Origin of the sequence: Azospirillum sp. TSH100 (assembly GCF_004923295.1) — a bacterium.
Classification (GTDB): domain Bacteria; phylum Pseudomonadota; class Alphaproteobacteria; order Azospirillales; family Azospirillaceae; genus Azospirillum.
On record NZ_CP039635.1, the window covers coordinates 254,795 to 312,465 of the forward strand.

The window sequence follows — 57,671 nt, forward strand, 5'->3', positions numbered from 1 at the left end:
GCGGCGGACGGTGCGCTCGAAGAAGGAGACAGGGAAATCATGGGCTTCCGCCTGCACGTCCTGCGGCAGGCAAAGCGTCACCGGGCCGCACTCCACCGGGTCGGTCAGCACCTGGATGGCGCGGCGCAGGCTGGGCATGAGCTGTTCCGGCCGGGTGATGCGGTCCCAGAAACGCGACACCGGACGGAAGCAGTCGTTGGCGCTGACGGTGGCATCCTCGAAGCGCTCCACCTGCTGCAACACCGGGTCGGGAGCACGGGTGGCGAAGACGTCGCCGGGCAGAAGCAGCACCGGCAGACGGTTGACATGGGCCAGCGCCGCCGCCGTCACCATGTTGACGGCCCCCGGCCCGATGGAGGTGGTGCAGGCCATCATGCGGCGGCGACCCTGCGCCTTGGCATAGGCGATGGCGGCGTGCGTCATCCCCTGCTCGTTGTGGGCGCGGTAGGTCGGCAGCACGTCGCGGGCGGCATGCAGCGCCTCGCCGATGCCGGCCACGTTGCCGTGGCCGAAGATCGCCCAGACCCCGGCGAACAGCGGCAGCTCCTGGCCGTCGATCTCGACATACTGGGCGCTGAGGTAACGGACGACGGCCTGGGCGACGGTGAGGCGCACGCTGTCCATGATGACTTCTCCCTACTGGGCCGGTCCGGCCCCTCTCGTTCTTGGTGATGACGTGACGATCAGGCGGCGCTGCGGCTGTGGCGGGTGCGCTGTTCCTGCCAGAAGGCGATCAGGCGGCCATAGGCGCCCTCCATAGCCGCGACGGCCGCAGCGTCGTCGATGTTGCCGGCCAGCCAGGCCTCGGCGGCCGTGCCGAACAGGGTGCGGCCGACGGCGAAGCCCTTGCAGACCGGCTGGCGGGCGGCCAACGCCAGCCCGGCCTTCAACTCCTCCTCCGGCGCATCGAGGCCGAGGATCAGCACGCCACGGCACAGCGGGTCATGCTGGTCGATGACGCCGGCGATGCGGTTCCAGGCCCCCTGGCTGGCCGGCGACGGCAGCTTCCACCAATCGGGATGGACGCCCAGCTCATAGAAGCGGGCCATCGCGCGGGAGATGGTGTCGTCACCGACCGGCATGCCGCGCGGCGGGATGATCTCCAGCAGAAGCTCATGGTTGGTGGCGCGGCAGGCGGCGAACAGCGTCTGGATCTGGCGCTCCTGCTCGGTGCGCAGCGTCTCCTCGTCGTCGGGGTGGTAGAAGGTCAGGCACTTCACCACATGCTCGGCCGGCCATTCGCGGATGGTCACGGCGATGTCGGGGCCGCCCTCGAAGCGCAACGGCCGGGAACTCGGCAGTTCCACCGGGCGGCCGATCCAGGCGTCGGTGCCGGTCAGCGCGTCGAGCGCGTCCTGGCCGTGGATGCCGTCCAGCAGCATGCCGAAGCCGTCGCGGCCCTCACAGGCCTGCTGCGCCGCCCGCAGGGCCAGCAGCTTGAAGCTGGCGATGCGCGCCGGATCGGCGCCCAGCCGCTTCGCCATCACCTCCAGCTGGGCGCGGTGGTCGATGGCGAAGGCCATCACCTCCGGCCAGTCGCGACGGCGGGTGGTCGCCCAATGGATGTGCGACAGCCGGGCATCCTCGCGCAGACGCGGCGTCGGGCTGCCGTTTTCGAGGAAATAGGACAGCTCCGTCCAGGTCGGGATGGCCGGCGCACAGCCATGGCGCGACACCGCGAAGGCGCCGCAGGCGTTGGCGAAGGCGCAGCAGTCCTCCAGCGGATGGTCGCGCAGCCAGCCGCGCAGGAAACCCGACATGAAGGCGTCGCCGGCGCCCAGTACATTGTAGACCTCGACCGGAAAGCCGGGGCCGCGGATGCCCTGTTCCAGGCTGTCGGGAATCCTGCCGGGGAACACGACGCAGCCCATCGGCCCGCGCTTGCACACCAGCGTCGCGTCGGTCAGGCTGCGGACACGGCGCAGGGCGGCCAGCGTGTCGGTGCTGCCACCGGCGATATGGAATTCCTCTTCCGTGCCGACGATCAGGTCGCAGCCCGGCAGGATGGTCTGCAACAGGGCGGTGACGCCGCCATCGGCGACGAAGCGTTCCTCGCCCAGCCCATGCCCGGTCAGCTTCCACAGCACCGGGCGGTAATCGATGTCGAACACCACCCTGGTACCGCTCGTCCGCGCCAACCGCATCGCCTTGCGCATGGCCGCTTCGGTGGTTGGGGTGGAGAAATGGGTGCCGCTGACCACCACGGCCTTGGCCGAGGCGATGAAGGATTCCGAGACATCCTCCTCGCAGATCGCCATGTCGGCGCAATTCTCGCGGTAGAAGATCAGCGGGAAGGTCTTCTTGTCGCGGATGCCCAGGATGACCAGCGCGGTCAGGCGTTCCGGATCGGTGATGACATGGCTGGTCTCAACCCCTTCGCGGACCAGCTGTTCGCGGATGAAACGCCCCATATGCTCGTCGCCGACACGCGTCAGCAGGGCGGAGCGCAGGCCGAGGCGCGCGGTGCCGACCGCGATGTTGGTGGGGCAGCCGCCGACATATTTGGCGAAGCTCTGCATGTCCTCCAGCCGGCCGCCGACCTGTTCGCCATAGAGGTCGACGGAGGAGCGGCCGATGGAAATGACGTCAAGATCGCGCTTAATTGGACCGCGTTCGATTGGCATGGATCAGCTCCGCTGTAATCCGTTCGTCGGACTGGCGATGGCATTGGATATGGGCCAGCGGAACCGTGTCGCCGGACAGGCGGCCGATCGGCTTCATCCCTCCCATCGTTCCGATTTTCGCCCGGTTTCCGCGCGGGGCGCGGATTGCTTGGTTGATGGAACGTTTGGATCACAATAGAACATCGGTTGCCATTTTCGGTCAATAGGGAATTTTTATTCTATTCGGCCGATGAAACTTCCCGGCATCCCTTCCGACATGGAAAGGGCCGGGACGGCGGAATCCTCCCGCCGTCCCGGCCCTCACCGACCGCCGCATCGCGGCGGCTGCCGCTTACCGCCAGTATTTGGCGACGTAGCGCTTGGTCTCCTCCAGCATGAAACGGGCGCTCTGTTCCGCCCTGTCTTCCCAGGCGAAGACACAGTTCGACAGAACGCCATCGAACCGCATATCGGCGAGCGTGCTGAAGAACAGATCCCAGTCGATCTCGCCCTGACCGAAATCGAGATGCTGATGCACCCGTACCTGCGATCCCGGCGGATTCACGATGTAGCGCAGGCCGGACGATCTGGTGTGATCGAAGGTATCGGCCAGCCGGACATGGACCAGATAGCCTTCGGCGGCGCGCAGGTTCCGCACCATGTCGGGGCCGTAGTAGAAGGTGTGCGGGGCGATGAAGGAGGCCCGCACCATCGGTGAATTGATGGTCTTGATGATGTCGATCGCCGGCGCGATCTCCTCCAGCCAATCTTCCGGATGGGCTTCCAGCGACAGCATGATGCCTTCGCGTTCCAGGATCGGAACCAGAATATCCATTGCACGGAAGAACTGCGCCTCGCAGGTTTCCGGGCGGTGCAGACCGGACCGGTCGTTCTGGCTGCGCTCCGGCGAGCCGCCGCGGCCGAACTCCGACACGACCATCGGGCAATCCATCTCGACCGCGATCTCGATGGCGCGCTTCCAGTTGTCGATCGCCAGGTCCCATTCATCCTGATAGGGGCTGGACCAGCGATACATCGGCTGGAGGGTGGCGAGCCTCACCCCGTGGTCCTTCAGCGCCTTCTTGAAGCTGGCGATCCGCTCCGGATAGACCTTCGGGCGTGTCCACCAGGACAGAAAATCCGGCCGGGGCGACAGCTCGATATGGTCGTAGCCCAGCTCCGCGACCTTGCGGCAGGTTTCCTCAAGGGGAAGATGCCGGATCATGTGGGGATCGATGGTGTGTTTCACGGCTTCGTCTCTGTCGGAATTGGTCGGAGGGCGGCCATCATGACCGGACGGCCGCCCGCCTCGTCAGAGCGCGGACCTCACATAGTCCATGCTCCGCCGGGCCGCCGCGATGGGATCGGGCAGGTCATGCACCTCGGCCGCGAAGGGCTCGAAGCTGAAGGGGCCGTCATAGCCGGCGGCCAGCAGCCTGCGGATCTGCGGGATGTTCTCCAGCCGGTCGGCGGCGTCGACCAGCACCCGGTGCGGGTCCAGCATGTCCGCCACCGACACCCCGGCATCGGCGACGCCGGAGATGTGGACGAGGCCGGTCGAGTCCGGGAAGAACTCCGTCTCGCCGGCCAGATGATGGTGGAAGGTGTCGTGGACCAGCCTGTAGGTGTCGGCACCGCCGGCCGCCTCAATGGCGGCGACGGCCTCCTTCTTGGTGCGCAGGGAGGAAACCGGGAAGCCCAGCGGCTCCACCAGCCCCGTCAGCCCGCGGTCGCGCAGGATCGGCCGCATCGCCGTCAGGGCGGCGACCAGATCGTCGAAGGCGACCGGCTTGCCCTCGTTCAGCGGGCACATCACCAATGACTTGGCGCCGCAGGCCCGGGCATAATCGGCCAGCCTCTCCGCCCGCGCCGGCAGGTCGCCGGACCAGACATTGAAGGGGTACAGCGCGTTGATCGAGATGATGGTGACGCCGGCCTGCTCGGCCGCCGTGCGCACCTCGGCCGGCGACAGGGTGGTGACGACGTCGGGCAGGTCGTTGCGGATCTCCACCTCCGTCGCCCCCAGCGAGCGGGCGGCGGCGAAGAATTGCTCCAGCGGCAGCTTGGGCGCCAGGATGTGGTTCAGGGCGAAACGCATGGCGGCGGCCTTCAGTTGTACAGCGCCGGACGGGCCGGCAGCGTGATGGCGACGGCCTCACCCTCGCGCTCCTGCGCGGTGACGCAGGCGTCCGACGTGATGGCGGCGACATAGCCGTCCCAGCTGGTCGGGCCGGTGGCGGTGCCCCGGGCGGCGGCCTTCAGGAAGTCCTGAAGCTCCACGTCGTAGGAGGCGATGAAACGGTCCTTCCAATCAGTCAGGATCGGATTCTGCAGGCTGGCGTTCAGGCGCATCTGCACCGCCATCGGTTCCGGCAGGCGGGCGATGCCGTCCTCGCCCACCACCTCGCACTGGATGTCGTAGCCGTAGTGGCAGTTCACGAAGATCTCGACGTCGATGACGATGCCCTTCGCCGTCTCCAGCACCACGACCTGCGGGTCGCGCAGCTTGCCGTGGCTGCGGGCGGCGCGGCGCGGGAAGATCACGCGGGCGGAGACGTAATCGTCGTCCAGCAGCCAGCGGAACACGTCGATCTCGTGGATCAGCGTGTCGTGGATCGCCATCGGCGTGACGTAATGCTCGGGCACCGTCGGGTTGCGGTGGGCGGCATGCACCATGATCGGCGCGCCGGTGCGGCTGGTCACCGCCTCCTTCAGCGCGATGTAGCCGGCGTCATAGCGGCGCATGAAGCCGACCTGGACCAGACGTTTGCCGCTCGCCACCTCGGCATCGACGATGCGCTTGGCGCCGTCGGCGGTGGTGGCGAGCGGCTTCTCGCAGAAGCAGGGCTTCCCGGCGGCGATGGCGGCCAGCACATACTGCTCGTGAGTTGCGCCCCAGGAGGTGACCAGCACCGCATCGACCAGCGGCGAGGCGATCAGATCCTCGCCGCTCTGGAAGATCTCGGCATCGGGAGCGATGGCGGCCCGGACCGCCTCGGCGGACTCGCGGTTGACGTCGGTGAGGGCGACAACCTTGCCGCCGGCCAGCACCTGATTGATGCGCCGGGCATGGTCGCGGCCGATGGCGCCGGTGCCGATGATGCCAATTCTGACGGTCATTTTTCAAAGCCTCATGTCGTGCGGTGGGCGAGCGGGGCCACGCGCGCAGCCATATGCGCCGCGCCCGAGCGGTTCACCGGGGTCGATCGTCGTTTTCGGTTTTTGGAGCCGCCGTACGGCTTAAGGGTCCGAATCCGTCATCGCGCTTCCTCCCGGCCGTTTTTGCTCTTGATTGGTGGAGGAAGCATTCACCATCACGCACCTTGCGGTCAACGCGCCAGCCGGCCGGATCGCCGTCAAACATGAGAGATTTTGCAGCACGTCATGATGGTTTTCCATCATGACTGCTAAAGGCTTTCAGGCGTCCACAGCTGGATGGGGAGGAAACGCTGGCCCGGATTCTCCGCCATGCCGTTCTCGATGCTGTGGACCATCATCTCGATCAGGTCGGCGCAGAGCGCCGGCAGCGGCGTCGCCATCACCACCGAGACATAGCGGTCGAGCAGCCCCTGCATCGACTCCGGTGTCAGCTCGTTGACGATGCAGGTCACCTCGTCGGGCTGCCGGGCCTCGCGCAGGGCGGCGATGGCGCCCTCCATGCCGCCGCCCGCGACATAGATGCCGACGACATCGTCGTGCCGGGCCAGCAGGCCCAGCGTCGCCTCGTAGGTCAGCTTGCGCGTCTCGACGTTGACGATGCTGTCCATCAGGTTGAAGTCGGGCGCGAACTCGCGGAAATAGCTGCGGAATCCGGTCTCGCGCAGGGCATGGCCGTGATAGCGGAAGGCGCCGATGAAGACGGCGATGCGACCCGGCCGCCGGGCGATCTTCGACATCAGCCACGCCGCGGTGCGGCCGACCTTCAGGTTGTTGGTGCCGATGTAGCTTTCCCGCACGCCCTGGGCGAAGTCGGACAGCAGGGAGAAGGTCGGGATGCCGGCTGCCTTCAGCTCGGCGACCGCCGCGGTGGCGTCGTGATGGTCGATGCCGGTCACCGCGACCGCCCTCACCTTCCCCTTCATGCCGCGGATCAGCTCGGCGAGTTCGGCCGGGGATGTCGACTGGACGAAGCGGATCGTGGCACGCAGACGGCGGTCGGGATGGCTGCGCACCACCTCCTCGATCCGCGCCGCGAACTCCTGATAGAAGGCGTGGCGTTCCTTCTGCAAAATGAAGCCAAGGTGGTATTCCGGCTGCTGCGCCAGGGCGCGCTGACGGATGGCGTTGGCGCCATGGAAGCCGATCTCCGTCGCCGCCTCGAAAATGCGGCGGGCGGTCTCCTCCCGCACCGGATGCCGGCCGTTCAGCAGCCGGTCGATGGTGGCGACGCTGACGCCCGCCGCCCTGGCAAGGTCGGAAATCGTCGGACGCTTCATGGGCGGACACCTCATCCGGTCACGCGAGAGGACCGATGGTGTCTATCACGAAGTTTGAGGGAATGAGAGACTCTTGCACGACATGCGCCCGTCAGCGCTTGACGTTCCGCAGGATCAGGGCGAGCGGCACCGCCGACGCGGAGATCAGCATCAACGCGAAGAACACGTCGATGTAGGACCAGTAGGCGGTCTGCATCTGCACCTGCTGCCCGATGAAGGCCATCGCCCGCTCCCGCGCGCCCGCTTCCCCGCCGGCCATGGAGAAATAGGTGGTCGCCTGCTCCACTGTCCGCTGATAGGCCGGGTTTGAGGGCACAATGTGCTCGACCAGCCGGCTGTGGTGGAACTGCTCGCGGAAGGCCAGCACATTCTGGGCAATCGACACGCCGATGGAGCCGCCGACATTGCGCGCGACGTTGATGAGGGCCGACGCCTGATCGGTCTTGTCGCGCGGAATGCCGTCATAGGACGCCGTGGTGATCGGGATGAAGATCAGCGGCAGGCCGATGCCGATATAGATTCGCGACCAGGCGAAGAACCAGAAGGTGGAGTCCGGGTTCAGCCTCGTCAGATCCCACATCGCCAGCGCCACGATGGTGGCGCCGGTGGCGATCAGGTATTTCGGCTGGATGCGCCCGGCCAGCCGGCCGACGACCAGCATCATCACCATGGTCACCATGCCACCCGGCGACAGGGCAAGCCCGGCCCAGGTGGCGGTGAAGCCGTAATATTGCTGAAGAAGCTCCGGCAGGAACTGCGTCGTCGCGATCAGGATGGCGCCGGTCGCCAGCATCACCAGGAAGCAGGAGCCGAACTGCCGCGTCGCCACCATGCGAAGATCGAGGATCGGGTTCGCCCGCGTCATCTCCCACGGGATCATCAGGCAGAAGGACGCGACGCAGATGATGGCGAAGGTGATGATGAATCCCGACGCGAACCAGTCGTCGGTCTGGCCGCGGTCGAGCACGACCTCCAGCGAGCCCAGGAAGGTCGCCACCAGCAGGAAGCCGATCACGTCCATGCGGATGCCCTGGCGTTTCAGCCGCCGGCGTTCCTCGATGGCGGATTTCGGTTCCTGCACCAGAAAGCTGACCAGCGCGAAGGCCATCAGCCCGACCGGCCCGTTGATGAGGAAGCACCAGTGCCAGGACAGATTGTCGGACAGCCAGCCGCCCAGCGTCGGCCCGACCACCGGGGCCACCACCACGGCGATGCCGAAGATGGCGAAGGCCTGCCCGCGCTTGGCGGGCGGAAAGCTGTCGGCCAGGATCGACTGCGAGATCGGCACCATGCCGCCGCCGGCGAAGCCCTGGAGCACCCGGAACAGCAGCAGCGATTCCAGATTCCAGGCGAAACCGCAGGCCAGCGAGCTGGCGGTGAACAGACCGAGGCAGACCAGATAGAAGCGCTTGCGGCCGTAGCGCTTGGCGATGAAGCTGCTGGCCGTCAGCACGATGGCGTTCGCCACGAGGTACGAGGTGACGACCCACGACGCCTCGTCGGCGCTGACCGCCAGCGTGCCGGAGATGTAGCGCAAAGCGACATTCGCGATGGTGGTGTCCAGCACCTCCATGAAGGTGGCTATGGAGACCACCACGGCGATAAGCCAGGGATTGCGGTCGCCGGCGGCGCTCTGCGACGCATCGAAACCACCGGCCCCCGCCCCCTCCGCAGCGGCGCTCATCGCACCGTCACCCGCGGCACCACCGACATGCCGGGACCGATGGACACGCCGTCCGGCCATTGGTCGACGACGATCTTCACGGGAATGCGCTGCACCACCTTCACATAATTGCCGGTGGCGTTCTCCGCCGGCAGGAGGGAGAAGGCGGTGCCGGAACCCGGCTGCACGCTGTCGACATGGCCGCTGACCTTCCGGCCGGGATAGGCGTCGATGCGGATGTCCACCGGCTGGCCCGGCCGCATGTCGGTGATCTGGGTCTCCTTGAAGTTGGCGGTGACCCAGATGTCGTCGGGCACGAAGATGGCGAGGCTCTGGCCGGCTTGGGCGAACTGGCCGACCGCCCCGCTCAGCTGCACCACCCGGCCAGGCTGGGCCGCGGTGACGGTGGTGTAGGACAGGTTCAACTGGGCCTGGGCCAGCTGCGCCTTCGCCCGCGCCAGATCGGCCACGGCACTGGTCCGCTGCGCCTGGAGCGCCCCGACCTGCCGCTCGGCGGCGATCACCGCGGCATTGGCGCTGGTCAGCTTGCCCTGCTGTTCCTGAAGGTTGGCGGTGGATTGCTGCGCCTGCTGCACCGTTCCGGCACCGCGGGTCTGCAGGTCGCGGTAGCGCGCCGCATCCTCCTTGGCGAAGCCGACGGCGGCCTCGGCCTGCGAGACCTCCGCCTTCGCCTGATCGATCTGGGCGCGCTGTGCGTCGATCTGGGCATCATAGCCGGTGATCGCCGCCTGGGCGGAGTCGATCTGCGCCTGCGCCTGATCCAGCGCGGTCTGATAGTCGCGCGTGTCGATGCGGAACAGCAGGTCGCCGGCATTGACGTGCTGGTTGTCGCCGACCGCCACCTCCGTCACGTAGCCGGCCACCTTCGGCGCCACCGGGAACTGACGGGTGTCGAGGAAGGCGTCGTCGGTGGACTCATAAGGATGGATGTTGCGCTGCCAATAAACATAGCCCGCCACCGCCAGCAGCGCGACCACCACCAGCCCGGCGAGGATAGCGATCGGATGACGGCGGATGAAGCCCGGCTTCTTGCGGCCGTCTCCCATGGCCGGCTGACCGCGCTCGCTGCGCCCGGCTTGGCCGTCCGCCTCCTGTTCAGTGAGATCGACGACGTCCCTGCGCTGCTGGTCGTCCGGCATGGTATGACGCTCCTGACCGAAATGCCGGGCGATCAGCAAGGGCCCGGTCGTTGTCGCATGGGAGCGTGGCCGCTCCTCAGCGCGAAACACGCCAGACCCCCGATGCGTTGCACGGGCACGGCAGAAAGCCGGTGGATGCGGCCGCAAAACAGCCATGCCACAGGTGGATGGGCAGCCCCGGACAACGCCGATGAGCATAACGCCGGGCGCACGACGCGCCATCAGACAAGCCAAACATCTGATATGACTATGCCTTCTGAAATAACATCAAAGCCAGCAGATCCAAATTCCATCCCACGCGTAAAAGTAAGGCGCTCACAAGCAAGTTGCAGGGAACATCACATTGAGCAAACCGGCGAATTGTTTGTCTCTTGACAGAACTGTGCCATCGCCGGATCTCCAGAACGACCGCGGAGCCAAGCAGATGACGGACCTGAAGGAGATCGTCGCAAGCGGGACCGCCCCGCACACCCTCAGCCGCGGCGCCGTCCCGGTCGACGACGAGGCGGCGAGGCTGGAGGCGCTGCGCCGCACCGGGCTGCTGGACACCGCACCGGAACCGGCCTTCGACGATCTGGTTTCCTGGGCCTGCGACCATTTCCGCGTGCCCATCGCGCTGGTGTCTCTGCTGGATGCCGAGCGCCAATGGTTCAAGGCGCGCCGCGGCCTGGACGTGCAGGAAACCCCACGCAATGTCGCCTTCTGCCGCTTCACCATCCGCCAGAGCCTGCCGATGGTGGTGGAGGACGCCGCCCGCGATCCTCGCTTCCGGAACAACCCGCTGGTGCTGGGCGAGCCGCACATCCGCTTTTATGCCGGCGCCCCGATCATCAACCGGAAGGGGCTGGCACTCGGTTCCGTCTGCCTGATCGACAGGGTGCCGCGCAGCTTCGGCATGGTCGACCGCATGGTGTTGGCCCAACTGACCGTGACGGCGCTGGCGGCCATCGAAAGGCGGGAAGGCGGAAAGCAGCGGGGGTAGGGACCGGCAGTTGTCTCCATGCCGCATTGCACCATTATCATTGGCTATTCGACCGACGTGGCGGCAGGATCGGTGCCGGAATTGCTGGAAGACGACAGGGTCCGGAACAGGATGACAACCTCCATGACACCGGCAAAGGCGACGCCCGCAAAGGCCCTGCCGCCAATCCCGGCCCGCGAGGAGGACCGGCTTTCGGCACTCCAGCGGTTCGAGCTGCTCGACACCCCTGCGGAGCCGGCCTTCGACCAGATCACGCGTCTGGCCGCCAAGCTGCTGAAGGTGCCGGTGGCGCTCATCTCGCTGGTCGACCGCGACCGCCAGTGGTTCAAATCACGGATCGGACTGCCGGTTCAGCAGACGCCGCGCGAGCACGCCTTCTGCGCTCATGCGCTCGACTCCGACGCCCTGTTCGTGGTCGGCGACGCCCGGCAGGACGAACGCTTCGCCGACAACCCGCTGGTGACCGGCGATCCCAACATCCGTTTCTATGCCGGCGCCCCGCTGCGCACCGCCGACGGGCTGGCGCTCGGCACCATCTGCGTGATCGACGACCAGCCGCGCCCGTCGCTGACGCCGGAGGAGGAGGAAGCATTGCGCGACCTCTCCGCGATGACGATGGCACATATCGAGGCCCGGCGCGCCGTGGGCTATCTGCATCCGGTCACCTCGCTGTCGAACCGCTTCCGCTTCCTGGCCGATGTCGACGCCTTGTCCGATGATCCGGCCACCGTGGCGGGGACGGCGGTGGTGATCGATGCCGCGGCCTCCCAGCAATATGCCGAACTGACCCGGGTGCTGGGCCAGGTCTGCGCCGACGCATTCGAGATCGATTGCGCCCGCCGCATCGCCGCCTGCCTGCCCGCCCACACGCGGCTCTACCACGTGTCGCCCGCCCGCTTCGCCTTCATCCTGTCCGGCGGCGTCGATCTCGCCGCCATGCTCGACCGTATCGGGGCGGCGATCCGCAGCCCGTTCCAATATCAGGGCGTTCCGATCGCCACCTCCACCGGCATCGGCTTCGTGCATCAGCGGGACGTCCAGACGGGAAGCGTCGAACTGTTGCGCGCCGCCACCAGCGCCGCCCACCAATCGCTGGAGACGCAGAAGCCCTGGTGCGCCTATGACGAGGAACAGGACCGCGCCGCGCACCGCGCCTTCCTGCTGCTGCGCAGCCTGACCGAGGCGATGGGCGGACAGGACCAGTTGCACATGGCCTACCAGCCCAAGGTCGATCTGCGCACCGACCGCTGCATCGGGGCGGAAGCTCTTCTGCGCTGGACCCATCCGGAGCTGGGACCGATCTCCCCGGCGGAATTCGTGCCGCTGGCCGAGCGCACGGCGCTGGTCCGCCCGCTGACCGAGTGGGTGATCGGCGCGGTGCTGACGCAGGTGGCGCATTGGCACCGGCGCGGCATCGCCCTGCCGGTGTCGATCAACATCTCGATGCTCGATCTCGGCAGCGGCGATTTCGCCGACCGGGTCGAGGCGATGCTGGACCGCCACGGTGTGCGGGCGGACTGGATCGATTTCGAGGTAACGGAGAGCGCGCTGATGACCGACCGGGCGGAGGTCGATCGCCAGCTTCTCCGGCTGCGCAGCCTGGGCATCGCGGTGGAGATCGACGATTTCGGCACCGGACAGAGCGCCCTGTCCTATCTGAAGGACATCCCGGCGACGGCGGTGAAGATCGACCAGCGCTTCATCCGCTCCATCGCCGCGGAGCGGAGCGACCAGATCATGGTCCGCTCGACCATCGACCTCGCCCATGACCTGGGCTATCTGGTCATCGCCGAAGGGGTGGAAACGGCGGAGGCCTATGACTGGTTGCGCCTGCACGGCTGCGACTTCGGCCAGGGCTATCTAATTTCCCGGCCGCTGGCACCCGCCGCCTTCGAGGACTGGCTGGCGGCAGGCGCTTTCCGTCCCGCCGCCGTGCCGGCCTGAGTTAATTCACCGCGAAGCACGCAGCGATGGAGTCCCGTTCGATCTCGGCATAGAGGTCGAACGGGTTCAGCGTCGGCGCGCCGAGATCGGCCTCGAAGCGCTGCTGGTTCGGGCTGGCGGTGAAGTCCTGCTGGGCATCGTCGCCCAGGTTGGACTGGAAGATGCCGGCGGCGCTGACCGGCAGGAAATCCTCGTAGACCACCGGATCGAAGCGGACCAGCCCGCTTGCGATCAGCGCATCCAGATCGGCCCCCGGCGCCGGCGGGTTGCGGCGGCCGGCTTCGGTCAGGGAATAGGTGAAATAGCCCAGCCCCTGACGGCGAATCTCGTCCCAGCTGTCGGGGAAGGGAGCGAACACCTCCACGAGCGCCGACATATACTCCGCGGCGTTGGATCCGTCAGCCGCCGGGACGACGAGGCGGCGGGAGTCCTGCAACAGCGTGTCGTAGAGCGCCCGGCCCTTCGGCGTCAGGGCGATGCCGCGCTGCTCGATCTCGCCGAAGCGGGCGGTATGGACGCCCGAACGCCAGCCCTCGCCGTCACTGTCACCCGCGCGGAAATCGACCGGCTCGCTCAGCGCCTTGAAGGAGGTCTGGCGCAGCAGGATCGGACAGCGACGGGTCGGCGGGCCTTCCACCACCGCCTTCGGGGCGATGCCGCGTTCCGGCATCAGGCGCTGGACCACGTCGATGTCCAACGTGCGCGGCGTCAGGTGGTTGATGTGCGGCCCCTTGAAGGACACCACGTCGGCGATCAGCCGGTGCGCATCATGCAGGCGGTTGTACAGCTGGAGCGGCACGTTGGCCTTGCTGTGCCAACGGAAGGTCTCCAAAGCCTCGGCGACGAAACGCGCCGCGTCTTCCTCGTCCAGCCCGCCATCGGCCTCGGCCTTTTCGATCAGGGCGAGACAGCCGGAAGTGAAGATGCTGCGCCCGGCCAACACCTGCTCCGCCTCCTGCCGCAGAGCGGCGTCGGCGATCAAGTCGAGCCGCAGCAGCGAGGTGAAGACACGGAAGGGGTTGCGGCTCAGCGCCTCCTCAGCCACCGGGCGGAAAGCGGTGGAATGGACGGGGACACCGGCCTCCGACAGGTCGTAATAGCCGACCGGCTGCATACCCATCACCGCGAACAGCCGGCGCATGGTCGACAGCTCATTCGCGGTGCCGAGGCGGATGGCGCCATGCCGCTCCTCGGTGATGCGGGCAAGGCCGCCGGCGGATTCCAGACGATGACGCTCCGCCGGATCGGCGGCCAGCACCGCCCCGTTCACCTCCTCGACGAGTTCGACCAGCGTCTGATAGGCCGGCACCTCGGTCCGATACATCTCCGACATGGCGGTGGAGAACAGGGTACGGATCGCATCGGGGCTGGTGATCGTCTGGACGCGCATTCCAAATCTCGCTCGCATTGGCTTGCCGGACCGGCACGGTCCGTTACAAGCCTCAGCTATAGCAATGATTTGCGACGCGGGATTGCGATTGTTTTTCCCGACTTCATGAGGAAAGCTCATGACCCTGCCGGCTGACGGCAGTCCGCTGTCTCCGCCAGGATCCAGTCGCGGAATGCGGCGAGCGGCGGATAGCTTGCCCGCTCCGACGGCCAGACGACGTAATAGGCGTTCTCGCTCTCCATCGGCAGGTCGAGCGCCGGCACCAGTTGTTCCGACCGCAACTCCTCCTCGATCAGGAACAGGGGCAGCAGCGCGACGCCTAGCCCGGCGACGGCCGCTTGCGAGGCGGTGGCGAACTGGTCGAACAGCATGCCATGCACCCCGTCGGCCGGCGTGTCATGCAGGGTCAGCCAGCGCTCCCATGCATCAGGGCGGCTGGTCAGGTGCAGCAGCGGGGCGAGGCGCAGATCGGCGGGCGTCTGGAAGCCGAAGCGGTCGCGCAATCTCCGGCTGCAAGCCGGAATGACGGTCTCCCGCCGCAGCAGCGCCATCTCCCCGCCCGGCCAGTCCGGCCGGCCGAAATGGATCGCCGCGTCCACCGGATCCCGCCGGAAATCGAAAGGCGCCATGCGCGTCACCAGATTGATGGTGATGCCGGGATTGCCGGCCAGGAAGTGGGGCAGCCGCGGCGCCAGCCAGCGCGCGCCGAAGGTCGGCAGGATGGCGATGCTCAGCGTGCCGCCAAAGGGGTTGGCGCGCAGGTTCAGCGAAGCGGCGCTGATCTTGCGCAGGGCGTCGCGCACCTCGCGCACGTAATACTCGCCGCCGGCGGTCAGGCGGATGGTCTGCCGTTCACGGTGAAAAAGCTCGACCTCCAGCAACTCCTCCAGCGCCTTGATCTGGCGGCTGACCGCGCTTTGGGTCAGGGAGAGTTCCTTGGCCGCCGCGGTGATGCTGCCGGTGCGGGCCGCCGCCTCGAAGGCGGACAGCAGGGCCAGGGACGGGAGGAAGCGGCGGGGGCTCTGCATCTCATTCTCACAGAATCTCATTCCATGATGGAATGACTGAATGAGCAAACATCACTTGGCCAAAGGAGGTCGGCAAGTCAATCCTTCACCCTGGGAATGACTGGTGCAAAAATCAGACGCGAAAAGGACAACAGGGGATGCTGAACGATCCGCGGTCGCACGGGCTTTGGGAACGCACCGCACCGGCGGCACCGCCGACCACGGCACTGACCGGCAGCGTCCAGGCCGACGTGGTGATCGTTGGCGCCGGCTATACCGGCCTGTCGGCGGCGCTGCATCTGGCCGAAAGCGGCGTCGGCGCCGTGGTGGTGGAGGCGGTGGAGATCGGCTTCGGCGGCGCCGGGCGCAATGTCGGGCTGGTCAATGCCGGCATGTGGGTGATGCCCGACCAGTTGGTCAACACCCTGGGGCCGGTCTATGGCGAGCGGCTGATCGAGTTGCTGGGCAACGCGCCGCGCGCCGTCTTCGACCTGATCACCAAGCATGGCATCGCCTGCGAGGACGAACGCAATGGCACCCTCCATTGCGGCGTCGGCCCGGCGGGCCTGCGCGAACTCGAACAGCGCGCGGCGATCTGGCAGAAGCGTGGCGCCCCGGTGCGCCTGCTGGACGCCAGGGAAACAGCGGAAAAGGTCGGCACCACCGTCTACACCGGCTCGCTGCTGGATCTGCGCGCCGGCACCATCCAGCCCCTGGCCTACGCCCGCGGGCTGGCGACGGCGGCGATCGCCGCCGGTGCGCGCATCTTCACCGGCAGCCCGGTACAGGCGGCGAGCCGGATTGGGGCCAAATGGGAAGTGAAGACACCCGGAGGGTCGGTTACCGCCGACTGGGTGGTGGTCGCCACCGACGCCTACAGCATCGGCCCCTGGGTGCAGCTGCGCACCGAACAGGTCCACCTGCCCTACTTCAATCTGGCGACGGAGCCGCTGTCAGACGCCATGCAGCGGGCAATCCTGCCGGAACGCCAGGGGGTGTGGGACACCAAGTCGGTGCTGAGTTCCTACCGCTTCGACCGCCTGGGCCGGCTGGTGTTCGGCAGCGTCGGCGCGCTGCGCGGGACCGGAACGTCGGTGCACCGGGCCTGGGCGCAGCGCTCGCTGGCCGCCCTCTTCCCGCAGCTTGGCCCGGTTCGTTTTGAGTCCGAATGGTACGGCCAGATCGGCATGACCAAGGACAATCTGCCCCGCTTCCACCGGCTGGACCGCAACGTCATCGGCTTCAGCGGGTACAACGGCCGCGGCATCGCCCCCGGCACGGTGCTCGGCCGCTGCCTGGCCGACCACATCACCGGCAGGCTGCCGGAGGCGGAGATGCCGCTGCCCAGCACCGCACCCGAACCGGTGTCCGGCCGGGCAATTCAGGAGGCCGTCTACGAGTATGGCGCGCAGGCGACCCACCTGATCGGGGCGAGGCTGCCGGGGAAAATCTGATTGCGCATATGCCCCGGCCCGACATCCAGGTCAGAGACCCCAGGCGCCGCTTTCCGCCGGGTCAACGACCTGGATGTTGTTCTCCACCGCCTTCACGCCGGGAACCCCCTCCGCCGCCACACGCAGGGCGTCGCGCTGCGATCCGCTGCTGACGAAGCCCCAGAGCTGGACGACGCCGTTGCGGACGATGATGGCGTCGTGCGAGCGCGACTCCCACGACAGTTCCTTGACGGCGGCTGTCACCCGTTCCTTCAAGGCGCGGTCGTCGGATGCCGTGGTCGGGGCTTCTGGCGACACGCTGGCCAGCGCACGCAGCAGGTTGGCGCGGCTGATGATGCCGACCAAGGTACCATGGCGCACCACCGGCACGCGCTTGATCCGCCGCGTCTCCATCACCCGCACGACCTCTTCCGGCGAAGCGGTCTCGTCCACCGTGGTGACGTGGCTGGTCATGACGTCGGCGACCTTGCGTGCGTGGGACTTGATGAAATCCTCCGCCGGCAGGGTGCCGCCGGACACCAGGCCGAGCCACCAGGACCGGTGGCGCGCGGTCCCCAATTCCACCCGGCGCAGCAGGTCGCCTTCGCTGATGATCCCCACCACCTTGCCGGCCGCGTCGACGACCGGCATGCCGCTGATGTGGTTCTCCAGCATCTTCCGGGCGGCCTCGGCGATGGTCGCGTCCGGAGCGATGGTGATGACCCGCGGCGTCATCAGATCGATTGCCTTCATCGTTTCTCTCCCCTTGATGTCGTTGAACCCAGACAGCCTAGGAGATCGGCAGACGAGGCCGATTGATCTACAGCAATTCGGCGACAGCCTTTCCGCATGATGGAAAATGCTGAATATCTACCCGCAATTTCAGTATGATAAGGGCAATTCGGTATCTCCAGGGATCAAACCGCTTATTCATGCCTACTCGGCTATGCGTGTGGAAATCCTTCCATTCCTAAACTCTACTCTCCGACCTCCGCCACTTGCGTGGCGATCGTCCGCTCCTCGGATGGCGCCGGATAACGGTAGAAGGAGTGGCCGCCGATTGAGATGGTCAGCAGACGCGCTTCCGCCCACTCCGGCTTCTGGCGGCGCAGGGCGGCCTGAGCCGGCGGGCTGTAGAACAGCGAGGCCCGGGCGGTCGGATCGGGGATATCGTCGTCGTTCAGGTTCCAGGCCAGCCCGCGCGCCGCACGCAGCGCCTCCTGGTCAGGGGCAAGGCGCAGTTTCGGCCAGGACGGCATGCCGCCCGCCCGGATCACCGCAGCCTGCCGGCGGATCTCCGCCAGGATGCGCCTGTTTTCGATGCGGGGATCGGCGGCGAGCGCCACCTGCTCTGCCGCCGTCAGCTTCGGCTTTCCCTTCGACTTCGCCGCCTTGGCCTTCTGCCGGTTCTTCGGCTCGACAGGCACCACCGCGAAGGGTTCGAACTGGCCAGAGGCAACGACGACGCGGCAGGGCAGCGACGGCTGGTCGGCCGAGGCGGCCCGGTTGGCGACCACCCACATCACCGCCGCCATGGCGTCGGCCCCCTCGCCGCGCGCCTCGGCCCAGCCGGCCAGCGCCAGGCAGCGGCGCTCCCGCTCGGCCTGCCAGGGGGTCAGCATGAAGACCGACGCGCCGATCATCACCGGCTGCTTCGCCCCTCCCCGCTTCGGCACGCCGCCCTTCTCGTCGCCGACGAAGCGCGCGCAGCCCTTGTCGCCCGGCTGGCAAACTCTGTCACCCGATGTCGTATTGCCGATCTCGACTGTCTGCGCACCCGCGGCGGCAGGAAGCAGGACGGAGGCGAACATCAGGGTGGTGAGGAAGTTGCGCATCCCAGTCTCTCCGGCTTGGGAAGGGGACTTCCTTCGACAGGAGGGCGGATGGCAAGTTCCCGGATTCGTCCACCTCTCAGACAGCGTAAGCCTGAGGGCGGAGGATGTACGCCGTTCGGGACCGGCGGGGATTTTCTACACAGCCGAACAGGCCGGCAAGCCATCGGATTCCGCCGGCTTCCAGCCTGTTCGGTGGATTTGGACCGATCATGAGAGCGGCATCAGCCACCCTTCCGGCCGTCCAGCTTGTCGTCCCGGGGCGTGCCGCCGTCGCCGGTCCAGTCGTCGGTCAGATACTCCTGGGAGCGGCTGATCTCTTCGACCTCCGCGCGGGACGGCGGTTTGGGCACCTGGGCCTGACCGGAGCGACGATCATCGGACAGATGATCATCAAACTGGCGATCATCGGATTGCCGGTCGGTCCTCTGGCCATTCGCGGGGTCGGGGGTGCTAGGCATCGGCGCCTCCTTGTCAGCCGGGAAACAGTCCCAGCAAACAGGGGCAAGCCGTCAACGTTGCACCACCGGCCCGGCCTTCAGCAGCGAAGACGCCCTCAGCGGGCGGCGTCGGCGACCGCCACCGGCATGGTCTTGACCATTTCCAGGGCGACGGCGGCCTGGGCCTCGTCGGCAGCCAGGATGGCGTTCGGGTTCATGTGAGCGACAGCGGCGACGGCGGCGAACAGGATGGCGCCGATAACGATGCGGGCAATGGCGAACTTGGCGGCGAACTTGGCGGATTCGACATCATACGGGGTCATGGCGGTCTTCCTTCAGCATCGGGTTTTGAATTCCGGCGGCCGGTGTCGCGGCCTGTTGAAGAAGATATTGACACGATCCCGCATGCGCAAAAGCGGAGACATCGCATCGCTGTTCTTGCCATTTCGCATTGCAGCATAGCGCTACGAAATACAGCGACAAAGCCAATTCTTAAGGCAGATTTACGTTTCGCAGCGCTCTATCGGGGATTATGGGGCTTTCGCAGCGCTATTACTGCTCGCTGTCTGGCCCCATTTAAGACATGTGGTGCGGCTTCGTCAAACGACAATGGTTGGCGACAATGGTCAGAAGGGCCGGGTCAGCGCCCCGGCGACAGCCGTTCCGCGCTGGCCTTCAGCGTATCGATCATCACCTGCTGCGCCTCTTCCGTCGTGTCGGCGGGAACGACGAAGCAGATGGTGGCGATGCAGCGGCCGGCCGGATCGCGGACCGGGGCGGCGAGGCAGGTGGTGAAGCGGTCGACCAGCGCCGTGGTGCGGACGAAACCCTGGGTGCGAGCACGGCGGATGTCTTCAAGGAACTCGTTCTCGGCGATACGCCGCCCGTCGGGAAGGACGAAATCGTCGGACGGAATGAAGCGCCGGATCTCCTCCGCATCCATGTGGTCGACCAGCAGCCGGCCGGACGCCGTCCAGGGGATCGGCACCTTGATGCCGATCTCGGAACTGATACGGAACATGCGCCGGCCCGGCTCGTTCAGCACGACCAGATACTTGTCGCCGTCCAGCGTGCAGAACTGCGCGGTCTCCCCCACCGTCTCGGCAATGTGGGCGACCTCCACCCGCGCCTTTCGGATCAGGTCGACGCTGTCGAGGTAATCGCTGCCGTAGTAATGCATCGCCGGCCCGAAATAGACCGTGCCGTCGCCGTCACGCAGTTCCAGCCAGCGCGCCTCGACCAGCGTGTTGACCAGCTCGTACATGGTCGAGCGCGGGGTGCCGGTGTCGCGGGCGATGTCGGCGATGCGCGTCGGGGTGCGCCGGTCGTGCAGATGTTCCATCAGGGCGATGACGCGGTCGATGCCGCGGGCACGGCCCGTCGACTTTTCCTGCGACTGCTTCTCCGCAATCTGCTTCTCCGCCACGCCGTCGCCCGTCATCTGATCCACGCTCCTTGGTCGTCCCACAACCGATTACCACGCGGATTTTCGGCTTGCCAGGGGTCTTTGTCCGATATACCGTTCGGTTGTCTGGAATACAAGACCGACGTCCGATATTTCGGACAAACGGTTCGGGAGACGGAAATGACAGGGATCACGCGACGTCTGTTCAACACCGCCCTCGGCACGGCGCTGGCCGCCGGCGGACTTTCCTCTGGAATTCTCGGAAGCTGGACCACCCCGGCGCTGGCCCAGCAGGGCGGCGCCTCGGTCGTCACGGTCGCCACCATCGGCGAGCCGCCGACGTTGGACCCGGTCGGCACCACGTCCGACCTCGTCAGCATCATCACCCAGCACATGTTCGAGACGCTGTTCACCTTCGACGGCGAGTGGAAGCTGGCCCCGCTGGTGGCGTCGGCCCTGCCGCAGGTGTCGGCGGACGGCAAGACCTACACCATCCCGCTGCGCAGCGGCGTCACCTTCCATGACGGCAGCACCGTCACGGCCGACGACGTGGTCGCCTCGCTGGATCACTGGACCAAGGCCTCGCCGCGCGGCAAGACCGTCGCCCCGCTGGTGGAGAGCATCGCCGCCAAGGGCGCGGACGCCGTCGTCATCGCGCTGAAGGAGCCCTTCGCGCCGCTGACCGCTCTCCTGGCGATGAACAACGGCGCCGCCGCCATCGTGCCGAAATCGGTGATCGACGGGCCAGGCGCCCTTAAGTCGCTGATCGGCACCGGCCCCTACAAGCTGCTGGAGCACAAGCCCGACCAGTATATCCGGCTGGTGCGTCACGACGGCTACGCCTCGCCCGCCGGCACGCCCAGCGGCTATGCCGGCAGCCGCAAGGCCAACATTGGCGAGGTGCGCTTCGTCCCGGTGCCGAACGCCGCCACCCGCGTGTCGGGAGTTCTGGCCGGCCAGTACCAGTTCGCCGACAGCCTGCCGGCGGAAACCCTGCCGCGCATCAAGGGGGCGGCCGGCGTCAAGCCGGTGATCGTCAAGCCCTTCGGCTTCCCGCTGATGATCATGAACACCAAGACCGGCGTGATGGCGAACCCGAAGATCCGTCAGGCGGTCCTGGCGGCGCTGGAGCCGAATGACATGCTGCTGGCCGGCTTCGGCGATCCCGAATTCGTCCAGGCGGAGGGGTCGATCTACGCCCAGGGCACGCCCTATTACGACGCGGCCAGCGCCAAGCCCTACGCCGATCATGCGGCCGGCAAGGCGGCGGATCTGCTGAAGGCCGCCGGCTACAAGGGCGAGCCGATCCGCATCATGACCTCGGTGCAGTACGAGTTCCTGTACAAGATGAGCATGGTGGCCCAGGCCCAGCTCGAACTCGCCGGCTTCAAGGTCGATCTCCAGGTGCTGGACTGGGCGACGCTGCTGCAGCGCCGCGGCGACGACAAGGGGTGGGATGCCTTCTTCACCTACCACACCTTCGTGCCGGAGCCGTCGCTGATCACCGTGCTGAACCCCAGCTATCCCGGCTGGTGGGACAGCCCGGCCAAGCGCGATGCGCTGGCCGCCTTCAACCGCGAGATGGACCCGGCGGCGCGCAAGGCGAAGTGGGTGGCGTTGCAGACGCTGTTCTACAGCGAGGTGCCGAGCATCAAGGTCGGCGATTTCTACAACCTCGCCGCCAGCAGCGACAAGCTGACCGGCTACACCCCGACGCCCTGGCCCTTCTTCTGGAACACCGACCTGAAAGGCTGAAGAAGCTGCCCCCTCTCCCCCCTGGGGAGAGGGTCGGGGTGAGGGGGACGCATAGGGTGGATTGCCGAGAATGATCGCAGCGTCTCAATTCTTGTAAGTCCTCGCAACGTGCCCCCCTCACCCTAACCCTCTCCCCGGGGGGAGAGGGGATTCTCTTTGGGACCGCAACCATGCTCGTTTACATCGTCCGCCGGTTCGCCGGCATGATGGTCGTCATGCTGCTCGTCGCCATGGTGGTCTTCCTGATCGCCCGCGTCGTGCCGGGCGATCCCGCCGCCGTCATGCTGGGGTCCTCCGCCACGCCGGAGGACATCGCGGCGCTGCGCGGCCGGCTCGGGCTCGACGAGCCGCTGCTGACGCAGTTCCTGCTCTATCTCGGGCAGATCGTCCGCTTCGACTTGGGCGAGTCCATCTTCCTCAACCGCCCGGTGGCGCAGGCGCTGGCGGAACGGTCGGAGCTGACCGGGCTGCTGACCATGATGTCTGTCGGCATCGCCATGCTGATCGGCGTGCCGGTCGGCATCCTGTCGGCGGCCAAGCGCGGCGGTCTGGTCGACCAGACCGCGGTCGGGCTCGCCATGCTGGCCGCCAGCATTCCCAGCTTCTGGATCGGGCTGACGCTGATCAAGTATCTGGCGGTCGACCATGCCTGGTTCCCGGTCGCCGGCTACGGCCCGCCCGACGCCGATCTGCTGGAGCGCATGCGCCATCTGGTGCTGCCGGCCATAGCACTCGGCATTCCGAACTCGGCGCTGATCCTGCGCTTTACCCGCACCAGCATGCTGGACGTGATGAGCCACGATTACGTCCGCACCGCGCGGGCCAAGGGGTTGCCGCCGCTGGTCGTCGTGCTGAAGCATGCGCTGCGCAACGCGATGATCCCGATCCTGACGGTGATCGGCCTGACCACCGCGGTGATGATCGCCGGCGCCATCGTGACGGAAACGGTGTTCGGCCTGCCCGGCGTCGGCAACCTGATCGTCTCGGCCGTGCTGCGCCGCGACTATCCGGTGATCCAGGGCGCCCTGCTGGTGGTGTCCGCCATCTATGTGCTGATCAACCTGACGGTCGACCTGCTCTATGCCGTGGTCGATCCTCGGGTCCGTTATTGAGAGGGAGGGTTTCCATGGCAAGCGTCCCCGCCGGTCACGGCAGCGTCCCCCTTCCCTCCTCCGCCCCCTCCTCCAATGAGGCCGGGGGCAGCCGGTCGCCGGCCGCCCTGCTGCTGCGCCAGCTGTTCCGCCGCCGGCTGGTGGTGCTGTCCTTCCTGATCATGCTGGCGATCCTGGCGGTGGCGCTGCTGGCGCCGTGGATCACCCCGTTCAACCCGATGAAGATGGACATCCTCGGCCGGCTGAAGCCGCCGACCGCCGCCCACTGGTTCGGCACCGACGAGTATGGCCGCGACGTGCTGTCCCGCGTGATGCTGGGCGCCCGGCTGTCGCTGCTGGTCGGGCTGCTGGTCGTGGTGGTGGCGACGCTGCTCGGTACGCTGCTGGGGCTGGCGGCCGGCTATATCCGGCCGCTCGACGGCCTGCTGATGCGGCTGACCGACGCGCTGATGGCCTTCCCGGACATCCTGCTCGCCATCGCCTTCATGGCGGCGCTGGGGCCGTCGCTCTACAACGTCGTGCTGGCGCTCGGCATCGTCTACACCCCGCGCGTCGCCCGCGTGGTGCGCGCCGCCTGCCTCGTGGTGCGCGAAATGCCCTTCATCGAGGCGGCGACGGCGCTCGGCGCGTCGACCCCGCGCATCGTCTTCCTGCACATCCTGCCCAACCTGATGTCGCCGATCCTGGTGCAGGCCACCTTCATCTTCGCCTACGCCATCCTGACGGAGGCGGCGCTGTCCTTCCTCGGCGTCGGCGTGCCGCCGACCACGCCCACCTGGGGCAACATGATCGCCAGCGCCCAGCAGTATTTCCAGCAGGCCGACTGGCTGATCCTGTTCCCCGGCTGCGCCATCGTCCTGACCGTGCTGTCGCTCCAGATCGTCGGCGACGGGCTGCGCGACGCGCTCGACCCCCGGCTCCAGAATGCGAAGTGAGATGACCGATACCCTTCTCATCAAGGGCGCCCGCGTCATCGACGGCACCGGCGCCCCCTGGTTCCCGGCCGACGTGCTGGTGGAGCGCGGACGCATCGCCGCAATCGGCCCGATGCTCGACGCGCCGGACGCCGAGCCGCTGGAGGCGCAGGGCCGCTTCCTCGCCCCCGGCTTCATCGACGCCCATTGCCACGACGACCTGATCCAGCTGCGCCAGCCCGGCCGGCCGGAGAAGGTGGCGCAGGGCGTCAGCACCGTGGTGGTCGGCAACTGCTCCTTCGGGCTCTACCCGCAGAGCCCGGACAGCGGCGACCGCTTGCGCGAGCATTTCGGCAACCTGCTGGGCACGGTGTCGGACCAGGAGACCTTCGCCGATTTCGCCGGCTACCGCGCGGCGCTCGACGGGCGCGGCACCGCCATCAACCTCGTCTCGCTGGTCGGGCACGCCGCCCTGCGCCTCGCCGTCATGGGCTGGCAGAACCGCGCCGCCACCGCCGATGAGCGCGAGGCGATGGCCGCCCTGCTGGCCGACCAGCTGCGCCAGGGCGCGCACGGCCTGTCGCTCGGCCTCGTCTATCCGCCGAGCGCCTGGGCAGACCGCGCCGAGCTGGTGCGGCTGGCCGAGGTGGTGGCGGAGCATGGCGCGCTGCTGACCGCCCATGTCCGCTCCTACGAGGGCGGGCTGATCGCTTCGGTGGACGAGTTCCTCGATCTGCTGAAGGCCGGCAGGGCGAGCGGCCTGCTCTCCCACCTGCAAGCCGCCGGGAAGCCCTATTGGGGCAGCCTGCCGCGGGCGGTGGAGCGGCTGGAGATCGCCCGCAAGGGCGGCACCGACGTCAGCTTCGACATGTACCCCTACCCGGCCGGCTCCAGCACCATCCTGCAACTGCTGCCGCCCTCGGCGCTGGCGGGCGGGGTCGAGGCGCTGCTGGCGCGGATGGCCGATGCCGACGGGCTGGCGGCGCTGCGCCGGGCGGTGGAGGACGGCGAGGCGCCGAACGACACCGGCTGGGAATCCAAGATCCGCCTGATCGGCTGGGAGAATGTCCGCATCGGCGGCGTCGGCGAGCCGGACCTGCGCACCCTGGAAGGGCTGTCGCTGACCGAAATTGCCGAAGTCGCAAAGGAATCGCCCTTCGACACGCTGGTCCGCCTGATCCGTGCCGACCGCGGCCGCACCAACATCGTCATGTTCCAGCTGGCCGAGGCCGATCTGGAGACCGCGCTGTCGCACCCGCTGCACATGCTGGGCTCCGACGGGCTGCCGCGCGAGACCGGCAAGCCGCACCCCCGCGCCTTCGGCAGCTTCCCGCGCTATCTCGCCCGCGCGATCAGGGGCGAAGGCGGGCTGGGGCTGGAGGATGCCGTGCGCCACATGACCGCCGTCCCGGCCCAGCGCTTCGGCCTGTCCGACCGCGGGCTGATCCGGCCGGGCATGGTGGCCGACCTGGCCCTGTTCACCGCCGACGTGGCGGACCGCGCGACCTTCCAGGAGCCGACGCGCCCGCCCCACGGCATCACCGACGTGCTCGTCGCCGGACAGTTCGTCCTGCGGGACGGTGGGCACACCGGCGCACGTCCGGGCAAGGCCCTGGCCCGCGCCTGACACATTTCAAAACCCCAGTTTCAAAACCAGTGAGGACCGAATGACCAACCGCAAGCCGATTTTCGCCGAGAAGGCGGTGCCGCCCGCCGGCCAGTACAGCCACGCCATCGTCGCGAACGGCTTCGTCTATGTGTCGGGCCAGGGGCCGCACCATCCTGAAACCGGCGCCCTGCCCGAGGATTTCGCCGGCGAGGTGCGCCAGACCCTGCGCAACCTGGAAATCATCCTGAAGGCTGCCGGCACCGACCTCGCCCATGTGGTGAAGGTCAACAGCTACCTGAGCGACCTCGGCCGCTTCCAGGAATACAACGCGCTCTATTCGGAGTTCTTCCCGACCGAGCCGCCGGCCCGCACCACCATCGGCTGCCAGCTGAACAACATCCAGGTCGAAATCGACTGCATCGCCGTCCTGCCGACGGCTTAACATTCCGGGCGGCCGATCCCGCCGGGATCGGCCCCTTTCCTCTTGTCGCCTTTGGAGCGGTCCCATGCGCGTCGACGAACTCGACACCCCCGTCCCCGTCATCGACCTCGACCGGGTCGAGCATAACCTGACCAAGATGCAGGCCTATTGCGACCGGCACGGGTTGGCGCTGCGCCCGCACATCAAGACCCACAAGCTTCCCCAATTCGCGCTGCGCCAGATCGAGCTGGGCGCCGTCGGCATCACCTGCCAGAAGATCAGTGAAGCGCTGGTGATGGCCGAGGCTGGCTGCAAAGACATCCTGCTGACCTACCCCATCGTCGGCGCCGCCAAAGTGTCGCCGCTGGCCGAGCTGGCCGGCAAGACCAGGCTGACGGTGGCGCTCGACAACGCCGTCGCCCTCGACACCGTGGCCGCAGCCGCCGCGCAGGCCGGCGTCGAGATCGGCATTCTCGTGGAGTTCGACAGCGGCGACGGCCGCTGCGGCGTGCAGACCCCCGACGAGGTGCTGACGCTGGCCCGCCGCGCCGCCGGCAATGGCCTGACCCGCTTCCGCGGCCTGATGACCTACCCGCGCGGTCCCCGCACCGTGCCCTTCGTCACCGAGACGCGCGCCCTGCTGGACGGCGCCGGCATCGCGGTGGAGACGGTGTCGGTCGGCGGCACCCCCGGCTGCTGGGACACCCATGAGCTTCCCGGCGTGACCGAACTGCGCGTCGGCACCTACATCTATCACGACCGCGCCACCGTCGGCGCCGGGGTGGCGACGCTGGACGAATGCGCCGTGCATGTCCATGCCACCGTGGTCAGCCGCCCGACCCCCGACCGCGCCATTCTGGATTGCGGCAGCAAGACGCTGTCGAGCGACCGCGTCGCCCCGTCGGTGGGCGAAGGCTTCGGCCTGATCCTCGACTACCCCGACGCGGTGATCGTCCGCGTCAACGAGGAGCATGCGGTGGTCGACCTCAGCAAGAGCGCCGCGAAGCCGGAGATCGGCGACCGCGTGCGCATCCTGCCCAACCATGTGTGCGTGGTGACCAACCTGCACGACCGCATGGCGATCACCCGCAACGGCGAGGTCGTCGGCGACTGGCCGGTGCCGGCGCGCGGCTGCACCCGCTGACTTCAAATCCGGGATCCCGTCATGGACGCTGACCTCACGCTCGACATCCGCAACCTGCAAACCCACTTCACCGCCGATCCCGGCGTGTCGAAGGCGGTGGACGGCGTGTCCTTCGCCGTGCGCCGCAACGAGACGCTGGCCGTCGTCGGCGAATCCGGCAGCGGCAAGTCGGTGACCAGCCTGTCGGCGATGCGGCTGATCCCGACGCCGCCGGGCATCATCGCCGGCGGCGAGATCCTGTTCCGCGGCCGCGACGGCCAGGTGCGCGACCTCGCCCGCCTCAGCGAGCGCGCCATGCGCACTGTCCGCGGCAACGAGATCGGCATGATCTTCCAGGAGCCGATGACCTCGCTGAACCCGGTCTACACCGTCGGCGACCAGATCGGCGAGGCTCTGCGCTACCATCAGGGCCTCGACCGCCGGGCGGCGCGGGCGGAGGCGCTGGCCATGCTGAAGAAGGTCGGCATCCCGGCGGCGGAGCGGCGGCTGGACGAGTATCCGCACCAGATGTCGGGCGGCATGCGCCAGCGCGTGATGATCGCCATGGCGCTGGCCTGCCGCCCCACCCTGCTGATCGCCGACGAGCCGACCACGGCGCTGGACGTGACCATCCAGGCGCAGATTCTCGACCTGATGCGACGGCTTCAGGAGGAGACCGGCACCTCGATCCTGTTCATCACCCACAATCTGGGCGTGGTGGCGGAGGTCGCGCACCGGGTGGTGGTGATGTATTCCGGCCGCATCGTCGAGGAAGGCGATGTCCGCTCCCTGCTGAAATCGCCCAGGCACCCCTACACCCGCGGGCTGCTGGCCTGCATGCCGCATCTGGGCCAGCGCCGCGGCGATGGCGGCCGGCTCTACGCCATCCCCGGCAGCGTGCCGAGCCCGGTGAACCGCCCGGCCGGCTGCACCTTCGCCCCGCGCTGCGCGCTGGCCGAACCGGCCTGCCTCGCCGCCGAACCCGTTCTGGAGCCGGTCGGCCCCGACCATTCCGCCCGCTGCCGCCGCTGGAGAGACGTGCAATGAGCATCGATACCGCTACCGAACAGCCCCTGTTGAGCGTCCGCAATCTGGAAAAGCGCTTTGCGGTGCGCGGCGGGCTGCTGCAACGGCCGGTCGGCTGGGTGAAGGCGGTGGACGACCTGTCCTTCGACCTGAACCGCGGCGAGGTGCTGGGGCTGGTCGGCGAATCCGGATCGGGCAAGACCACCGCCGGGCGCAGCATCCTGCGGCTGATCGAGCCGACCGGCGGCTCCATCCGCTTCAACGGGCAGGAGATCACCGGCCTGGGCACGGCGGAGATGCGGGCGCAGCGCCGCCGCATGCAGATCGTCTTCCAGGACCCCTATGCCAGCCTCGACCCGCGCCAGCGCGTGCGCGAGGTGATCGGCGAGGCCCTGACGATCCACGGCATCGGCACCCGCGCCGACCGCCGCGACCGCGTGGCGGCGCTGCTGGAGAAGGTGGGCCTGAGCGCCGACGCCATGGACCGTTTCCCGCACGAATTCTCCGGCGGCCAGCGCCAGCGCATCGGCATCGCCCGCGCGCTGGCGGTGGAACCCGACTTCATCGTCGCGGACGAGCCGGTGTCGGCGCTCGACGTCTCGGTGCAGGCGCAGGTGGTCAACCTGCTGGGCGATTTGCAGCGCGAGCTGGGGCTGGCGGTGCTGTTCATCGCCCATGATCTGGCGGTGGTGCGCTACATCAGCGACCGGGTGGCGGTGATGTATCTCGGCCGCCTGATGGAGATCGCACCGAGCGACAGCCTCTACGAGCGTCCGCGTCACCCCTACACCATGGCCCTGCTGTCGGCCGCCCCCGACCCGGACCCCGACGCGCCGAAGACCCGCATGCTGCTGGAGGGCGACGTGCCGAGCCCGATGAACCCGCCGTCCGGCTGCGTCTTCCGGACACGGTGTCCGTTCGCGCTGACGGCTTGTGCGGAGCCGGAGGCCCGGGCGCTGCGGGAGGTGGCGCCGGGGCATTCGGTGGCGTGCATTCGGGATGATGTGGGGGTGGGGTGAGGGGGAAGCATAAATCAAAATTTCTCATCAACATTATGATATCACAATGCATCCCAGATATTATTAGCATGATTAATTCTATTTCCATTAAGATTTACTGAGGAAATTTTAGCTCAAATAGAAGACTTAGAACTCTTTCAATAACCTTACGGTAGTCAGAGATTTGGGTATCCGTAATCTGCTGAGTTGCCCGTTCGTGGATGAGAGAGTTTCTAAGGCCGTAGTAGTGATCAATCTTATTCAGAAGCATAGGAGATAGGTTTATGTGGGGCTGCACCTCCTTGATGACTGCCTTGCGACCTTGTTCAAATAGGCTTGCGATATGGCTATTTTTATACTTATTAGCAGGAAATAGATCAGATCTAGCGACAATAAATTCTTTCAGAGCTATCTCAAAATTACTGTCCAAAAGTATCAAAGCAATACGGTTTCTAGTATCTATCTTTTGTCTACTGATTAAATCCACCATGCCCATGGCCTCTATTAATCCAATTGTCCACGGCTGAGAATCTATCTTCTTTTTGTTTCTTTCTTTTAACTCTTGGACGCGCGGCAATTTGCGTGTACGTGGCAATTGGGGTAAGACCATACGCCGTTTTACTTCCACGTCCTCAGGATCAACATCCTCCACAGAACCAGCAGTATAAGGATACACCTCTTGATCCCACTGCTTCTTTAATCGACGCGAAAGAGATGTATAATAACTTACCAGATTTATAAGAGTGGGTCGCAATTGGAGAAATGCTTCGTGACTATAATTTATCCCACTTTTGCTGCTAGTCAACGGCATCAATTCAGAAGGGCCTTGAATATCTACAATAACCCTACACAGAGACGCATCCGGGTGAGGAACGCCAGCCTCTCCAGAAACATAATACCCAACATCACGCACTTTTAATTCTCTGACAATTAATCTATTATTGCAATAAAAATACACACCATAATTTTCTGCTTCGGGGTTTCTATCAAGAATTAGTCCTGCCTCTATTGTAACATTCAGACTCTTACCATCGATAGGAAAAACATCGAAATTTGTACGCCTTGGCTCGAAGCTAGGAGGAAATGCCCACAAATTGAACATGGTAGGCTCAACTTTTTGCCTATTTATTGTGATGGAACATCCTTTACGAATAAACCAGCCATAAGTTGCGCAAAGATGATCATAAAGTGACTTAACGTCATCTTCAGACATTCTTTGGCGAAGCTGAGATATAGTTACACTTGTAGTACCAGGATCGACATCTGGAATTTCGTAGACAGCGAGGAACCAATCATCGTTCGCCAACCAATCCTTTGTTATATCTATCTGTATGCTCTTTTCTTTTTTGTATCGGGTGCGGATTTCAACAAGCTCTCCCAATGCAACGCCTGCACGCTTACCGCCCACGCCAAATGTTCCGATAACATCTTTCGATGATCTATTTCGCGATGCGCCCGGCGCAATTAATAACCGCAACTGATCTTCACGAACGCCACCCGCATCATCTAATACAGAAATAATCTGACGGGAATCGTCTAAAACAACTTGCACGTTGAGCGGTCGTTTCCTGCCGCTTTCTGTCCACAAATCAATGGCATTATCAACCAGCTCACACAGCCCTGTACGAAGATCATAATCACTAATAATTGATAAGAAGAGCCGCTTTTCAGGCGTGCCGTCGATAACCTCAAGTTGCTGCTTATGCGATACGCCCGCCAAAATCATTCTCCCACAAACAATTCGCCCTTATTGTATCACGCGCATAGGTAATATGTAATCCACTGCATGCTTGCACTTCTAATTTTCCCTTATTAGATTTCATTTAATGCCTTATGCAATCTCTAGTCTGCATTCCTTGAGGCACAATCTGCCTTGGCATATTTGCTTCGACGCAACATCGATATACCAAAACCTCACCCCCTCCGCGCCGCCTCAATCGCCGCCACGTCGATCTTCGTCATCCCCATCATCGCCTCGAACGCCCGCTTGGCCTCCTCTCCGCCCGCCGCCAGCGCATCGGTCAGCACGCGGGGCGTGATCTGCCAGGAGATGCCCCAGCGGTCTTTGCACCAGCCGCAGGCGCTCTCCTGGCCGCCGTTGCTGGTGATGGCGGTCCAATAGCGGTCGGTCTCCTCCTGGTCGTCGGTGGCGATCTGGAACGAGAAGGCCTCGCTGTGGGTGAAGGCCGGGCCGCCGTTCAGGCCGAGGCAGGGGAGGCCGGCGACGGTGAACTCGACCGTCAGCACGTCGCCCGCCTTGCCGGACGGGTAGTCGGCGGGGGCGCGGTGGACGGCGGTCACCGCGCTGTCGGGGAAGGTCTCGGTGTAGAAGCGGGCGGCGGCCTCGGCGTCCTTGTCGAACCAGAGGCAGATCGTGGTCTTGGCGACGGCCATGGCGGATCCTTTCGCGCTGGAACCGAACCGGCCGGGCGCGGGGTCGAACGGGCCGGCCCCTCCCGGCCCGACACCATAGCGTGTTCAGTAGGGCTTCACCACCACCAGCGTCACGATGGCGATGGCCCCGGCGATCACCGCCAGCGGGGAGAAGCGCAGCAGCGGCGACACCGGCCGCGCACCCGGTTCGCCCAGCCGCCGCAGCCCGGCGGCGATCTTGCCGTGCAGGGCGGACAGGATGAGGACGATGACCACCTTCGCCACCAGCCACGGCTCGAAGCCCCAGCCGCCGACCACCACCAGCGTGATGCCCAGCAGCCACGCCAGCCCCATCGCCGGGGAGGTCACGCGGCGCTCCCAGCGGCCCATGGCGCGCAGCAGGCGGGCCGGTCCTTCCTCGGCGGCGGTCGTGGGGTCCAGGGCGCTGATCAGGATGGCGGCGGCGGACATCCCCAGGATCCAGAGCGTCACCGCCGTGACGTGCAGCCCGATAAGCCAGATATACACCGCGACCGTCCTTCGAAAGCCCGGCCCGACCTCGCGTCAGGCCCCCACTTGCAGGATGATCTTACCGCGGCCGTGGCCGGAATCGAGCCGTTCGTGCGCCTTGCCGACCTCTTCCAGCGGCAGGACGGCATCGACGATCACCTTGGCCTGCCCGCGCACGAACAGCGGCGCCATCTCGCGCAGGCGGGCGCCCTCGCGGGTCAGGAAGGTGCCGTACAGGGTCTGGTTCTTCACATAGAGCGCATTGAGGTCGCCGGTCGGCGGCAGGATGGTGGCGATGCGGCCGAAGGGGCGCGTGACCTGCGTGCTCAGCGGCACATTGCCGCCGGCGGTGTCGAAGGCAGCGTCCACCCCTGCCCCGCCCACCTCGCGCAGGATCTGGTCCACCACGTCGGCGTCGCGGTAGTCGAGCGTCACGTCGGCGCCGAGATCGCGCATCGCCTCGTGGTTGGCCTTGCTGGCGGTGGCGAGCACGCGGGCGCCGGCCGCCTTGGCGAACTGGATGGCGAAGCTGCCGACGCCGCCGGCCCCGCCATGGATCAGCACCGTCTCGCCCGGCCGCACCGCCAGACGGCGGACGATGGCCTCCCACGCCGTGCCGCCGGCCAGCGGGATGCCCGCCGCCTCGACATGGGACAGGCCGGCCGGCTTGTGGGCGACGATGGACGCGGCTGCGACAGTGTATTCGGCATAGCTGCCGTTGGGATTGCCGAAGATCTCCGGGGTGTAGAACACCTCGTCGCCGGCCTTGAAGCCGGTCACGCCGGGGCCGGCCTCCTCGACCACGCCCGACACGTCATAGCCGAGCACCGCCGGGAAGGGGATGCCGGCCCAGCTGCCGGACTGGCGGATCTTGGCGTCCACCGGGTTGGTGCCCGACGCCACCACGCGGACCAGCAGTTCGCCCGGCCCGGCGACCGGGCGCGGCCGGTCCTGGAGTTCGAACACATCCGGTCCGCCGAACCGCGAAATCACCATCGCACGCATGCCGTCATCCTCCGTTCCGGCTGTTGCACTGAATAAGCACCAACGTGGGACGCCGGCCCTCGCCTGTCCAGCGGGGGAAGGAGGGTCAGCCGATGCGGAACTCCTCGCGGTGGATCGCGGTCATCGCCAGCCCCTCCGGCCCGATGGCGCCGCGATACATGCCGGAGCAGTTGAAGGGCAGCGCCACCCGGCCGTCGCGGTCGATGGCGATCAGGCCGCCGGAGCCGCCGATCACCCCCAGCTCGTCCACCACGTCGCCGGCGGCGCGCTCCAGGGTCTGGCCGGCCCAGCGCATGCGGGCGTCGATCTCGTGGGCGGCGCAGCGGCGGATGAAATGCTCGCCATGGCCGGTGGCGGAGACCGCGCAGGTGATGTTGTCGGCGAAGGTGCCGGCGCCGATCACCGGGCTGTCGCCGACGCGGCCCTTGGCCTTGGCGGTCATGCCGCCGGTCGAGGTGGCGGCGGCGAGGTTGCCGTCGCGGTCGCGGGCGACGGCGCCCACCGTGCCGTGGCGGCGCTGGTCGGCGCCCCCATCGGAGTTGTCTTCGGGGGTGCCGGAGCGGCGGCGCTCCAGCTCGGCCTGGAGGGCGTCCCAGCGCGGCTGGGTGAAGAAATAGGCGGCTTCCTCCATCGCCAGACCCTGGCGGCGGCAGAGATCCAGCGCACCCTCGCCGATCAGCAGGACATGCTCCGTGTGCTCCATCACCGCCCGGGCGGCCAGGATCGGGTTGCGCGGGCCGAACAGCCCGGCCACCGCACCGGCGGCGCGGTCGCGGCCGTCCATGATGGCGGCGTCCATCTCCTGCACGCCCTCGGCGGTGAAGACGGCGCCGCGGCCGGCGTTGAACAGCGGCTCGTCCTCCAGCGCCATCACGGCGGCGGTCACGGCGTCGAGCGCGCTGCCGCCATCGGCCAGCACCTCATGCCCGGCGGCGAGCGCCCGGCGCAGGCCGGCGTGGTAGCCCTCGGTCAGCGCCGGGGTCAGGGCGCTGCGCTTGATGGTGCCGGCGCCGCCATGGATGGCAAGGGCGAAGGGCTGCGGGTGGGAAAGGGTCATGGGAGCGGGTCTCAGCGCAGGGTGGCCGACATGGCGGACAGGGTGTTGATCCAGCCGAGCACGGCGGCCATGCTGTCGGCGGGGAGGCGGACGGTAACAGGGTCGAGGCGCTCCGACACCGGGATCAGCGACGCCAGATCGGCCAGCGCCGGGCTGTTCATCTCGATCTCCAGCCGGTAGGGCGCGCCGTCGGCTTGGGGCGGAACGCGGAAGGGCGGGATGCTGGACGCGCGGCGGACGGCGCGGCTTGCGGCCTCGCGGATGCGGTCGCGGGCGACCGACGGCGCCACGGAGCGGGCGGCGCGCTGGCCGAGCGCCTGCTTGACCACCACCTGTTCGGCGTCCGGGAACAGCGGGGCCATCTCGGCGGCGAAGCGGTCGTCGCCGGTCAGCAGGATCACCGGCACGCCGATCTCGCCGGCATAGGCGCCGTAATTGCCGGCCTCCCCCAGCTCCATCCCGTTCACCCGGACACGGCCGAAGGCGAAGCTGTTGGTGGTGTGGGCGAGGATGCCGTACTGGCGCGCGGACGTGTGGAAGCCGACGCACATCACCCCGGCGGTGTCCGGCTCCAGCCCGGCGAACATCCCGATGGGCTTCGGACGGCCGAGGATCAGCTCGGCGGCGGGGTGCAGCTCGTCCGGCAGCAGGTTGACCATCGGGCCGTGGCTGTCGTTGACCAGGATTTCGCTCGCCCCGGCCTCCAGCGCGCCGTCGATGGCGGCGTTGACCTCGGCGGTCATCAGGCGGCGGGCGCGCTCGTATTCGGCATTGCCCGGCGTCACCTGCTGCTGGGAGACCACGCCGGCCACCCCTTCGATGTCGGCGGAGATGTAGATCTTCACGGAGTGCTCCCGGCAGTCAACATATCGGGGGTGAGCGTATCGGAAAGGCAGGGCCGGGTGGCGCCGTCGCGGCCCACCACAGGCGTGGCGGCGGCCAGGGCGTCGAGGACGGCTTCCTGCGTGGCGTCGGCCATCGCCTCGAACAGCGCGTCGATGCGGCGCTCGTTCAGCATGCGCACGGGAATGAGGTCGGCCCGCTCGTCATGGTCGATGCGGTTGGCGGTGGTGAAGCCCAGCGCGATGTCGCCGCTGCCATGGCCCCAGAAGGAGCCGACCCGCGCCAGCCCGACTCCCGCGCGGCGGATCACCCGGCGCAGCTGGCGGTGGTCGAGCGGCACGTCGGTGGCGGCGATGACGATGACGGAGCCCTTTTCCGGCGTGTCGTCCTTCGCAGGCGGGACGACACGCCGGCCGTCGGGCAGGCGCAGCTCCCCCGGCCGGCCGAAATTCGCCAGGACCAGCACGCCCAGGTGATGGCGCTTGCCGTCCAGCTTGAGACGGCGGGACGAGGTGCCGATGCCGCCCTTGAAGCCGAAGCAGGACATGCCGCGCCCGGCGCCGACCGATCCGACCGCGACCTCCGCCCCATCCGTGTCCGACAGAGCGGCGGCGAGCGCGGCGGCGGCATGGGCCTCCGTCACCGCCAGCGCCTGGATGTCGTTCAGCGGGCCGTCGTTGCACTCCATCACCAGCGGATTGACGGTGGCGGTGGTACGGCCGATGTCGGGATTGGCGGCGATGGCGTGGCGGACCAGGGCGGTGGCGCAGGTGCCGACCGACAGGGTGTTGGTCAGCAGGACAGGGGTTTCCAGCGCACCCAGCTCCTCCACCTGCATCAGCCCGATGCTCTTGCCGAAGCCGTTCAGCACCTCGGCGGCGGCGACGGGCTTGTCGCGGTAGAGGTTGCCGGCATGGGGCAGGATGGCGGTGACGCCGGTCTGGATGGCGCCGTCATCGAGCGTGACGTGAGCGACGCGCACGCCCGGAACGTCGGTGATGGCGTTGCGCGGCCCCGGCGTCAGCCGGCCGCAGGCGAGCCCGAAGGCCCGGGCGCGCTTTGCCGGTTCAGCGCAGTTTGGGGTCGAGGGCATCGCGCAGTCCGTCGCCGAGCAGGTTGAAGGCCAGCACCGTCAGGAAGATGGCGAGGCCGGGATAGAAGGTGACGTGGCTGGCGACGCCGATATAGCTGCGCCCATCGGCCAGCATGGCGCCCCATTCCGGGCTGGGCGGCTGGGCGCCGAGGCCGATGAAGCTGAGGCTCGCCGCCGTCAGGATCGAGGTGCCGATGCGCATGGAGACATAGACGATCACGCTGGGCAGCGTGCCCGGCAGGATGTGGCGGACCATCAGCAACCGGTCGCGCACGCCGATGGCGCGGGCGGCGTCGACATAGACCGCGCGTTTCAGCGACAGCGTGCTGCCGCGCACCAGACGGGCGAAGACGGGTACGCTGAAGATCGCCACCGCATAGATGACGTTCTCGATGCCCGGCCCGAGGATGGCGACGATGCCGATGGCGAGCAGGATGCCGGGGAAGGCCAGCAGCACGTCGCAGACGCGCATGATCAGGCTGTCGATCAGGCCACCGCGGAAGCCGGCGACCAGCCCCAGCGCCACGCCGGCCACCCCGCCCAGCAGCACCGACAGCAGGCCGACCGACAGCGAGATGCGGGCACCCCACAGGATGCGGCTCAGGATGTCGCGGCCATAGGCGTCGGTGCCGGCCCAATGGTCGGCCGAGGGGCCTTCCAAAATGCGGTCGTAATCGAAGGCCGCCGGGTCGAAGGGGGCGATCCAGGGCGCGGCCGCCGCCGCCAGCACCAGCGCCAGCAGACAGAACCCTGCCGCCATGGCGGTGCGGTTGCGCCGGAACTTGCGCCAGAACTCGCGCAGCGGCGAACGGACGGCTTCGTGGCCCACAGCCACGGCGGTTGCGTCTGTCGTGGTCATGAGTAGCGAATCTCGGGGTTGGCGAGGGCGTACAGCACATCGACCAGCAGGTTGATGACGATGAACTCCAGCGAGAACAGCAGGATCTCGGCCTGGATGACGGTGTAGTCGCGGTAATTGACGCTATCCACCAGCAGCCGGCCCAGCCCCGGCCAGGAGAACACCGTCTCCACCACGATGGACCCGCCGAGCAGGAAACCGAATTGCAGGCCGACCATGGTGATGATCGGGATCAGCGCGTTGCGCAGCGTGTGCTTCCACACCACCAGCCGGGCCGGCACGCCCTTGGCCCGCGCGGTGCGGACGTAATCCTCGCGCGCGATCTCGATGAAGGCGGAGCGGGTGAAGCGCGCCATGACAGCGGCGACGCCGAGGCCGAGCGTCAGCGACGGCATGACGTAATGCTGCCAGGTGCCGTAACCGCTGGTCGGCAGCCAGCCGAGCTTGACCGAGAACAGGTCGATCATCAGCAGGCCGAGCCAGAAGGACGGAAAGGCGATGCCCGACACCGCCACCACCATGCCGACATGGTCCTGCCAGCGCCCGCGCTTGGTGGCCGACGCCACGCCGATCAGCAGACCGGCCAGCGTCGCCCAGACCATGGCGACCACGGTGAGGTAGAAGGTGGGCATGAAGCGCTCACCGATCTCCTGCGACACCGGCCGCTTGGACTTCATCGACCGCCCGAACTCGCCCTGGACCGCATTGCCGAGGAAGCGGCCGTACTGCACCCACAGCGGCTGGTCGAGGCCGAGATCCTGGCGCACCAGTTCGACGTCCTGCTGGGTCGCATCCGTCCCGGCGACCAGCCGCGCCGGATCGCCCGGCAGCAGATGGACGAAGACGAAGACGAAGACGGAGATCACCAGCAGAACCGGCAGGATGCCGGCGAGACGGCCGACGAGATATTTCAGCATGGGGCGGAGGTCCTGGTGGAGGGCCTGGAGGTGCGGACGAAAAATCCCCTCTCCCCCCTGGGGAGAGGGTTAGGGTGAGGGGGCAGCACGGGCGCAAGCCCGTGCCAGGGGATGGCGAAGGGGCAGTATGCCCCTTCGCGGCGCGCAAAAGCGCGCCGGCCCCCTCACCCTCCCCACCGCTACGCGGCGGGTCCCCTCCCTCTCCCCGCTATCGGCGGACCGAAGGTCCGCCTGTCGCGTCAGCGCAAACTTCGTTCGCGCGAGAGCGGGGGAGAGAGGGCAATTTTTCACATCACTGCAGATCGGCCTCTTCCATCTGCAACCCGCCGTCGGCGACGTAATAGAAGCCGCTCAGCTTCTTCGACTTGCCGGCCAGCAGGTTCTCGACGCCGAGGAAGATCCAGGGCGCGTCCTTCCAGATCTGCTCCTGGGCGACGCGGTAGGCCTCGGCGCGCTTGGCGTCGTCGGCGGTGGCGATGCCGGCCTCGATGGCGGCGTCGACCGTGTCGTTCTTGTAGTAGGCGACGTTGAAGAACTTCGGCGGGAAGCCCTTGCCCCACAGCAGCGGGCGCAGGCCCCAATCGGCGTCGCCCGTCGAGGCCGACCAGCCGCCATACTGCATCTGCACCGTCGCGTCCTCCGGCTTCTCGACGCCCCAGACGCGGGCGACCTCGACGCCAGCCTCCAGGGGGGTGACGGTCAGCTTGACGCCGACCTGCGACAGCTGCTGCTGGACGAACTGCATGCCGCGGATGAAGTTGGTGCTGTTGCGGCCGAACATCTCGGCCTCGAAGCCGTTCGGATATCCCGCTTCGGCCAGCAGCGCCTTAGCCTTGGCAAGGTCATAGGTGTACTGGTTCGGCTGGCCGACATGGAAGCCAAGCTTGGGCGGGATCGCCGAATCCAGCGGGCCGGCATAGCCGCGATAGACCACCTTCATCCAGGCATTCTTGTCGACGGCATAGTTCAGCGCCTGACGGACGCGCGGGTCGTTGAACGGCTTCTTCATGGTGTTGAGCGCCACATAGCGGGCGATGATCGACGGAGCGTCGATGATCTCCAGCTGGGTGTTGGCCTCGACCATCTTCACCATCTCGGACGGCAGCGGATAGATGAACTGCGCCTCGTTGGTCTGGAGCATGGCGATGCGGCTGCCGTTCTCCGGCACGCTCTTCAGCGTGACATGGTCGATCTTCGGCAGGCCCGGCTTCCAGTACTTGTCGTTCTTCTCGACCTTCAGCGTGTCGGCTTCCCAGCTGACGAACTTGTAGGGGCCGGTGCCGACCGGGTGGCGGCCGATCTCCTTGCCGTAGGTCTCCAGCGCCTTCGGGCTGTGGATCATCGCGCCGGGGTGGGCGAGATTGTTGTTCAGCGCGCCGAACGGCTGCGACAGCTTCAGCGCGATGGTGTAATCATCGACAACCACCGTCTCGGCCAGCATCGCCAGCAGGCTCTGGCGCTTCAGCCGGTTGGCCGGGTTGGCGAGGCGGTCGAAGTTGGTCTTCACCGCCTGGGCGTTGAAGGGCGTGCCGTCATGGAAGGTGACGTTCTTGCGCAGGCGGTAGGTGTATTCGGTGGCGGTGTCGTTGACGGTGAAGCTCTCCGCCAGAAGCGGCACCAGCTTCATGTCCTTGTCGAAGCCGAACAGGCCCTGGAGCATGGTGCGGCTGGCCGACTGCGACAGGGTGTCGTTGATGTCGGCCGGGTCCAGCGTCGTGATGTTGTCGGGCAGACCGACAACGAGGTCCTTTGCGGCGAAGGCCGGACCGGCCAGCGCGGTGCCGGCGAGCAGGCCGGCGAGAAGCGGAAGGGCGAAGCGGTTCACGTGTAGACTCCCTGCTTTTTTGGTTCAGAAATCGCCGCCAACGGCGTGTCGGGCGACGAAATGGTCGTCGCCGACCGGCACCAGTGGCTGCACCAGCGGCTCGTCGCCGATGGCACGGATGGGGCTTGGGATCTCGCCGGTCAGCAGCCGCAGGTCACGGGTGCGGCGGCTCGGATCGGCGATCGGCACCGCCGCCATCAGGCGGCGGGTGTAGGGATGCTGCGGATTCTCGAACACGGCGCGGCGCGGGCCGAGTTCGACGATCTGGCCGAGATACATGACGGCGACGCGGTGGCTGACCCGCTCGACCACCGCCATGTCATGGCTGATGAACAGGTAGGACAGGCCTCGTCTGGCCTGGAGTTCCATCAGCAGATTGACGATCTGCGCCTGGATCGACACGTCGAGTGCGGCCACCGCTTCGTCGGCGATGATCAGCTTGGGGTCGCAGGCAAGCGCGCGGGCGATGCAGATGCGCTGGCGCTGGCCGCCGGAGAACTCATGCGGGTAGCGGCGCGCGTGTTCCGGCCTGAGACCCACCTGGGTCAGCAGCTCCGCGACCCGCTCCTCAATGGCACGGCGATGCGACAGGCCCGGCTTGGACGTGGGCACATAGTCGTGGACCAGCATCGGCTCGGCGACGCTGAAGCCGACGGTCATGCGCGGGTTCAGCGAGGCGAAGGGATCCTGGAAGATGTACTGGATCTTTTCCTTCAGCTTGGCCTGACCATTGGAGTCCAGCGTCGCGGTGTCGACGCCGTCGAAACGGATGGTCCCGGAGGTGGCCGATTGCAGCCCCATGATGGTGCGGCCGGTGGTCGACTTGCCGCAGCCGGACTCACCGACCAGCGCCAGCGTCTCACCGGGGCGGACGGCGAAGCTGACCATCTCCACCGCATGGACCCGTGCCTTGAGCGAACCGAAGATGCCCTTGCGCACGTCGAAACGGGTGGTGAGGTCGCGCACCTCCAGAAGCGGGGCATCGGCGGCGCGCACGGTATCCTGCACCGGCGGCGGGGCCGGAGGAGCGGCATCCACCTTGGCGTCATCCACCGCCAGCAGGGGAAAGCGCACCGGCAGATCCTGGCCACGCAATGCACCCAGCTTCGGCACCGCCGATAGCAGAGCCTTTGTGTAGGGGTGCTGCGGCGCCTGGAAGATGCGCTCGACGGGCCCCTCCTCCACCTTGCGGCCACGCCACATCACGACGACGCGGTCGGCGACCTCCGCCACCACGCCCATGTCATGGGTGATGAAGATGACGCCCATCCCCATCTCGTCCTGCAACAGGCGGATCAGCCGCAGGATCTGCGCCTGGATGGTGACGTCCAGCGCCGTGGTCGGTTCGTCGGCGATCAGCAGCGACGGCTTGCAGGACAGCGCCATGGCGATCATCACGCGCTGGCGCATGCCGCCGGAGAGCTGGTGCGGGTGGCGGTCGAGCAGCCGGGCCGGTTCGGGGATGCGCACCTTCTCCAGCATGCGCAGCGCCTCGGCCCGCGCAGCCTTGCGGTCGAGATCCTGGTGCAGCATCACCGCCTCGGCGATCTGGTCGCCGATGGTGAAGACCGGGTTCAACGATGTCATCGGCTCCTGGAAGACCATGGCGATGTCGTTGCCGCGCATGTCGGTCAGGGATTCCGCCGACGGGGTGGCGAGGTCACGTTCGCGCCCGTCGCGGCCCTTGAAGCGGATGCGCCCGCCGACGATGCGGCCGCCGGCATAATCGACCAGCCGCATCAGCGACAGCGAAGTCACCGACTTGCCGGACCCGGATTCGCCGACGATGGCGACCGTCTCGCCCGGCGCCACGGTGAAGCTGACATCCTCGACCACGCGCAGTGGGCCGTGCTCGCCGTCGAAGGCGACGCTCAGCCCCTCCACGGAAAGCAGGGCCGGCGCGGTGTCGACCGCTTTGACGGCAGCCGCACCGTTCATCGCCCGAGCCTTTCGGCGAACAGCGCGAACAGGCGGCGCCAGACCATGCCCGGCGCGCCGCCGCCGACCGGCTTGCCGTTCAGCGTCGTGACCGGGGTGATCTCCTTGGTGGTGCTGGCAATCCAGATCTCGTCGGCGGTCTCAAGCTCCGCCGCCGGGATGTCCCGCTCCTCCAGGCGGATGCCGGCCTCCGCCGCCAGCCGCAGGATGACGGTGCGGGTGATGCCCTGGAGGATGCGGTTGTCGTTGAGCGGGGTGGCGACGACGCCGTCCTTGACCACGAAGATGTTGGTGGCGGCCCCCTCCGTCACCAGACCGTCGCGCAGTTGCAGCGCATCGACCACGCCGGCATCGGTCGCCGCCTGCTGCGCCAGCACGCTGCCCAGCAGCGCCACCGTCTTCAGTTCGCAGCGGCCCCAGCGGATGTCGGGGATGGTGATGGCGGCCACACCCTGATCGCGCCACGCCGCGGGCGGACGCTTCAGCGGGCTGACCATGCCGAACACCGACGGGGTGACGCCAGCCGGGAAGGCATGGCCGCGGCTGGCGGCGGCGCCACGGGTGACTTGCAGATAGACGGTCAGGTCGCCGTCGATGCCGGATTCAGCCGCGAGGCGCTCCATGATGCCCATCCAGTCGCCGGCCGATAGGGTGCAGTCGATGCGCAGCTCGGACAGGCCCCGCTGCAGGCGGGCGATGTGGGCTTCCGGCTCGAACAGGCGGCCGTTGTAGGCGGCGGTCACCTCATAGAGGCCATCGGCAAACAGGAAACCGCGGTCCAGCGGCGACACATGGACCTTGTCCAGCGGCAGGTAACGCCCGTTCCAATAGGAGATCGTCATCGCTTTTCGGCTTCTTTGTCGCGTGGATGGGAAAGTCCGGGTCAATCCGTCGGCCGCTTGGTCTTCGGCACGACGTGGAGATAAGGCAGGATGCGTTCGGCGACGTCGGCCGCCTGACCGACGCTGTCGGGACCGGAGCGCGACAGCGCGGTGCCCAGCGCCACGATCAGCGCCATCAGCCCGGTGGGGGAACTGTGGCGCACCCCATGGTCGGCCCCGGCCAGCAGGGTGACGTCGGCCAGCGGCACGATCGGGCTGTCCGGCGCATCGGTCAGCGCGATGGCCTTGGCCCCGCGCTCGCGGCACAGCTGCAAATGCTCGATGGTCCGGCGCGAATAGCGCGGCGAGGTGATGGCGATGACCAGATCGCCGGGCTTCACCGTCATCAGCCGGCGGATGGTGCGCTCGGTCCCGGCGAACTCAATGGCCTCGCGGACATTGTCGACATAGGGCTCCAGCACGTCGGCCAGGAACAGTGCGAGATAGGCGCTGTCACCCAGCCCCAACGCCACGACGCGCCCCGCTTCGCGGATCAGACGGATGGCGGCCTCGCACTGCTCGGGCTGGAGCAGCTCCATGGTGCGGGTGATGTTGCCGGCGTCGCTGGCCAGCGATTCCCGCATGATCTCGGCGTTGGAGGTGTCGCGCTGGACTGCGACGCGCAGCTTTTCCACCGGCGCGAAGGTCGATTCGAAGGCGCGCAGCAGATCCTCGCGGAATTCCGGATAGCCGTCATAGCCAAGGAAGCGGGCATAGCGGTTGACCGAGGCCACCGACACCTCGGCCGCCGCAGCCAGTTCGCCGATCTTCAGCGTCGCGGTGCGGAATGGATAGGCCAGCGCCCAGGCCCCGACCTTGGCGAGGGCGGCGGGAAGCTGCTGCTGACAGTTCTGCATGCGGATCAGCAGCGATCCCGTCTGAATGGGCAGCTCCATCCCCCCGATACCCCTCGACAGCGTCAGTACGGCCCTTGTGAGGACAGAATTACAGGAATGGCATATTTCTGTAAATCCATTTTCAAATATGGACGTATGAGTGTCCTCCCCGCAGGGGGCGACAGCAGGTCGCACCTGCGGACTGCCGGGACGCAAGCGCCTGATTCCGAACTTCCCTAAGGTCTTCCTTATCGTTTGTTAACGATGTTTGCCGCAATCATCCCGGATCATCGGACTCAGCGCATCATGAAGGGTAGCAATGGCTCAGAAGGTTCGTGAGGACTACCGGACCCTCACCGGCCCCGAAAAGGCCGCCATCATGATGCTTGCGCTCGGCGAGGAGCATTCGTCCAAGCTGTTCGCCATGATGGACGACGAGGAAATCAAGGAGCTGTCCCAGGTGATGGCGAACCTGGGCACGGTGTCGGCCAACCTGATCGAGCGACTGTTCGTCGAATTCGCCGAGCAGATGTCGTCGAGCGGCACCGTCGTCGGCTCCTTCGATTCGACCGAACGGCTGCTGCTGAAGACCCTGCCGAAGGACAAGGTCGATCAGATCATGGAGGACATCCGTGGTCCGGCCGGCCGCACCATGTGGGACAAGCTGACCAACGTGAACGAGTCGGTTCTGTCCAACTACCTGAAGAACGAATACCCGCAGACGGTCGCCGTCGTCCTGTCCAAGATCCGCTCCGACCATGCCGGCCGTGTCCTGGCCCAGCTGCCGGAAAGCTTCGCGATGGAAGTCATCATGCGCATGCTGCGCATGGAGGCGGTGCAGAAGGAGGTTCTGGACGACGTCGAGCGCACGTTGCGCACAGAGTTCATGACCAACCTCGCCCGCACCAGCCGACGCGACAGCCACGAGATGCTGGCGGAGATCTTCAACGGGCTGGACCGCACCACCGAACACCGCTTCATGGCGGCACTGGAGGAGCGCAACCGCGACAGCGCCGAGCGCATCAAGTCGCTGATGTTCACCTTCGAGGATCTGTCGAAGCTCGATCCCACCGGCGTCCAGACGATGCTGCGCACGGTCGACAAGCAGAAGCTGGGCACCGCCCTGAAGGGCGCGTCGGAGTCGCTGAAGGATCTGTTCTTCTCCAACATGTCCGAGCGCGCCGGCAAGATCCTGCGCGAGGACATGGCCGCCATGGGTCCGGTCCGCGTGCGCGACGTGGACGAGGCACAGATGTACATGGTCCAGCTGGCCAAGGATCTCGCCGCCCGCGGCGAGCTGGTCCTTGCCGAGGGCAGCGGCGAGAACGAGCTGATCTACTGATCCGCCATACAGTTTTCCGTCATAAGCAGCGGACAGCGCTGAGTTTTTTTCCGCTGCCCCCACACGGGGTTTGACGGAAGCTCCGGAACGGTGAACCCTTGGAGTCCGAAAACGGGCGGGATCAGGGGGGCGCTGTCCGCTCCCGTCCGACCGGCCGGAAGGCCGGCGGATGCCGCATCGGCCAATAACAGGGAGCTTCCGAACATCATGACCGCTGACACGCTGCAATCCCGTCTCATCAGCCGGGTGGCCGGTCCGATCGTCGCCGGCCTGCTGGGTCTGGGTGTCGCCGCCGGGCCGCTGGCGGCCGCGGCCGAAACCTGGGACATGCCGACGCCGTACCCGGACACGAACCTGCACACCATCGTGGTGAAGCAGTTCGCCGACGACGTGAAGGCGGCCACCGCCGGCAAGATCCAGATCACCGTCCATTCCAACGGCTCGCTGATCCGCCATCCGGAGATCAAGCGCGCGGTCCAGTCCGGTCAGGCCCAGCTGGGCGAGGTGCTGATCAGTTCCTGGGCGAACGAGGATCCGCTTTACGGCCTCGATTCGGTCCCCTTCCTCGCCACCGACTTCAAATCGGCCCACAAGCTGTACGAGGTCTCCAAGCCCTATCTGGAGAAGAAGCTGGAGCGCCAGCGCCTGAAGCTGCTCTACTCGATCCCGTGGCCGCCGCAGGGCCTCTATGTGAAGGACGAGATCCAGGCGGTCGAAGGGCTGAAGAGCCAGAAGTTCCGCGCCTACAACCCCGCCACCACCCGCATCGCCGAACTGACCGGCGCCATCCCGGTGAAGATCGAGGCGGCCGAGGTGGCGCAGGCCTTCGGCACCGGCATCGTCACGGCGATGATCACGTCCGCCGCCACCGGCGTCGACACCAAGGCCTGGGACTTCGTGAAGGTGTACTACGACGTGCAGGCATGGCTGCCGCGCAACATGGTGTTCGTCAATTCTGAAGTCTGGAAGGGGCTGGACGCCGGCACCCAGAAGGCGATCCAGGACGCCGCGGCGAAGGCCGAGGCCGCCGGCTGGGCCGAATGGGAAAAGAAGACGGCCGATCTGAACAAGACCATGGCCGACAACGGCATGAAGGTGTTGCCGCCGTCCGACAAGCTGAAGGAGGGCCTGTCCGCCATCGGCAAGACCATGACCGCGGAATGGACCAAGGCAGCCGGCGCCGACGGCGAGGCGATCATTTCCGCCTTCGGCAAGTAACCGCTCCAAAGGCAGCCGGCCGGCACCGCCCTTGCCAAGCACTGCAAGGCGGCCGGCCGGACGCCCCCGACGCCCCTTCGCTTCGCCCCGACCGCAGGAGGTGGTTGCGCCATGCGCACCGCACTGTCCATCCTTTACCGCGCCGCCGAGATCCTGGGCGCGGTCCTGCTCGCCGCCATCGCCGTCCTGATCGTGACGCAGGTGGTTTCCCGTTTGGTCGACCGCATGGTGCCGGGGGCTGACGAGCTTGCCGGCTACTGCATGGCGGCGTCATTCTTCCTGATGCTGGGCCCGGCGCTGCGCCGCGGCGCGCACATCCGCGTCGGCGTGCTGGTGGAACGGCTGAACGGCACCGCCCGCCGCGTCATGGAGCTGCTGTGCCTGGGCTTCGCCACCGCGCTCAGCGCCTATTTCGCCTGGTACTGGCTGCGCATGACCTACGATTCCTATGATTTCGGCGATCTCAGCCAGGGCGTTCTGCCGGTCCCGCTGTGGATGCCGCAGGCGCTGATGGCGGTGGGTCTGGTGGTGCTGGTCATCGCCCTGATCGACGATCTGCTGGCCGTGCTGGCGGGGCGCGACGCCTCCTACCAGCATGCCGGCATGCAGAGCGAGGGCTGAGCGATGGATCAGACGACCGCTTCCCTCGTCGTCGTGGTGACGATGTTCCTGATGCTGGGGGCCGGCGTGTGGGTGGCGCTGGCGCTGGCCGGCGTCGGCTTCGTCGCCATGGCGCTGTTCACCGCAAGGCCGGTCGGCATGGTGATGGCGACCAACATCTGGGGCGCCAGCACCTCCTGGACGCTGACCGCCCTGCCGCTGTTCATCTGGATGGGCGAGATCCTGTTCCGCACCCGAATCTCGTCCGACATGTTCAAGGGACTGGCGCCCTGGACCGGCTGGCTCCCCGGCCGGCTGATGCATGTGAACATCATCGGCTGCTCGATCTTCGCCGCGGTGTCCGGCTCGTCCGCCGCCACCGCCGCCACCATCGGCCGCATGACCATTCCTGAACTGAACCGCCGCGGCTACGACCCGATGATGACGCTGGGCTCGCTGGCCGGCGCCGGCACGCTGGGGCTGCTGATCCCGCCCTCGATCATCATGATCGTCTATGGCGTCGCCGCCGACGTGTCGATCGCCCGGCTGTTCATCGCCGGCGTCATCCCCGGCATCGTGCTGACCGGCCTGTTCATGCTGTATGTCGGCGGCTGGTCGCTGCTGAACCCCGGCCGGGTGCCGCCGCCGGAACCGTCGCAGAGCTTCGCGGAAAAGATCCGCGACACCGGCGCCCTGATCCCGGTGGTGATGCTGATCGCCGCCGTCCTGGGCTCGATCTATGTCGGCATCGCCACCCCGACGGAGGCCGCCGGCATCGGCGTTCTGGGTTCGCTGGTGCTGGCGCTGGTGACCGGCACGCTCAGCTGGACGACCTTCCGCGACAGCCTGTTCGGCGCCGCCCACACCTCCTGCATGATCGGCTTCATCCTGGCGGGTGCCGCCTTCCTGACGGTTGCGATGGGTTATACCGGCATCCCGCGCCTGCTGGCGGAATGGATCACCACCATGCAGCTGTCGCCGGCGGCGCTGCTGGTGGCGCTGACCGCCTTCTTCGTGGTGATGGGCTGCTTCCTCGACGGCATCTCGATGGTGGTGCTGACCACTTCGGTCATCCTGCCGATGGTGCAGCGGGCGGGCATCGACCTGCTGTGGTTCGGCATCTACATCATCATCGTGGTGGAAATGGCGCAGATCACCCCGCCGGTCGGCTTCAACCTGTTCGTTCTGCAATCGATGACCGGCAAGGACATCTTCACCATCGGCAAGGCCAGCCTGCCTTTCTTCCTGCTGATGGTGGTGATGGTGGCCCTGCTGTGGGTGTTCCCCGGCATGGTGTCCTGGCTGCCGTCGATGATGATCGGGTAAGGAGCAAGAGTGTGGAGGTCCGCTTCACCAGCGTCGGCGACACTGCCTTCAACGTCGAGTTCGGCGAAACCATCGACCGGGTGACCAACACCCGCGTCATGGCCCTGCACGCCCGGCTGAAGGCCGCCCCGCCGCTGGGCTTGGTGGAGACTGTGCCGACCTTCCGCTCGCTGCTGGTGGTCTATGATCCCGTCGCCACCAGCCGCCGGGAGACGCAGGCGGCGGTGGAGTCGGCGCTGGCCGGCAGCGACGCTGCCCCGTCGGAGGGGCGGTTATGGCGGCTGCCGGTCTGTTACGACCCCGACCTCGGACCTGATCTGGCGGAACTGGCGGACACGCTGGGCCTGACGGCCGATCGGGTCGCAGAGCTGCACCGATCGACCGAGTATTTCGTCTACATGCTCGGCTTCATGCCGGGCTTCGGCTACATGGGCGACCTGCCGGCGGAACTGGAACGCCCGCGCCGGAGCGAACCGCGGGTGCGGGTGCCCGCCGGTTCCGTCGCCGTCGCCGGCCGGCTGACCACCGTCTATCCCTGGGAGAGCCCTGGCGGCTGGCACCTGATCGGCCGCTGCCCGGTGCCGCTCTATGACGGCGGCCGGCCCGATCCGGTTCTGCTGGCGGCCGGCGACCGGGTGCGCTTCGAGGCGGTGGACCGTGCGGCCTTCGACGGAATCGCCGAGGCCTTGGCTGCCGGCCGCTTCGATCCCGGCAGCCTGAGGGTGGCATGATGACGGCCTTCCTCACCGTGGTCCGGCCCGGCCTGTTCGCGACGATCCAGGATTTGGGGCGCTTCGGCTTCCAGGAGCTGGGCATGCCGGTGGCCGGCGCGCTCGACCCGGTGGCGCTGCGGCTGGCCAACGCACTGGTCGGCAATCCGCCGGGGATGGCGGGGCTGGAAATCGCCCTGCTCGGCCCTGACCTGCGGGTGGATGCGCCCTCCGTCCGCATCGCCGCGGTCGGTCCGATGGCAATGAGGCTGGAACGCGAGGGCGCCACCCCGCAGCCGCTGGAGCCTCACCGCAGCCACACCCTGCACCGGGACGACGTGCTGCGGCTGGGCGCGGTGAACGGTGCGTCCGTCGCCTGTCTGGCGGTGGCCGGCGGCTTCGCGCTGGCACCGGTGATGGGCAGCCTGTCCACCTATGTGCGCGCCGGCATCGGCCCCCTGGGGGGGCGCCCCCTGGCGCAGGACGACCGGCTTCCGCTGGCTCTTGAGTCCGCCCCGGACGGTCCGGACGTCGAATTGCCTCAGCCGCCCGACTATGGCACCGGCCCGCTGCGGATCGTGTTGGGACCGCAGGAGGATCGCTTCACCGGGGCGGCGCTGACGACCTTTCTGTCCGCGACCTACCGCGTCGGCAGCCAAGCCGACCGCATGGGCCTGCGGCTGGACGGACCGGCGCTGGCGCATAAAGACAGCGCCGACATCCCGTCGGACGGGCTGGTCACCGGCTCCGTCCAAGTGCCGGGCAACGGCCAGCCGATCCTGCTGCTGAACGACCACCAGACCGCCGGCGGCTATGCCAAGATCGCCACGGTGATATCCGCCGACCTGCCCCGAGCCGGACGCCTGCGCCCCGGCGACAGCCTGTCCTTCCAGGCGGTGACGGTGGAGGAGGCCGAAGCGCTCCGACGCCGGCGGGAGCAATCCATCGCCGGCTGGATCCGCGCCATCCGCCCGGTGCGCCCGGCCGGCGGCATCGATCTGGAGGCGCTCTATGCCGGGAACCTGATCTCCGGCACCGTCGACATCGTGAATGGCGGCAGCGACCTGCCTTTGCTGTGACGCGTCGACCTTGGGTTACCCTTCAGTAAACCGGCACTCAGGAAACCGGGACCGGCTCCTTCACGCCAGCCTCACGATGGCGGCAGACCCGGTCCCGGCCGCCCTGCTTGGCTTGATAGAGCGCCATGTCGGCCGCCTTGATCATCACGTCGGCGCGGTCGATGTCAGGGCTGAGGGTCGACAGCCCGATGCTGACCGTCACTTGCAGGATCGCGCCATCCTGCGGAATGGCGAGGTCACGGACGGCACAGCGCAGACGTTCGGCAAGCAGGGCCGCTCCGTCGATCGGCGCATTGGGGAGCAGGATGGCGAACTCCTCGCCGCCAAAGCGGGCGACAAGATCGCTCTGCCGCACGCTGCGCTGGAGCAGGCGGCTGAGCGCCACCAGCACAGCGTCGCCGGCATCGTGCCCGCGGGTGTCGTTGACCTCCTTGAAATGGTCGATGTCCAGCATCAGCAGCGACACCGGCGTGTCGTGACGCAGCGCGCCGGCCACCGTCCGGTCGATCGCCGCGAAAAAGGCCCGGCGGTTCGCCAGGCCGGTCAACGGGTCACTCAGCGCGGCGTCCCGCAGCATCTTCTCCGTATCGACACGGCGGCGCTCGCGTCCCAGCATCGTGCCCAGCATCAGGATGCCGCCCACCGTGAACAGCGCGATGGGCAGCCCCCCATTGACGAAGATCGGAAACGCGACCTCCCACGGCAGCACGAAGATGCTGAGCGAGTGGAGCGACGCGATCGGCGCCAGAGCGAACAGCGGCCTTGCCGTTCGCCAGCTCGGCGCGGGAACCAGCCACCGGATCAGCAGCCCTGCGGCGCCGGCCAGCACAATCCCGACCACTCCCGGCATGACGCCTGCCCCACCGACCGCCACGCGGGCAACCGACACCAGTCCGGCGGCGAGCATGGCGGCCAGGGGTCCGCCGAAAGGCGCGGCCAGCGCCACCGGCACCGCCTTGACGTCCAGATTGATGCCGGGAAGGATGGGGACGGACTGCAGCATGGCCGTCACCCCGCCGGCGCCGAACAGCAGGCCCAGGCAAAGCTGGCGCAGCCAGGGCCGATCACCCAGGCGGTACAGGACCGTTCCATAGATCAGCGTCATCAGCGCCAGCAGCCCGACGCCGCCCGCAAGTGCGGTCATGACCGTTCCCATGGCGCTGGGTTCCTCCACCTGCTGCTCCTTTTGGGATATGCGGTTGCTGGCCTTCCTCCGATCATCCTCTTGCGAACATCCCAATATTGTACATTGGGGTTTGTCCCAAATGTTGCGCAATGGGAACGGCCTAGCAGAGGGTCACAACGCATTCGGGGGAACGCCGCTTGACGAAATGCCGCAGATGATGCGGTTGACCAATGAGGATCGGGGCAACTACCATACCAGCAACTGGAATGGTAGTATGCGACGCCATGAACGGTTCCCAAGCGGCACCGCTCCCGACGATGGCCTGACTGCTCCAGGAAACTTGCTGAAACGTGCGGCCGCCGCCGGACGACGCCGTGGACCTGCCGATCGATCGGCGTCCCGCGCATCCCATCCGGCATGCCCAATCCAATGCGGGCCCGATGCCTGCGGGAGGCCGGTGTGCGAACACCGGGCGGCGGCGCGCGTCCTGGCTGGAGACGCCTATCATGAGCGAACAGATCATTGCCGACGCCGGACCCGGCCAGTCGGCGGAACCGGCCCGCCGGGCCGGCGGTATCGGCAAAGCGGCGGGCAGTGCCGCGGTCACGGTCAGCAAGGCCATCGGCCGCTACCGCTGGACCATCTGCGGCCTGCTCTTCTTCTCGACCACCATCAACTACATGGACCGGCAGGTTCTGGGCCTGTTGAAGTCCACGCTGATGGGCGACATGGGCTGGACCGAGTCGGATTTCGGCGACATCGTCGCCGCCTTCTCGCTGGCCTACGCCTTCGGCTATGTCGGCTGCGGCCGGCTGATGGACAAGATCGGCATCCGCATCGGCCTGCCGGCGGCCGTCGCCGGCTGGAGCTTCTTCGCCTGCGTCCATGCCTTCATGGGCAGCGTCTTCGGCTTCAAGGTGGCGCGCGCCGGCCTGGGTCTGACCGAGGGCGGCAATTTCCCGGCCTCGATCAAGGCGGTGTCGGAGTGGTTCCCGGCCAAGGAACGGGCACTCGCCACCGGCATCTTCAACGCCGGTTCCAACGTCGGCGCGGTCGTGGCACCGATCCTGGTGCCGATCCTGCTCGTCGCCTATGGCTGGCAGGCCGCCTTCCTGGTCACCGGCGGCATCGGCTTCTTCTGGGTCATCGCCTGGCTGCTGATCTACCGCAAGCCGGAAGACCATCCGAAGCTGACGGCGGAGGAGCTCGCCTATATCCGCAGCGATCCCGTCCAGCCGCAGGAGAACATCCCCTGGATCAAGCTGCTGAGCTATCGCGGCACCTGGGCGAACATCGTCGGCACCTGCTTCTCGGCGCCCGTCTGGTGGTTCTATCTGAACTGGGTTCCCGGCTTCCTGAACAAGCAGTATGGCGTCAACCTGTTCGGGGCGATGCTTCCGCTGATCATCATCTACACCATGGCCGATTTCGGCAGCGTCGGCGGCGGCTGGTTCTCCTCCCACCTGATCAAGCGCGGGGTGAAGCCGCTGCGTGCCCGCAAGCTGACCTTCCTGGTCTGCGGCCTGTGCGTGCTGCCGGTCTTCTTCGCCTCGACCGTGTCCAACATGTGGCTCGCCGTTCTGCTGATCGGCATCGCCGCCTCCGCCCACCAGGGCTATTCAGCCAACGTCTACACCATTGTCTCCGACACCATGCCGCGCAACGCGGTGGGCTCGGTGGTCGGCATCGGCGGCTTCTGTGCCTACTTCGTCGGCATGTTCGTGTCGATGGGCGTCGGCCGCCTGCTGGACGCGACCAACGGCAACTATCAGGTGTTGTTCGCCATCGCGTCGGTCCTCTACCTCGTCGGTCTGGCGATCATGCACTTCATCCTGCCGAAGACCGGGTCGGGCAAAACCCCGGCCGGGATCGAGGTCTGACCTTCGCACCACCTCGCCCGCGACACTCCGGGGCGTCCCGCCCCGGAGCCTTCCCGACCAACGTCAAATCTACCGAATGACGGTGCACCGGCCCACCTGCACTGCCGCACTGCCCCCGGGGGGCAGCGGCCAGGGAGACCGCAGCGACCGCCGCGACCCGGAGCCCATCATGCCCGACGCGAACACCGCCCTGCTGGCGGCCCGTCCTTCCCAAACCCGTCTTTCCACCGCTTCCCTGAACAGCCTGCCGCCAACCGTCGAGCGTCCCGCATACGACCGCGCCGCGGTGACACCGGGCATCGTCCATATCGGCCTCGGCGCGTTCTGCCGCGCCCATCTCGCCACCTACACCGACGACGTGCTGGCGACTGGCGACACCGGCTGGGGCATCGTCGGGGTCGACCCGCTGTCGCCGGCGATCCGCGACGCTCTGAAGCCACAGGATTGCCTTTACACCCTGCTGGTGCGCGATGAGACGCGCGACCGGCTGCGCGTCGTCGGTTCCTTCCTCGACGCCATGGCCACCGCCGACCAGCTGGACGAGGTGCTCGCCCTGCTGGCGACGCCGGAGATCCGCATCGTCACCCTGACGGTGACCGAGAAGGGTTATTGCCAGGACGCCGCCACCGGCGCGCTGGACGAGACGCACCCGCTGATCCGCGCCGACCTCGCCGATTCCGCCAAGCCGCGCAGCGTGCCCGGCCTGCTGGCGGAGGCGATCCGCCGCCGCCGCACCGCAGGGATACCGCCCTTCACCGTGCTGGTCTGCGACAACCTCGCCCAGAACGGCATCAAAGTGCGGGGCATCGTCGTCCGTTACGCCGAACTGTGCGATCCGGACCTTGCCGCCTACATCGCTGGGCAGGTCAGCTTCCCCTGCACCATGGTGGACCGCATCACCCCCGCCACCCAGGACGCCGACCGGGCCACGGTGGAGGAGGCGACCGGCTGCCACGATGAATGGCCGGTGGTGAGCGAGCCCTTCAAGCAATGGGTGATCGAGGACCGTTTCCCGCTCGGCCGCCCGGTCTGGGAAAAGGCCGGCGCCATCCTGGTCGACGACGTCCACCCTTTCGAGCTGATGAAGCTGCGCTGCCTGAACGGCGCCCATTCGCTGCTGGCCTATCTGTCGGTCATCGCCGGCATCGAGACGATTGCCGGAGCCATGGCCGATCCACAACTGCCCGCCGTCATGCGGCGCCTGTGGGCGGAAGACCTGATCCCCACCCTGCCGCCGGTGCCGGGAACCGACATCCCCGCCTACACCGCGGCGCTGGAAGCGCGCTTCCGCAACCCCGGCATCCGCCACCGCACCATCCAGATCTCGTCCGACGGCTCGCAGAAGCTGCCGCCGCGCCTGCTGGAACCGGCGCGCGAGCTGTTCGCCGCCGGCAAGGTCCCGGCGGTAATCCCGCTGGCCGTCGCCGCCTGGATGCGTTTCCTGCTGCAAAAGGACGAGTCCGGCACCGCCTACGCGGTCGCCGATCCGATGGCAGCGCGGCTGACCCGCATCGCCGGCACTCATGGCGGCAATGCCGACGCCCTGGCCGCCGCGCTGTTCGCCATCGAGGACATCTTCGCACCGGAACTGGTGGCGGAACCCGTCTTCCGCAGCGCGGTCATCCGGCATCTCGACAATCTGATGAATGTCGGCGTCCGCAAGACGCTTACCACCTTCCTTGGCACCCCCTGACCAAACGGCGGCTTCGGCCCCCCGCACCCGTATTTGAAAGGACCATAATCATGCAGGAAACCTGGCGCTGGTTCGGCCCGGACGATCCCGTCACCCTGGAAAAGGCCCGTCAGGCCGGTGCCACCGGCATCGTCACCGCGCTGCACCACATGAACCAGGGCAGCGTCTGGACGCCCGAGGAGATCCAGAAGCGCCGCGCCATGGTCGAGGCCGCCGGCCTGACCTGGGACGTGGTGGAAAGCATCGGCGTCGGTGAGGAGATCAAGACGCGCACCGGCGACTTCCGCACCAAGATCGACAATTACAAGCAGTCGATCCGCAATGTGGCGCGGGCCGGCATCCCGGTGATCTGCTACAACTTCATGGTCATCACCGACTGGAGCCGGACCAACCTGATGCACCGGCTGCCGAACGGCGGCTATGCCCTGCGCTATGACAGCGTCGATTTCGCCGCCTACGACCTGTTCGTGCTGAAGCGCCGCAATGCGGAAGCGAGCTACGACCCTGCCCATATCGCGGCCGCCAAGACGCGGTTCGAGGCGATGACGGTGGAACAGGTGGCGGAGCTGGAGCGCAACCTGATCGACTGGCTGCCGGCCCGCGACTTCGCCTATGACCGCGACAGCTTCCGCGGCATGCTGGAACTGTACCAGGAGATCGGCGTCGAGGATCTGCGCGCCAACCTGATCGAGTTCCTGCGCGAAATCACGCCCGTGGCCGAAGAGGAAGGGGTGCGGCTGTGCATCCACCCCGATGACCCGTCCTTCCCCATTTTTGGCCTGCCGCGGGTGATGTCCACCGCGGAAGACGTGCGGGCGCTGTTCGATGCCGTGCCGCAGGAGGCCTGCGGGCTGACCCTGTGCACGGGGTCCTTCGGCTCCAACCCGAAGAACGATCTGGTGGCGATGGCGAAGGAGTTCGCCCCGCGCATCCACTTCGTCCATCTGCGCAACACCACGCACGAGCCGGACGGCTCCTTCTATGAGGCCGACCATCTCGGCGGCGATACCGACCTGATCGGCGTGGCCGCGGCGATCATCGACGAGGAAGCCCGCCGCCGGCAGGCCGGCCGCGCCGACGCCCAAATCCCGATGCGCCCCGACCACGGCCATCTGCTGGGCGACGACATCGGCCAGACGATGAATCCCGGCTATTCCTTCGTCGGGCGCCTGAAGGGACTGGCTGAACTGCGCGGCGTGATGCGCACCATCGAAGCCTTCCGCGACAAGCGGGTAGCCTGACATGTAGCGGGACCGGCGGCGGGGTCCGTCTCCAGTGCGGGGAGACGGCCCCCGCCGCCTTCAGTCTTGCCCGTCCTCCCCGATGGCTTCCCGGCTGACCTGGGCGACCGGCCTGACGGCGAGGTCGAATGCCCCGGCCGGCACCGGCGGCCCAAGCAAGCCGCCCTGGACGAAGCCACAGCGAACCTCGCCGGCCAGCATCCGCTGCTCCCCCGTCTCCACCCCTTCGGCGATCACCGTCAGGTTCATACTGCGGGCCAGCGCCACGATGGCATGCACCATGTCATGATTGGCCGGGGTGCGGACGACGTCCCGCAAAATAGCCTGATCGATCTTCAGGAATTCCACCGGCAGCCGCCGCAAATGGCCGAGCGATGCGTAACCGGTACCGAATCCGCCAACCGAGAAGGCGACGCCCAGCAGCCGCAGGGTCTGCATCGTCCGCGTCATCTCCGCCGATGGCGCCAGCATCGCGGCCTCCGGCAGTTCCAAGATCAACCGGTCCGGCGAAGCACCGTGGCGGCCGAGGCAGCCGGCGACCTCCTCGTCGAAACCGGGATGCTTCAGCTGCAGGATGGACACCGGCACCGTCAGCCGCAAGCCTTCGGCACCGCGGCCACGCCAGTCCGCCAGTTGCCGGCAGGCGGCGTCCAGCAGCCAGGAGCCGATCTGCAGCATCAGCCCGTTCGCCTCCGCCAGATGCAGAAAGTCGGCGGGCGCCAGCTGACCGCGCTCGGGATGGTTCCAGCGCACCTCCGCCTGCGCGCCGGCCAGCAGGCCGCTGCCGACCTCCACCACTGGCTGGAGGAACAGCGCCAGCTGGCCCTTCGCCAGCGCCTCGTGCAGGTCGTTCTCCATCCGCAGATGGGCCAACTCATCGGCGTCCATTCCCGGATCGTAGAAGACCCAGTTGGCCGTCCCCTGCCGCTTGGCATGGTACATCGCGACGTCGGCATTCTTCACCAGAAGCTCCGGGTCGGTGCCTTGGTCCGGCGCGAAGGTGACGCCAATGCTGGCGGAAATATGCAGGGTCTGGCCGGCGATATGGAAGGGCGCGCCCAGACTGTCGAGCAGGCGGCGGGCGACCTTCTCCACCTCCCCGGTGTCGCCGACATCCGACAGGATGACGGTGAACTCGTCGCCGCCGATCCGCGCGATGGTCTCCGACCCGCGGACGCAGGCCGCCATCCGCTGGGCAGCCTCACGCAGCAGCACGTCACCGGTCTGATGGCCCAATGTGTCATTGACCCATTTGAAGCGGTTCAGATCGATGAACAGCAGCGCCACGGGCGTCCTGTCGCGTGCCGCACGGCGCAACGCCTGACGCAGCCGGTCATAGAACAGCGGCCGGTTTGGCAGCCCGGTCAACGCGTCGTAATTGGCCTGATGGCGGATCGTCTCCTCCGCCCGGCGACGCGCGGTGATGTCCTGGATCGCGGTGATCAACCCAAGAACGAGGCCGTCGGCGTCATGGAAGGGTTCCCCCACCTCCTGAAGGTCCAGATGGCCGCCGCCGGGACGGGCGATGCGGTATTCGACGTCGAAGCGCGTGTTCTCCTCCCAGGCGCGGCGATAGGTATCCTGAATTTCCAGCCGCTGGTCCGGAATCACGCGGTCGAGATAGAGCCCGACGGTCAGCGGCTCCGACGCGGCCGATACCTGCTCGTTGTGCAGGCCGATCAGTTCACGGAAATTGGCCGAGACCTCCAGCCGGTCTTCGGGCAGATGAACGGTGTAGGCCAGCTTGGCGACGCGCTGGGCCTGCGCCAGCCGCGCCTCGCTGAGGCGCAGCGGTTCCTGGCGCTTCAGCCGTTGCAGCACGCGCTGGAACAGGAACAGCAGTGCCACCAGCGCCAGCATGAAGCCACCGGCATAGGGGGCGGTCTCCCGCAACAGGGTGCGGCCGGGCTGTTCGGGCGCCCAGGCCAGCACGCCGAACGACGTCCCGGCGATGCTCCTCAAGGGCAGGCTGGAGACGGCGGGCGGAACCGGCCCGTCGGCCGGGACGATGCGCAGATCGGCGATCCGCCGCGAAGCGGCGAGCTTCGCCAGCTCCAAGTCGAGCC

Annotated in this window: 50 protein-coding genes (2 of these 50 running past the window's edge); 20 read left to right on the top strand and 30 right to left on the bottom strand. The window is 67.1% G+C overall.

What is annotated here, in order from left to right; all coding sequences use genetic code 11:
• From iolD to E6C72_RS13860, 8 genes are all read right to left on the bottom strand, one after another.
• A protein-coding gene (iolD, locus tag E6C72_RS13825) for a 3D-(3,5/4)-trihydroxycyclohexane-1,2-dione acylhydrolase (decyclizing) (protein WP_109086948.1) crosses the window boundary here: on the bottom strand, positions 1-624 show its 5' portion. 1,224 nt of this gene lie to the left of the window's left edge; 624 of the gene's 1,848 nt are visible here — the first part of the coding sequence; it begins with the start codon at positions 622-624; the stop codon falls past the left edge of the window.
• A gap of 59 nt (positions 625-683) precedes the next feature.
• On the bottom strand, positions 684-2,624 hold the full coding sequence (gene iolC, locus E6C72_RS13830) for a 5-dehydro-2-deoxygluconokinase (RefSeq protein WP_109086949.1): 1,941 nt from the start codon (positions 2,622-2,624) through the stop codon (positions 684-686).
• 331 nt (positions 2,625-2,955) lie between these two features.
• Positions 2,956-3,852: a sugar phosphate isomerase/epimerase family protein gene (locus E6C72_RS13835; RefSeq protein ID WP_109086950.1), complete on the bottom strand. Its 897-nt coding sequence runs from the start codon at positions 3,850-3,852 to the stop codon at positions 2,956-2,958.
• 63 nt (positions 3,853-3,915) lie between these two features.
• Positions 3,916-4,701 (bottom strand): TIM barrel protein, encoded by a 786-nt coding sequence (locus tag E6C72_RS13840; RefSeq protein ID WP_109086951.1) that lies wholly within the window; start codon positions 4,699-4,701, stop codon positions 3,916-3,918.
• 11 nt (positions 4,702-4,712) lie between these two features.
• The gene (locus tag E6C72_RS13845; RefSeq protein ID WP_109086952.1) at positions 4,713-5,723 is read right to left on the bottom strand and encodes a Gfo/Idh/MocA family protein; all 1,011 of its coding nucleotides are present in this window, start codon (positions 5,721-5,723) and stop codon (positions 4,713-4,715) included.
• Positions 5,724-6,010: 287 nt separating this feature from the next.
• Entirely contained in the window at positions 6,011-7,039 is a 1,029-nt protein-coding gene (locus tag E6C72_RS13850) for a LacI family DNA-binding transcriptional regulator (protein ID WP_109086953.1), read from the bottom strand.
• Positions 7,040-7,130: 91 nt separating this feature from the next.
• The gene (locus E6C72_RS13855) at positions 7,131-8,723 is read right to left on the bottom strand and encodes a DHA2 family efflux MFS transporter permease subunit (RefSeq protein ID WP_109086984.1); all 1,593 of its coding nucleotides are present in this window, start codon (positions 8,721-8,723) and stop codon (positions 7,131-7,133) included.
• Positions 8,720-9,862 carry an HlyD family secretion protein gene (locus E6C72_RS13860; RefSeq protein WP_109086985.1) on the bottom strand — a complete coding sequence of 381 codons (1,143 nt, stop codon included), beginning with the start codon at positions 9,860-9,862 and terminating at the stop codon, positions 8,720-8,722. The genes E6C72_RS13855 and E6C72_RS13860 overlap by 4 nt, the downstream gene beginning before the upstream one ends.
• 424 nt (positions 9,863-10,286) lie before the next feature.
• Between E6C72_RS13860 and E6C72_RS32250 the strand changes: the two genes are divergently transcribed.
• Together E6C72_RS32250 and E6C72_RS13870 are read left to right on the top strand one after the other, a co-directional pair.
• The gene (locus tag E6C72_RS32250) at positions 10,287-10,844 is read left to right on the top strand and encodes a GAF domain-containing protein (RefSeq protein ID WP_109086954.1); all 558 of its coding nucleotides are present in this window, start codon (positions 10,287-10,289) and stop codon (positions 10,842-10,844) included.
• A 123-nt stretch (positions 10,845-10,967) separates the two neighbouring features.
• On the top strand, positions 10,968-12,788 hold the full coding sequence (locus E6C72_RS13870) for a sensor domain-containing phosphodiesterase (RefSeq protein ID WP_109086986.1): 1,821 nt from the start codon (positions 10,968-10,970) through the stop codon (positions 12,786-12,788).
• A gap of 1 nt (position 12,789) precedes the next feature.
• On the opposite strand, the gene E6C72_RS13875 is transcribed toward E6C72_RS13870, so the two are convergent.
• Entirely contained in the window at positions 12,790-14,178 is a 1,389-nt protein-coding gene (locus E6C72_RS13875) for a VOC family protein (protein WP_109086955.1), read from the bottom strand.
• Between the two features lie 116 nt (positions 14,179-14,294).
• Positions 14,295-15,206: a LysR family transcriptional regulator gene (locus E6C72_RS13880; protein ID WP_109086956.1), complete on the bottom strand. Its 912-nt coding sequence runs from the start codon at positions 15,204-15,206 to the stop codon at positions 14,295-14,297.
• A gap of 137 nt (positions 15,207-15,343) precedes the next feature.
• Between E6C72_RS13880 and E6C72_RS13885 the strand changes: the two genes are divergently transcribed.
• Positions 15,344-16,639: an FAD-binding oxidoreductase gene (locus E6C72_RS13885; RefSeq protein ID WP_109086957.1), complete on the top strand. Its 1,296-nt coding sequence runs from the start codon at positions 15,344-15,346 to the stop codon at positions 16,637-16,639.
• A 30-nt stretch (positions 16,640-16,669) separates the two neighbouring features.
• On the opposite strand, the gene E6C72_RS13890 is transcribed toward E6C72_RS13885, so the two are convergent.
• The 5 genes from E6C72_RS13890 to E6C72_RS13910 form a co-directional block, all read right to left on the bottom strand.
• Complete coding sequence (locus tag E6C72_RS13890) at positions 16,670-17,371, bottom strand: CBS domain-containing protein (RefSeq protein WP_109086958.1); 702 nt, start codon at positions 17,369-17,371, stop codon at positions 16,670-16,672.
• Positions 17,372-17,595: 224 nt separating this feature from the next.
• A complete protein-coding gene (locus tag E6C72_RS13895) occupies positions 17,596-18,453 on the bottom strand; it encodes a cell wall hydrolase (protein WP_109086959.1) in 858 nt (285 codons plus the stop codon).
• Positions 18,454-18,674: 221 nt separating this feature from the next.
• Positions 18,675-18,911 carry a hypothetical protein gene (locus tag E6C72_RS13900; protein WP_109086960.1) on the bottom strand — a complete coding sequence of 79 codons (237 nt, stop codon included), beginning with the start codon at positions 18,909-18,911 and terminating at the stop codon, positions 18,675-18,677.
• A gap of 95 nt (positions 18,912-19,006) precedes the next feature.
• Positions 19,007-19,213 carry a hypothetical protein gene (locus tag E6C72_RS13905; protein WP_109086961.1) on the bottom strand — a complete coding sequence of 69 codons (207 nt, stop codon included), beginning with the start codon at positions 19,211-19,213 and terminating at the stop codon, positions 19,007-19,009.
• A gap of 317 nt (positions 19,214-19,530) precedes the next feature.
• Positions 19,531-20,331: an IclR family transcriptional regulator gene (locus E6C72_RS13910; RefSeq protein WP_109086962.1), complete on the bottom strand. Its 801-nt coding sequence runs from the start codon at positions 20,329-20,331 to the stop codon at positions 19,531-19,533.
• Between the two features lie 144 nt (positions 20,332-20,475).
• On the opposite strand from E6C72_RS13910, the gene E6C72_RS13915 reads away from it, so the two are divergent.
• The 8 genes from E6C72_RS13915 (at position 20,476) to E6C72_RS13950 (ending at position 29,274) form a co-directional block, all read left to right on the top strand.
• Positions 20,476-22,050 (top strand): ABC transporter substrate-binding protein, encoded by a 1,575-nt coding sequence (locus E6C72_RS13915; protein WP_109086963.1) that lies wholly within the window; start codon positions 20,476-20,478, stop codon positions 22,048-22,050.
• A 170-nt stretch (positions 22,051-22,220) separates the two neighbouring features.
• Entirely contained in the window at positions 22,221-23,162 is a 942-nt protein-coding gene (locus E6C72_RS13920) for an ABC transporter permease (protein WP_109086964.1), read from the top strand.
• A gap of 14 nt (positions 23,163-23,176) precedes the next feature.
• Positions 23,177-24,097 carry an ABC transporter permease gene (locus E6C72_RS13925; RefSeq protein ID WP_199228804.1) on the top strand — a complete coding sequence of 307 codons (921 nt, stop codon included), beginning with the start codon at positions 23,177-23,179 and terminating at the stop codon, positions 24,095-24,097.
• Between the two features lies 1 nt (position 24,098).
• The gene (locus tag E6C72_RS13930; RefSeq protein WP_109086965.1) at positions 24,099-25,703 is read left to right on the top strand and encodes an amidohydrolase family protein; all 1,605 of its coding nucleotides are present in this window, start codon (positions 24,099-24,101) and stop codon (positions 25,701-25,703) included.
• Positions 25,704-25,743: 40 nt separating this feature from the next.
• On the top strand, positions 25,744-26,127 hold the full coding sequence (locus E6C72_RS13935) for a RidA family protein (protein WP_014188873.1): 384 nt from the start codon (positions 25,744-25,746) through the stop codon (positions 26,125-26,127).
• Positions 26,128-26,191: 64 nt separating this feature from the next.
• Complete coding sequence (locus tag E6C72_RS13940; protein WP_109086966.1) at positions 26,192-27,250, top strand: alanine racemase; 1,059 nt, start codon at positions 26,192-26,194, stop codon at positions 27,248-27,250.
• A 21-nt stretch (positions 27,251-27,271) separates the two neighbouring features.
• Positions 27,272-28,276 (top strand): ABC transporter ATP-binding protein, encoded by a 1,005-nt coding sequence (locus E6C72_RS13945; protein ID WP_109086967.1) that lies wholly within the window; start codon positions 27,272-27,274, stop codon positions 28,274-28,276.
• Positions 28,273-29,274 carry an ABC transporter ATP-binding protein gene (locus E6C72_RS13950; RefSeq protein ID WP_109086968.1) on the top strand — a complete coding sequence of 334 codons (1,002 nt, stop codon included), beginning with the start codon at positions 28,273-28,275 and terminating at the stop codon, positions 29,272-29,274. The genes E6C72_RS13945 and E6C72_RS13950 overlap by 4 nt, the downstream gene beginning before the upstream one ends.
• 94 nt (positions 29,275-29,368) lie before the next feature.
• Here E6C72_RS13950 and E6C72_RS13955 read toward each other — a convergent pair whose 3' ends face one another.
• From E6C72_RS13955 to E6C72_RS14020, 13 genes are all read right to left on the bottom strand, one after another.
• On the bottom strand, positions 29,369-30,973 hold the full coding sequence (locus E6C72_RS13955; RefSeq protein WP_199228805.1) for an ATP-binding protein: 1,605 nt from the start codon (positions 30,971-30,973) through the stop codon (positions 29,369-29,371).
• A 194-nt stretch (positions 30,974-31,167) separates the two neighbouring features.
• Entirely contained in the window at positions 31,168-31,647 is a 480-nt protein-coding gene (locus tag E6C72_RS13960; RefSeq protein ID WP_109086970.1) for a VOC family protein, read from the bottom strand.
• A gap of 84 nt (positions 31,648-31,731) precedes the next feature.
• Positions 31,732-32,154: a CopD family protein gene (locus E6C72_RS13965; RefSeq protein ID WP_109086971.1), complete on the bottom strand. Its 423-nt coding sequence runs from the start codon at positions 32,152-32,154 to the stop codon at positions 31,732-31,734.
• 36 nt (positions 32,155-32,190) lie between these two features.
• The gene (locus E6C72_RS13970) at positions 32,191-33,141 is read right to left on the bottom strand and encodes a zinc-dependent alcohol dehydrogenase family protein (protein WP_109086972.1); all 951 of its coding nucleotides are present in this window, start codon (positions 33,139-33,141) and stop codon (positions 32,191-32,193) included.
• A gap of 85 nt (positions 33,142-33,226) precedes the next feature.
• Entirely contained in the window at positions 33,227-34,198 is a 972-nt protein-coding gene (locus tag E6C72_RS13975) for an isoaspartyl peptidase/L-asparaginase family protein (RefSeq protein ID WP_109086973.1), read from the bottom strand.
• Between the two features lie 11 nt (positions 34,199-34,209).
• The gene (locus E6C72_RS13980) at positions 34,210-35,043 is read right to left on the bottom strand and encodes a M55 family metallopeptidase (RefSeq protein ID WP_109086974.1); all 834 of its coding nucleotides are present in this window, start codon (positions 35,041-35,043) and stop codon (positions 34,210-34,212) included.
• Positions 35,040-36,134 carry a P1 family peptidase gene (locus tag E6C72_RS13985; RefSeq protein WP_109086975.1) on the bottom strand — a complete coding sequence of 365 codons (1,095 nt, stop codon included), beginning with the start codon at positions 36,132-36,134 and terminating at the stop codon, positions 35,040-35,042. The genes E6C72_RS13980 and E6C72_RS13985 overlap by 4 nt, the downstream gene beginning before the upstream one ends.
• Positions 36,109-36,993, bottom strand: coding sequence for an ABC transporter permease subunit (locus E6C72_RS13990; RefSeq protein ID WP_109086976.1), 885 nt, complete (start codon positions 36,991-36,993; stop codon positions 36,109-36,111). The genes E6C72_RS13985 and E6C72_RS13990 overlap by 26 nt, the downstream gene beginning before the upstream one ends.
• The gene (gene gsiC / locus E6C72_RS13995) at positions 36,990-37,910 is read right to left on the bottom strand and encodes a glutathione ABC transporter permease GsiC (RefSeq protein WP_109086977.1); all 921 of its coding nucleotides are present in this window, start codon (positions 37,908-37,910) and stop codon (positions 36,990-36,992) included. The genes E6C72_RS13990 and gsiC overlap by 4 nt, the downstream gene beginning before the upstream one ends.
• A 292-nt stretch (positions 37,911-38,202) precedes the next feature.
• Entirely contained in the window at positions 38,203-39,735 is a 1,533-nt protein-coding gene (locus tag E6C72_RS14005) for a glutathione ABC transporter substrate-binding protein (protein WP_109086978.1), read from the bottom strand.
• A 24-nt stretch (positions 39,736-39,759) separates the two neighbouring features.
• A complete protein-coding gene (locus E6C72_RS14010; protein WP_109086979.1) occupies positions 39,760-41,673 on the bottom strand; it encodes an ABC transporter ATP-binding protein in 1,914 nt (637 codons plus the stop codon).
• Complete coding sequence (locus tag E6C72_RS14015) at positions 41,670-42,515, bottom strand: D-amino acid aminotransferase (RefSeq protein WP_109086980.1); 846 nt, start codon at positions 42,513-42,515, stop codon at positions 41,670-41,672. Before E6C72_RS14015 ends, E6C72_RS14010 begins: the two co-directional genes overlap by 4 nt.
• A gap of 41 nt (positions 42,516-42,556) precedes the next feature.
• Complete coding sequence (locus E6C72_RS14020; RefSeq protein ID WP_109086981.1) at positions 42,557-43,450, bottom strand: MurR/RpiR family transcriptional regulator; 894 nt, start codon at positions 43,448-43,450, stop codon at positions 42,557-42,559.
• Positions 43,451-43,709: 259 nt separating this feature from the next.
• Here E6C72_RS14020 and fliG point away from each other — a divergent pair, with 259 nt between their 5' ends.
• From fliG to E6C72_RS14050, 6 genes are all read left to right on the top strand, one after another.
• Positions 43,710-44,732 (top strand): flagellar motor switch protein FliG, encoded by a 1,023-nt coding sequence (gene fliG / locus E6C72_RS14025; RefSeq protein WP_136700760.1) that lies wholly within the window; start codon positions 43,710-43,712, stop codon positions 44,730-44,732.
• A 207-nt stretch (positions 44,733-44,939) separates the two neighbouring features.
• Complete coding sequence (locus E6C72_RS14030; RefSeq protein ID WP_109443816.1) at positions 44,940-45,950, top strand: TRAP transporter substrate-binding protein; 1,011 nt, start codon at positions 44,940-44,942, stop codon at positions 45,948-45,950.
• Between the two features lie 111 nt (positions 45,951-46,061).
• On the top strand, positions 46,062-46,571 hold the full coding sequence (locus E6C72_RS14035; RefSeq protein WP_109443815.1) for a TRAP transporter small permease: 510 nt from the start codon (positions 46,062-46,064) through the stop codon (positions 46,569-46,571).
• Positions 46,572-46,574: 3 nt separating this feature from the next.
• Positions 46,575-47,876, top strand: a complete 1,302-nt coding sequence (locus tag E6C72_RS14040; protein WP_109443814.1) for a TRAP transporter large permease — start codon at positions 46,575-46,577, stop codon at positions 47,874-47,876.
• Between the two features lie 11 nt (positions 47,877-47,887).
• Positions 47,888-48,607, top strand: a complete 720-nt coding sequence (pxpB, locus tag E6C72_RS14045; RefSeq protein WP_109443813.1) for a 5-oxoprolinase subunit PxpB — start codon at positions 47,888-47,890, stop codon at positions 48,605-48,607.
• On the top strand, positions 48,604-49,665 hold the full coding sequence (locus E6C72_RS14050) for a biotin-dependent carboxyltransferase family protein (protein WP_247876034.1): 1,062 nt from the start codon (positions 48,604-48,606) through the stop codon (positions 49,663-49,665). The genes pxpB and E6C72_RS14050 overlap by 4 nt, the downstream gene beginning before the upstream one ends.
• Before the next feature lie 37 nt (positions 49,666-49,702).
• Here E6C72_RS14050 and E6C72_RS14055 read toward each other — a convergent pair whose 3' ends face one another.
• Positions 49,703-50,809, bottom strand: a complete 1,107-nt coding sequence (locus E6C72_RS14055; RefSeq protein ID WP_247876033.1) for a diguanylate cyclase — start codon at positions 50,807-50,809, stop codon at positions 49,703-49,705.
• 488 nt (positions 50,810-51,297) lie between these two features.
• Between E6C72_RS14055 and E6C72_RS14060 the strand changes: the two genes are divergently transcribed.
• From E6C72_RS14060 to uxuA, 3 genes are all read left to right on the top strand, one after another.
• Positions 51,298-52,671 carry an MFS transporter gene (locus E6C72_RS14060; protein WP_109443820.1) on the top strand — a complete coding sequence of 458 codons (1,374 nt, stop codon included), beginning with the start codon at positions 51,298-51,300 and terminating at the stop codon, positions 52,669-52,671.
• Positions 52,672-52,840: 169 nt separating this feature from the next.
• Positions 52,841-54,364 (top strand): mannitol dehydrogenase family protein, encoded by a 1,524-nt coding sequence (locus E6C72_RS14065; RefSeq protein WP_109443819.1) that lies wholly within the window; start codon positions 52,841-52,843, stop codon positions 54,362-54,364.
• Between the two features lie 50 nt (positions 54,365-54,414).
• Positions 54,415-55,605, top strand: coding sequence for a mannonate dehydratase (gene uxuA, locus E6C72_RS14070; protein ID WP_109443810.1), 1,191 nt, complete (start codon positions 54,415-54,417; stop codon positions 55,603-55,605).
• A gap of 60 nt (positions 55,606-55,665) precedes the next feature.
• Here uxuA and E6C72_RS14075 read toward each other — a convergent pair whose 3' ends face one another.
• Positions 55,666-57,671 carry the 3' portion of an EAL domain-containing protein gene (locus E6C72_RS14075; RefSeq protein ID WP_158280231.1) on the bottom strand. It continues 484 nt past the right edge of the window, so only the last 2,006 of its 2,490 coding nucleotides appear in the window; its start codon lies off the right edge, out of view; the stop codon is at positions 55,666-55,668.

Excerpts from the sequence above, each read along its gene's own strand:
- uxuA (WP_109443810.1), top strand. The coding sequence starts at position 54,415 with ATGCAGGAAACCTGGCGCTGGTTCGGCCCGGACGATCCCGTCACCCTG.
- E6C72_RS14010 (WP_109086979.1), bottom strand. The coding sequence starts at position 41,673 with ATGAACGGTGCGGCTGCCGTCAAAGCGGTCGACACCGCGCCGGCCCTG.
- E6C72_RS32250 (WP_109086954.1), top strand. The coding sequence starts at position 10,287 with ATGACGGACCTGAAGGAGATCGTCGCAAGCGGGACCGCCCCGCACACC.
- E6C72_RS14015 (WP_109086980.1), bottom strand. The coding sequence starts at position 42,515 with ATGACGATCTCCTATTGGAACGGGCGTTACCTGCCGCTGGACAAGGTC.
- E6C72_RS14060 (WP_109443820.1), top strand. The coding sequence starts at position 51,298 with ATGAGCGAACAGATCATTGCCGACGCCGGACCCGGCCAGTCGGCGGAA.
- E6C72_RS13945 (WP_109086967.1), top strand. The coding sequence starts at position 27,272 with ATGGACGCTGACCTCACGCTCGACATCCGCAACCTGCAAACCCACTTC.
- E6C72_RS13985 (WP_109086975.1), bottom strand. The coding sequence starts at position 36,134 with ATGCCCTCGACCCCAAACTGCGCTGAACCGGCAAAGCGCGCCCGGGCC.
- fliG (WP_136700760.1), top strand. The coding sequence starts at position 43,710 with ATGGCTCAGAAGGTTCGTGAGGACTACCGGACCCTCACCGGCCCCGAA.
- E6C72_RS13920 (WP_109086964.1), top strand. The coding sequence starts at position 22,221 with ATGCTCGTTTACATCGTCCGCCGGTTCGCCGGCATGATGGTCGTCATG.
- E6C72_RS13840 (WP_109086951.1), bottom strand. The coding sequence starts at position 4,701 with ATGCGTTTCGCCCTGAACCACATCCTGGCGCCCAAGCTGCCGCTGGAG.
- E6C72_RS13905 (WP_109086961.1), bottom strand. The coding sequence starts at position 19,213 with ATGACCCCGTATGATGTCGAATCCGCCAAGTTCGCCGCCAAGTTCGCC.
- E6C72_RS13850 (WP_109086953.1), bottom strand. The coding sequence starts at position 7,039 with ATGAAGCGTCCGACGATTTCCGACCTTGCCAGGGCGGCGGGCGTCAGC.
- gsiC (WP_109086977.1), bottom strand. The coding sequence starts at position 37,910 with ATGCTGAAATATCTCGTCGGCCGTCTCGCCGGCATCCTGCCGGTTCTG.
- E6C72_RS13930 (WP_109086965.1), top strand. The coding sequence starts at position 24,099 with ATGACCGATACCCTTCTCATCAAGGGCGCCCGCGTCATCGACGGCACC.
- E6C72_RS13895 (WP_109086959.1), bottom strand. The coding sequence starts at position 18,453 with ATGCGCAACTTCCTCACCACCCTGATGTTCGCCTCCGTCCTGCTTCCT.
- E6C72_RS13915 (WP_109086963.1), top strand. The coding sequence starts at position 20,476 with ATGACAGGGATCACGCGACGTCTGTTCAACACCGCCCTCGGCACGGCG.
- E6C72_RS13970 (WP_109086972.1), bottom strand. The coding sequence starts at position 33,141 with ATGCGTGCGATGGTGATTTCGCGGTTCGGCGGACCGGATGTGTTCGAA.
- E6C72_RS13950 (WP_109086968.1), top strand. The coding sequence starts at position 28,273 with ATGAGCATCGATACCGCTACCGAACAGCCCCTGTTGAGCGTCCGCAAT.
- E6C72_RS13845 (WP_109086952.1), bottom strand. The coding sequence starts at position 5,723 with ATGACCGTCAGAATTGGCATCATCGGCACCGGCGCCATCGGCCGCGAC.
- E6C72_RS13925 (WP_199228804.1), top strand. The coding sequence starts at position 23,177 with ATGGCAAGCGTCCCCGCCGGTCACGGCAGCGTCCCCCTTCCCTCCTCC.
- E6C72_RS13860 (WP_109086985.1), bottom strand. The coding sequence starts at position 9,862 with ATGCCGGACGACCAGCAGCGCAGGGACGTCGTCGATCTCACTGAACAG.
- E6C72_RS13940 (WP_109086966.1), top strand. The coding sequence starts at position 26,192 with ATGCGCGTCGACGAACTCGACACCCCCGTCCCCGTCATCGACCTCGAC.
- E6C72_RS14065 (WP_109443819.1), top strand. The coding sequence starts at position 52,841 with ATGCCCGACGCGAACACCGCCCTGCTGGCGGCCCGTCCTTCCCAAACC.
- E6C72_RS14040 (WP_109443814.1), top strand. The coding sequence starts at position 46,575 with ATGGATCAGACGACCGCTTCCCTCGTCGTCGTGGTGACGATGTTCCTG.
- E6C72_RS14020 (WP_109086981.1), bottom strand. The coding sequence starts at position 43,450 with ATGGAGCTGCCCATTCAGACGGGATCGCTGCTGATCCGCATGCAGAAC.
- E6C72_RS13975 (WP_109086973.1), bottom strand. The coding sequence starts at position 34,198 with ATGACCCTTTCCCACCCGCAGCCCTTCGCCCTTGCCATCCATGGCGGC.
- iolC (WP_109086949.1), bottom strand. The coding sequence starts at position 2,624 with ATGCCAATCGAACGCGGTCCAATTAAGCGCGATCTTGACGTCATTTCC.
- E6C72_RS13910 (WP_109086962.1), bottom strand. The coding sequence starts at position 20,331 with ATGACGGGCGACGGCGTGGCGGAGAAGCAGATTGCGGAGAAGCAGTCG.
- E6C72_RS13875 (WP_109086955.1), bottom strand. The coding sequence starts at position 14,178 with ATGCGCGTCCAGACGATCACCAGCCCCGATGCGATCCGTACCCTGTTC.
- E6C72_RS13880 (WP_109086956.1), bottom strand. The coding sequence starts at position 15,206 with ATGCAGAGCCCCCGCCGCTTCCTCCCGTCCCTGGCCCTGCTGTCCGCC.
- E6C72_RS14055 (WP_247876033.1), bottom strand. The coding sequence starts at position 50,809 with ATGACCGCACTTGCGGGCGGCGTCGGGCTGCTGGCGCTGATGACGCTG.
- E6C72_RS14030 (WP_109443816.1), top strand. The coding sequence starts at position 44,940 with ATGACCGCTGACACGCTGCAATCCCGTCTCATCAGCCGGGTGGCCGGT.
- E6C72_RS13935 (WP_014188873.1), top strand. The coding sequence starts at position 25,744 with ATGACCAACCGCAAGCCGATTTTCGCCGAGAAGGCGGTGCCGCCCGCC.
- E6C72_RS13885 (WP_109086957.1), top strand. The coding sequence starts at position 15,344 with ATGCTGAACGATCCGCGGTCGCACGGGCTTTGGGAACGCACCGCACCG.
- E6C72_RS14035 (WP_109443815.1), top strand. The coding sequence starts at position 46,062 with ATGCGCACCGCACTGTCCATCCTTTACCGCGCCGCCGAGATCCTGGGC.
- E6C72_RS13890 (WP_109086958.1), bottom strand. The coding sequence starts at position 17,371 with ATGAAGGCAATCGATCTGATGACGCCGCGGGTCATCACCATCGCTCCG.
- E6C72_RS14050 (WP_247876034.1), top strand. The coding sequence starts at position 48,604 with ATGATGACGGCCTTCCTCACCGTGGTCCGGCCCGGCCTGTTCGCGACG.
- E6C72_RS13960 (WP_109086970.1), bottom strand. The coding sequence starts at position 31,647 with ATGGCCGTCGCCAAGACCACGATCTGCCTCTGGTTCGACAAGGACGCC.
- E6C72_RS13900 (WP_109086960.1), bottom strand. The coding sequence starts at position 18,911 with ATGCCTAGCACCCCCGACCCCGCGAATGGCCAGAGGACCGACCGGCAA.
- E6C72_RS13870 (WP_109086986.1), top strand. The coding sequence starts at position 10,968 with ATGACACCGGCAAAGGCGACGCCCGCAAAGGCCCTGCCGCCAATCCCG.
- E6C72_RS13855 (WP_109086984.1), bottom strand. The coding sequence starts at position 8,723 with ATGAGCGCCGCTGCGGAGGGGGCGGGGGCCGGTGGTTTCGATGCGTCG.
- E6C72_RS13990 (WP_109086976.1), bottom strand. The coding sequence starts at position 36,993 with ATGACCACGACAGACGCAACCGCCGTGGCTGTGGGCCACGAAGCCGTC.